Source organism: Pseudonocardia sp. D17, from assembly GCF_036984265.1.
In the GTDB taxonomy this organism is placed as follows: Bacteria; Actinomycetota; Actinomycetes; order Mycobacteriales; family Pseudonocardiaceae; genus Pseudonocardia; species Pseudonocardia benzenivorans.
The window spans coordinates 1-49,497 of the sequence record NZ_BPRG01000047.1 but is presented as its reverse complement, the minus strand read 5'-3'; the positions used below and the strand labels follow the sequence as shown (position 1 = coordinate 49,497).

General features: G+C 74.4%; 40 protein-coding genes. 26 read left to right on the top strand and 14 right to left on the bottom strand.

The window, feature by feature from the left end; all coding sequences use genetic code 11:
• The 3 genes from PSD17_RS09565 to PSD17_RS09555 form a co-directional block, all read left to right on the top strand.
• Positions 1 to 631: DUF6537 domain-containing protein (locus tag PSD17_RS09565; RefSeq protein ID WP_339122411.1), on the top strand; the 631-nt coding region annotated here is incomplete at its 5' end.
• Between the two features lie 407 nt (positions 632 to 1,038).
• Positions 1,039 to 1,938 (top strand): M23 family metallopeptidase, encoded by a 900-nt coding sequence (locus tag PSD17_RS09560; RefSeq protein WP_234027926.1) that lies wholly within the window; start codon positions 1,039 to 1,041, stop codon positions 1,936 to 1,938.
• Positions 1,939 to 2,680: 742 nt separating this feature from the next.
• Positions 2,681 to 3,706, top strand: coding sequence for a DUF4192 domain-containing protein (locus PSD17_RS09555; protein ID WP_339122410.1), 1,026 nt, complete (start codon positions 2,681 to 2,683; stop codon positions 3,704 to 3,706).
• 26 nt (positions 3,707 to 3,732) lie between these two features.
• On the opposite strand, the gene galE is transcribed toward PSD17_RS09555, so the two are convergent.
• Both galE and PSD17_RS09545 read right to left on the bottom strand, forming a co-directional pair.
• Positions 3,733 to 4,692, bottom strand: coding sequence for a UDP-glucose 4-epimerase GalE (galE, locus tag PSD17_RS09550; protein ID WP_339122409.1), 960 nt, complete (start codon positions 4,690 to 4,692; stop codon positions 3,733 to 3,735).
• A 198-nt stretch (positions 4,693 to 4,890) separates the two neighbouring features.
• Positions 4,891 to 5,613: a metal-dependent transcriptional regulator gene (locus PSD17_RS09545; RefSeq protein WP_013676065.1), complete on the bottom strand. Its 723-nt coding sequence runs from the start codon at positions 5,611 to 5,613 to the stop codon at positions 4,891 to 4,893.
• A 170-nt stretch (positions 5,614 to 5,783) separates the two neighbouring features.
• Here PSD17_RS09545 and PSD17_RS09540 point away from each other — a divergent pair, with 170 nt between their 5' ends.
• The 3 genes from PSD17_RS09540 (at position 5,784) to PSD17_RS09530 (ending at position 10,963) form a co-directional block, all read left to right on the top strand.
• Positions 5,784 to 6,950 carry an acetoin utilization protein AcuC gene (locus tag PSD17_RS09540; RefSeq protein WP_013676064.1) on the top strand — a complete coding sequence of 389 codons (1,167 nt, stop codon included), beginning with the start codon at positions 5,784 to 5,786 and terminating at the stop codon, positions 6,948 to 6,950.
• A complete protein-coding gene (locus PSD17_RS09535) occupies positions 6,943 to 9,798 on the top strand; it encodes a bifunctional acetate--CoA ligase family protein/GNAT family N-acetyltransferase (protein ID WP_339122408.1) in 2,856 nt (951 codons plus the stop codon). Before PSD17_RS09540 ends, PSD17_RS09535 begins: the two co-directional genes overlap by 8 nt.
• A gap of 193 nt (positions 9,799 to 9,991) precedes the next feature.
• Positions 9,992 to 10,963, top strand: a complete 972-nt coding sequence (locus tag PSD17_RS09530; protein WP_339122407.1) for a serine hydrolase — start codon at positions 9,992 to 9,994, stop codon at positions 10,961 to 10,963.
• Positions 10,964 to 11,104: 141 nt separating this feature from the next.
• Here PSD17_RS09530 and PSD17_RS09525 read toward each other — a convergent pair whose 3' ends face one another.
• Positions 11,105 to 12,760, bottom strand: coding sequence for a fumarate hydratase (locus tag PSD17_RS09525; RefSeq protein ID WP_013676061.1), 1,656 nt, complete (start codon positions 12,758 to 12,760; stop codon positions 11,105 to 11,107).
• A 217-nt stretch (positions 12,761 to 12,977) separates the two neighbouring features.
• Between PSD17_RS09525 and PSD17_RS09520 the strand changes: the two genes are divergently transcribed.
• From PSD17_RS09520 to PSD17_RS09510, 3 genes are all read left to right on the top strand, one after another.
• On the top strand, positions 12,978 to 15,359 hold the full coding sequence (locus tag PSD17_RS09520; protein WP_339122406.1) for a xanthine dehydrogenase family protein molybdopterin-binding subunit: 2,382 nt from the start codon (positions 12,978 to 12,980) through the stop codon (positions 15,357 to 15,359).
• Between the two features lie 355 nt (positions 15,360 to 15,714).
• On the top strand, positions 15,715 to 16,548 hold the full coding sequence (locus PSD17_RS09515; RefSeq protein ID WP_013676059.1) for a fumarylacetoacetate hydrolase family protein: 834 nt from the start codon (positions 15,715 to 15,717) through the stop codon (positions 16,546 to 16,548).
• Positions 16,545 to 17,267, top strand: a complete 723-nt coding sequence (locus PSD17_RS09510) for a maleylpyruvate isomerase family mycothiol-dependent enzyme (RefSeq protein ID WP_013676058.1) — start codon at positions 16,545 to 16,547, stop codon at positions 17,265 to 17,267. Before PSD17_RS09515 ends, PSD17_RS09510 begins: the two co-directional genes overlap by 4 nt.
• A gap of 150 nt (positions 17,268 to 17,417) precedes the next feature.
• On the opposite strand, the gene PSD17_RS09505 is transcribed toward PSD17_RS09510, so the two are convergent.
• Positions 17,418 to 18,143, bottom strand: a complete 726-nt coding sequence (locus PSD17_RS09505) for a hypothetical protein (protein ID WP_013676057.1) — start codon at positions 18,141 to 18,143, stop codon at positions 17,418 to 17,420.
• A gap of 5 nt (positions 18,144 to 18,148) precedes the next feature.
• Positions 18,149 to 18,310 carry a hypothetical protein gene (locus PSD17_RS09500; protein WP_013676056.1) on the bottom strand — a complete coding sequence of 54 codons (162 nt, stop codon included), beginning with the start codon at positions 18,308 to 18,310 and terminating at the stop codon, positions 18,149 to 18,151.
• Between the two features lie 376 nt (positions 18,311 to 18,686).
• Here PSD17_RS09500 and PSD17_RS09495 point away from each other — a divergent pair, with 376 nt between their 5' ends.
• A complete protein-coding gene (locus PSD17_RS09495; protein WP_339122405.1) occupies positions 18,687 to 20,108 on the top strand; it encodes an RNB domain-containing ribonuclease in 1,422 nt (473 codons plus the stop codon).
• A gap of 4 nt (positions 20,109 to 20,112) precedes the next feature.
• Here PSD17_RS09495 and PSD17_RS09490 read toward each other — a convergent pair whose 3' ends face one another.
• The gene (locus PSD17_RS09490; protein WP_339122404.1) at positions 20,113 to 20,730 is read right to left on the bottom strand and encodes a nitroreductase family protein; all 618 of its coding nucleotides are present in this window, start codon (positions 20,728 to 20,730) and stop codon (positions 20,113 to 20,115) included.
• A 341-nt stretch (positions 20,731 to 21,071) separates the two neighbouring features.
• Here PSD17_RS09490 and PSD17_RS09485 point away from each other — a divergent pair, with 341 nt between their 5' ends.
• The gene (locus PSD17_RS09485) at positions 21,072 to 22,202 is read left to right on the top strand and encodes a glutamate-cysteine ligase family protein (protein ID WP_339122403.1); all 1,131 of its coding nucleotides are present in this window, start codon (positions 21,072 to 21,074) and stop codon (positions 22,200 to 22,202) included.
• A gap of 60 nt (positions 22,203 to 22,262) precedes the next feature.
• On the opposite strand, the gene panB is transcribed toward PSD17_RS09485, so the two are convergent.
• The gene (gene panB / locus PSD17_RS09480) at positions 22,263 to 23,141 is read right to left on the bottom strand and encodes a 3-methyl-2-oxobutanoate hydroxymethyltransferase (RefSeq protein WP_339122402.1); all 879 of its coding nucleotides are present in this window, start codon (positions 23,139 to 23,141) and stop codon (positions 22,263 to 22,265) included.
• Positions 23,142 to 23,307: 166 nt separating this feature from the next.
• Here panB and PSD17_RS09475 point away from each other — a divergent pair, with 166 nt between their 5' ends.
• The 4 genes from PSD17_RS09475 (at position 23,308) to PSD17_RS09460 (ending at position 30,576) form a co-directional block, all read left to right on the top strand.
• A complete protein-coding gene (locus PSD17_RS09475; protein ID WP_445261001.1) occupies positions 23,308 to 24,963 on the top strand; it encodes an alpha/beta hydrolase in 1,656 nt (551 codons plus the stop codon).
• 88 nt (positions 24,964 to 25,051) lie between these two features.
• On the top strand, positions 25,052 to 26,395 hold the full coding sequence (locus PSD17_RS09470) for a glutamine synthetase family protein (protein ID WP_013676050.1): 1,344 nt from the start codon (positions 25,052 to 25,054) through the stop codon (positions 26,393 to 26,395).
• Positions 26,396 to 26,434: 39 nt separating this feature from the next.
• A complete protein-coding gene (locus tag PSD17_RS09465; protein ID WP_339122400.1) occupies positions 26,435 to 27,547 on the top strand; it encodes a GNAT family N-acetyltransferase in 1,113 nt (370 codons plus the stop codon).
• 2 nt (positions 27,548 to 27,549) lie between these two features.
• Positions 27,550 to 30,576 (top strand): bifunctional [glutamine synthetase] adenylyltransferase/[glutamine synthetase]-adenylyl-L-tyrosine phosphorylase, encoded by a 3,027-nt coding sequence (locus PSD17_RS09460; protein ID WP_013676048.1) that lies wholly within the window; start codon positions 27,550 to 27,552, stop codon positions 30,574 to 30,576.
• 12 nt (positions 30,577 to 30,588) lie between these two features.
• On the opposite strand, the gene PSD17_RS09455 is transcribed toward PSD17_RS09460, so the two are convergent.
• Positions 30,589 to 31,758 carry a DUF5685 family protein gene (locus PSD17_RS09455; RefSeq protein ID WP_339122399.1) on the bottom strand — a complete coding sequence of 390 codons (1,170 nt, stop codon included), beginning with the start codon at positions 31,756 to 31,758 and terminating at the stop codon, positions 30,589 to 30,591.
• Between the two features lie 97 nt (positions 31,759 to 31,855).
• Between PSD17_RS09455 and PSD17_RS09450 the strand changes: the two genes are divergently transcribed.
• A complete protein-coding gene (locus tag PSD17_RS09450) occupies positions 31,856 to 32,512 on the top strand; it encodes a LysE family translocator (protein WP_339122398.1) in 657 nt (218 codons plus the stop codon).
• A 48-nt stretch (positions 32,513 to 32,560) separates the two neighbouring features.
• Here PSD17_RS09450 and PSD17_RS09445 read toward each other — a convergent pair whose 3' ends face one another.
• From PSD17_RS09445 to PSD17_RS09430, 4 genes are all read right to left on the bottom strand, one after another.
• The gene (locus tag PSD17_RS09445) at positions 32,561 to 33,460 is read right to left on the bottom strand and encodes an amino acid ABC transporter permease (RefSeq protein ID WP_013676045.1); all 900 of its coding nucleotides are present in this window, start codon (positions 33,458 to 33,460) and stop codon (positions 32,561 to 32,563) included.
• Positions 33,457 to 34,104: an amino acid ABC transporter permease gene (locus tag PSD17_RS09440; protein ID WP_013676044.1), complete on the bottom strand. Its 648-nt coding sequence runs from the start codon at positions 34,102 to 34,104 to the stop codon at positions 33,457 to 33,459. Before PSD17_RS09440 ends, PSD17_RS09445 begins: the two co-directional genes overlap by 4 nt.
• A 66-nt stretch (positions 34,105 to 34,170) precedes the next feature.
• Positions 34,171 to 35,058, bottom strand: a complete 888-nt coding sequence (locus PSD17_RS09435; protein ID WP_013676043.1) for a glutamate ABC transporter substrate-binding protein — start codon at positions 35,056 to 35,058, stop codon at positions 34,171 to 34,173.
• Between the two features lie 58 nt (positions 35,059 to 35,116).
• Entirely contained in the window at positions 35,117 to 35,845 is a 729-nt protein-coding gene (locus PSD17_RS09430) for an amino acid ABC transporter ATP-binding protein (RefSeq protein WP_013676042.1), read from the bottom strand.
• 182 nt (positions 35,846 to 36,027) lie between these two features.
• Between PSD17_RS09430 and PSD17_RS09425 the strand changes: the two genes are divergently transcribed.
• Entirely contained in the window at positions 36,028 to 36,771 is a 744-nt protein-coding gene (locus PSD17_RS09425) for a response regulator transcription factor (protein WP_103380082.1), read from the top strand.
• A gap of 6 nt (positions 36,772 to 36,777) precedes the next feature.
• Positions 36,778 to 38,157, top strand: coding sequence for a sensor histidine kinase (locus tag PSD17_RS09420; RefSeq protein WP_339122397.1), 1,380 nt, complete (start codon positions 36,778 to 36,780; stop codon positions 38,155 to 38,157).
• Positions 38,158 to 38,168: 11 nt separating this feature from the next.
• On the opposite strand, the gene PSD17_RS09415 is transcribed toward PSD17_RS09420, so the two are convergent.
• The gene (locus tag PSD17_RS09415; RefSeq protein WP_339122396.1) at positions 38,169 to 38,774 is read right to left on the bottom strand and encodes a TIGR03086 family metal-binding protein; all 606 of its coding nucleotides are present in this window, start codon (positions 38,772 to 38,774) and stop codon (positions 38,169 to 38,171) included.
• A 208-nt stretch (positions 38,775 to 38,982) separates the two neighbouring features.
• On the opposite strand from PSD17_RS09415, the gene PSD17_RS09410 reads away from it, so the two are divergent.
• Together PSD17_RS09410 and PSD17_RS09405 are read left to right on the top strand one after the other, a co-directional pair.
• Positions 38,983 to 39,375, top strand: a complete 393-nt coding sequence (locus tag PSD17_RS09410; RefSeq protein WP_013676038.1) for a YciI family protein — start codon at positions 38,983 to 38,985, stop codon at positions 39,373 to 39,375.
• Positions 39,372 to 40,676: an RNA polymerase sigma factor gene (locus tag PSD17_RS09405; protein ID WP_339122395.1), complete on the top strand. Its 1,305-nt coding sequence runs from the start codon at positions 39,372 to 39,374 to the stop codon at positions 40,674 to 40,676. The genes PSD17_RS09410 and PSD17_RS09405 overlap by 4 nt, the downstream gene beginning before the upstream one ends.
• On the opposite strand, the gene PSD17_RS09400 is transcribed toward PSD17_RS09405, so the two are convergent.
• Positions 40,652 to 41,653, bottom strand: coding sequence for a TAXI family TRAP transporter solute-binding subunit (locus tag PSD17_RS09400; RefSeq protein WP_013676036.1), 1,002 nt, complete (start codon positions 41,651 to 41,653; stop codon positions 40,652 to 40,654). The genes PSD17_RS09405 and PSD17_RS09400 overlap by 25 nt on opposite strands.
• A 93-nt stretch (positions 41,654 to 41,746) precedes the next feature.
• Between PSD17_RS09400 and miaB the strand changes: the two genes are divergently transcribed.
• The 6 genes from miaB to PSD17_RS09370 form a co-directional block, all read left to right on the top strand.
• Positions 41,747 to 43,219 (top strand): tRNA (N6-isopentenyl adenosine(37)-C2)-methylthiotransferase MiaB, encoded by a 1,473-nt coding sequence (gene miaB / locus PSD17_RS09395; protein WP_339122394.1) that lies wholly within the window; start codon positions 41,747 to 41,749, stop codon positions 43,217 to 43,219.
• A 111-nt stretch (positions 43,220 to 43,330) separates the two neighbouring features.
• Positions 43,331 to 43,786 carry an Rv2732c family membrane protein gene (locus tag PSD17_RS09390; RefSeq protein ID WP_339122393.1) on the top strand — a complete coding sequence of 152 codons (456 nt, stop codon included), beginning with the start codon at positions 43,331 to 43,333 and terminating at the stop codon, positions 43,784 to 43,786.
• Positions 43,787 to 43,862: 76 nt separating this feature from the next.
• The gene (locus PSD17_RS09385; RefSeq protein ID WP_339122392.1) at positions 43,863 to 45,647 is read left to right on the top strand and encodes an ATP-binding protein; all 1,785 of its coding nucleotides are present in this window, start codon (positions 43,863 to 43,865) and stop codon (positions 45,645 to 45,647) included.
• A 34-nt stretch (positions 45,648 to 45,681) separates the two neighbouring features.
• Positions 45,682 to 46,083: a DUF302 domain-containing protein gene (locus PSD17_RS09380; RefSeq protein ID WP_013676032.1), complete on the top strand. Its 402-nt coding sequence runs from the start codon at positions 45,682 to 45,684 to the stop codon at positions 46,081 to 46,083.
• Between the two features lie 1,320 nt (positions 46,084 to 47,403).
• On the top strand, positions 47,404 to 48,579 hold the full coding sequence (locus tag PSD17_RS09375) for an exonuclease SbcCD subunit D (protein WP_339122391.1): 1,176 nt from the start codon (positions 47,404 to 47,406) through the stop codon (positions 48,577 to 48,579).
• On the top strand, positions 48,576 to 49,497 hold a 922-nt coding region (locus tag PSD17_RS09370), incomplete at its 3' end, for an SMC family ATPase (RefSeq protein WP_339122390.1). The genes PSD17_RS09375 and PSD17_RS09370, both read left to right, overlap by 4 nt.

Here is a 49,497-nt window from a genome sequence, read left to right as displayed (position 1 = left end):
GTCCGAGCGCACGGCCCGCGACTACGCAGCCGTCGTGCGCGAGGCCTGGGACGCCGAACGTGCCGCCGGGGGAGCGGGCGAGTTCGCCGAGGCCGTCGCGCGCGGCCTCTACAAGCTGACCGCCTACAAGGACGAGTACGAGGTCGCCCGGCTGCTCACCGACCCGGCCTTCGAGGCCGCGCTCGCCGCCGAGGTCCCCGGTGGCACCGGGTTGCGCTACCGGCTGCACCCGCCCCTCCTGCGGGCGGCGGGCCGCTCGAAGAAGATCGCGTTCGGACCGTGGATGCGGCCGGTGCTGCGGACGCTCGCCCACGGGAAGGTGCTGCGCTCGACGCCGCTCGATCCCTTCGGCCGGACCGCTGTGCGCCGCATCGAGCGGGCGCTGCGCGACGAGTACCGGGCGACCGTGCGCGGCCTGGCCCGCGACCTCACCGCGGACTCGCTCCCCACGGCCGTCGAGGTGGCACGGTCGGCCGACCTGGTCCGCGGCTACGAGGACGTGAAGCTCGCCGCCGTCGAGCGGTACCGGGCGCGGCGGGCGGAGCTGGGACACCCGCTGTCGGCGGCTCCGCTGTCGGCGACTCCGCTGTCGGCGACTCCGCTGTCGGCGACTCCGCCATCGGCGACTTGACGGGCCGCGCCGCGCTCGTTCCTGATCAGTCGCAGGTCAGCGCCCTGACCGGTCCTCGTCCGACGACCGGTCGAGCGGTGTGACCACCGCCGCGGCGCGGTCGCCGAGGGTCGGTGACTCGTCACGCTGCGTGGGTGTGATTCGCCGCGGCGGTGCGCCGGGAGCGGCGAACGGCGGGTGAGGCCGCACGGCGTGTCGCGACGACACACCGTGTAAGCCGCTCACCGCGTCACTCGATCCAGTTGTCTCAGCAACGTCCCGGATCGGCAACTCGTCGGGTTCGGCGGGGCTAGCGTCTCCCTCGGATCGCATAACGGCGCGGTCACGGAACGGACACGGATCGAGTCCCCGATCGATCCACCCGCCCCCACGGGACGTCCGGCCGCGCCGGATCCGGAAGGAACGTCGTGTCACGGCATCGCTCCCCCAGTGGCCGTCGCGCGCACCACGGGTTCCCGTTGCCCGCCCTCGCGGCGGGCACGGGAACCGGCGGTGCCCATCGCGCCACCTCCCTGCCCGGTACCCCCGTCACGCGCATCGTCGCGGTCGTCGTCGCCGGTGGCGCAGTCGCCGCGACGGCCCAGGCCGTCCACGTCGGCGCTCTCGACGTCCCCGGCCTCACGGCGATGATGTCGTCCGACGCGGCGCCCACCGCCCCCGCGGCCGCCGGCGGCGTCGCGGGTGCCCCCGTCACCGGCGCCGACGTCGCCGCCCTCGCCGATCCCGCCGCCCCGGCGCCGACGGCCGACGTGCTGCAGCTCGTCGCCGCGCGCGGTGCGGACCTCGTCGCGACGACCCAGCAGCAGCTCGACGCCGCCCAGCAGGCCCAGCAGCGCGCCGTTCAGCAGGCCCAGGAGCAGGCGCAGCGGGCCGCGGCGGCGGCACAGGCCGAGGCCGCCGCGAAGGCGGCGGAGGCCACGCGGGCGGTGCAGATCGTCACCGGCCGGGTCAGCTCCGGGTTCGGTGCCCGCGGCGGCGCGATGCACGCCGGTCTCGACATCGCCGCGCCGATCGGCACCCCGATCCGGGTGCCCCTCGACGGGGTCGTCATCAGCTCCGGTCCGGCCAGCGGGTTCGGGCTGTGGGTCCGGGTGCGCCACGACGACGGCACGATCACGGTCTACGGCCACATCAACCGCTCGCTCGTGTCGGTCGGCCAGCACGTCAGCGCAGGTCAGCAGATCGCCGAGGTGGGCAACCGGGGTCAGTCGACCGGTCCGCACCTGCACATCGAGGTCGTCACGCCCGGTGGGCAGAAGATCAACCCGAAGCCCTGGCTCGACTCGCACGGCTTCCGCTACACCTGATCCCGGACCCCGGCCCCGTCTCGCGATCGACGTGGTCGTGACGACGGGCCGTGGTTTCGTGGGCCGTGGTTTCGTGGGCCGTGGTTTCGTGGGCCGTGGTTTCGTGGACCGTGGTTTCGTGGACCGTCGTACCGGCGCCGCGCCGCGGCGCGGTCGACCCGGGTCCGACGTGGCCCGCGACCCTGATCTGTCCGGGCGTCGACGGCGTTCGGCCGGACGATCGGCGGAGGGTGTGCCGCGCGCCTGTCGGTCAGCGGTGACAGCCCGAGGGCCGGTCATCCGGGTGGCGTCGGCGCGTCGCGGCCGCTCGGCCGGGGTGGACGCGACCCTGTCCGCCGGGTGCCGACGGCGGCTGCCCGGTCGACCGGGTGTCGGCGGTGGTGTTCCGTTGCGGCTCGTGTGCCGGGCCCTGCCGGTCGGCTCGTCGACCACCGCCTGAGCTGTCGCCTCCCACGCCTGCCGAACCTGGCGCGCCTACTACCTGCGGGCCGTTCCGGCGCTCGTCGCGACGCCTCCGGCCCTGCCGGTCGGCTGCGACGGCACGGAGCCGGTCGACCCCGGCGGGGGCGGCGCGTCGCAACCACTCGGGCGAGTGCACGCGACCCCGACAGAATTCGGCACCGCGCGCGCGGCATCCGCGGGTTGTCCACATTCGCGTTCGCAGCGGCCCGCGGCGGCAGGATGTCCACAGGCGTCCTGCCGAGCGGGCGCGCACGTCGGCGGTCGCCCGCACGATGGCGCCATGACCTCGCCAGGCTCGTCCCGCCCGCGCTCCCTCGACGACACCGTCACGTCCCTGCAGGGGCCGGGTGAGCTCGTCGCCGCGGTCCCGGTGCTGCTCGGGTTCCCCCCGGAGCGGTCGCTGGTGCTGATCGCCGTGCACGGCCCACGGCTGCGTTCGGTCGGGCTCACCCTGCGCGCCGACCTGCCGCCGCCCGGTGTGGACCCCACCGCCGTCTCCGACGTGGCCGCGGTGGCCGCGGGGCACCTGGTGGAGGCCGCGCCGCCCGGGCCCCTCGGTGCCGCTGTCGTGGTCGTCGACCCGGGTGGTCCGGCCCGAGCCGATGTCGTCGACGCGGTGCTGGCCGCGCTGGCGGCGGCCGGTGTCGAGGCCGGCACGTGCGTGTGGGCGGAGTCGACGGCGGCCGGCGCGCGGTGGGGATGCTTCCCGCCGTGCGGGTGCGCCGGGACCGTGCCCGACCCGTCGTCGACGCCGCTCGCGGCCCGCGCGGTGGCCGCGGGCACCGTCGTCCGGTCCTCGCGCGAGGAGCTGCGCCGCTCGGTCGGCCCCGCCGACGTCGACCGGCTGCGGCGGCGCGGGCTGCTGCTCGACAGTGAGCTCGACGAACGCGCCCGCGCCCGCGATCTCGCCGCCTGCCTGCGCACGCTCGACTCGGCACTCGTCGCGGCGGCCGACGGCCGGCTCCAGGTCGACGACGAGCTGGTGCTGGACATGGCCGTCGCGCTCCAGGTCCCGGCGGTACGCGACCGGGCGCTGCGTGAGTGCGTGGGCGAGCGGGCCGCGGCGGCCGAGCAGCTGTGGGCGGCGCTGGCCCGCGAGACGCCGGGGCCGGAAGCGGCCGAGCCCGCGGCGCTGCTCGCGGTCGCCGCGCTCGGCCGCGGCGACGGCGCACTGGCCCGGATCGCGCTCGAACGGGCGCAGGACGCGTGGCCGGGCCATCACCTCGGCGCAGCGCTCGACGCCGCGCTCGCCGACGGCTTCGGCCCCGACCAGGTGCGTGCCTGGCTGGCCGACGCACCGTGGTGACGCGGCCCCGGTGGGTCGCCGGGTCCTCAGGCGGGCAGGCGCCCCTGGGCGAAGCGCCAGGCGTCGGCCACCATGTCCTGCAGCGTCCGGCTCGGCGACCAGCCCAGCTCCGCGCGGGCCCGCTCGCTCGACGCGACGAGCACGGCGGGGTCGCCCGCGCGCCGCGGCGCCACCACCGCGGGGATCGGATGGCCCGTCACGGTGCGGCACGCCTCCACGACCTCGCGGACCGAGAAGCCCTCGCCCACACCGAGGTTGTAGATCGCGTGCCGGCCCGGCTCCGCGCGGTCGAGCGCACGCAGGTGGGCGTCGGCGAGGTCGTCGACATGGATGTAGTCGCGCACGCAGGTGCCGTCGGGGGTGTCCCAGTCGTCGCCGAACATCTGCACCGACTCCCGGGCCCCCGCCGCGACCTGCAGGACGATCGGGATCAGGTGGGTCTCGACGGTGTGCCGCTCGCCGTAACGGCCGTGGGCCCCCGCGACGTTGAAGTACCGCAGGCTCGTCGCCGCCAGCCCGTGCGCCGCCGCGTAGGAGCTGATCATGTGGTCGATGGCGAGCTTGCTGGCGCCGTAGGGGTTGGTCGGGCGGGTGGGGGAGTCCTCGCGGATCGGCACCTGTTCCGGCTCGCCGTAGGTGGCGGCGGTGGAGGAGAACACGAGCCGGGGCGTGCCGTGCGTACGGATCGCCTCGAGCAGCCGCAACGACTTCACGACGTTGCCGTCCCAGTAGATCTCCGGGCGCTGCACCGACTCACCGACCAGCGACCGGGCGGCGAAGTGCACGACCCCGTCGAAGCCCTCGGCCAGCACGTCGCCCGCGGCCTCGGCGAGGTCGCCCTCGACGAACCGGGCGCCGTCGGGCACCGCGTCACGGTGGCCGGTCGACAGGTCGTCGAGCACCACGACCTGGTTGCCGGCCTCCAGCAGATGGGCGGCGCAGACGCTGCCCACGTAGCCGGCTCCACCCGTGACGAGCAGCTTCACGCGATCCTCCTCGAACGGCGACACCAGTGCGCCGCCGTCCGTGCCGGGCGGCCCGCGACGGCGCGCCCAGACGTTCTCACGCCCGCCGCGCGCCTTCCCCGCGGGGGACCCGGAGGGTTCGCGCGCCGCGCGGAACAGGCCGTGGGTCCGGTCCGGACCCGCCGGCCCGCGAGGAGCCGGCCCGCGTGGAGCTGTCGCTCAGCGGGCGCGGACCAGCACCGCGTGGGCGATCAGCGGTGCGACGGCCGACTCGTCGTCGTCGGCCACGACGGGCACCGCGTCGCCGAAGCGGGAGATCGACCGCACCTCGACCTCGCGGCCGGGCACGATCCCCGAGAGCTTCAGCTCGCCCATCAGGTCGGCGTCGACCTGCACGTGCTCGGCGATCCGGCGCACCTCGACCTTGCCGCCGCCACGGCGGGCGAACTCGTCGAGCCGCTGCAGGCCGACCTCGAGAGGCGGCGGCGCGGCGGCGTTCGACGGGCCGGTCAGGTCCGGCGGGTCCGAGAGCTCGCCCAGGCCCGGGATCGGGTTCCCGTAGGGCGAGATCGTGGGGTTGTCGAGCAACGCGACGAGCTTGCGCTCGACCGCGTCGCTCATGACGTGCTCCCAGCGGCACGCCTCCGCGTGCACCAGCTCCCACTCCAGACCGATGACGTCGGTGAGCAGGCGCTCGGCGAGCCGGTGCTTGCGCATGACGGCGATCGCCCGGGCCCTGCCGTCCTCGGTCAGCTCGAGGTGGCGGTCGCCCGCGACGACGACCAGACCGTCGCGCTCCATGCGCGCCACGGTCTGGCTGACGGTGGGGCCGCTCTGCCCGAGGCGCTCGGCGATCCGCGCGCGCAGCGGAACGACGCCCTCCTCCTCGAGTTCGTAGATCGTCCGGAGGTACATCTCGGTGGTGTCGATCAGCTCGTTCACGGGCCGGCCCCTTCGTGTCCGCTGACCATAGTATCCGTGCAACGTCATCAGGGGCCCCGACCCATCCCGACCGTTGCGTCGGGTCGCGCCGCCGTCCGTCCGGGTCGCCGATCCGCCGTCCGGCGCTCGGAGCGAGCCGAGGCACGGCACCTGCCTTACGGTCGGGTCCCATGAGCGCCAGTACCGCCGTCGTCTGGACCCCGGGGTTCCTCGACTACCAGCTCTCCGACGACCATCCGCTCAACCCGGTGCGGCTCGACCTCACGATGCGGCTGGCCCGCGGCCTCGGCGTCCTCGACGACGTCGAGCTCCTCGAGCCGGACCCGGCGACCGACGAGGAGCTCGAGCGGGTGCACGCGCCGTCGTACCTGACCGCGGTGCGCTCGGCGCCGGAGATGCCGTTCGGCGTCGGCCACGGGCTGGGCACCGCCGACAACCCGATCTTCTTCGGCATGCACGAGTCGAGCGCGCTGATCGCGGGGGGCTCGCTGCTGGCGGCCCGCCAGATCGCCGCGGGGGCCGATCGTGCGGTGAACATCGCGGGCGGGCTGCACCACGCGATGCGCGACCGCGCGGCCGGGTTCTGCGTCTACAACGACTGCGCCGTCGCCATCGCCTGGCTGCTCGACCAGGGCTACGAGCGCATCGCCTACGTCGACGTCGACGTGCACCACGGGGACGGGGTACAGGCGGCGTTCTACGACGACCCGCGGGTACTCACCGTCTCGATGCACCAACATCCGCTGACGTTGTGGCCGGGGACCGGCTGGGCGACCGAGTACGGGGTCGGTGACGGGGCCGGCTACGCGGTCAACGTCCCGCTCGCCCCCGGCACCGGCGACGCCGGCTGGTTGCGGGCGTTCGAGGCGATCGTGCCGTCGCTGCTCGCGAACTTCCGCCCCCAGGTGCTGGTCAGCGAGTGCGGCGCCGACACCCACTCCGACGACCCGCTGGCCAACCTCGAGCTCTCCGTCGACGGGCAGCGCGCGATCTACCGGCGGATGCGCGATCTGGCCGAGACCACGGCCGGCGGCAAATGGCTCGTGCTCGGCGGCGGCGGGTACTCGCTGTTCCGGGTCGTCCCCCGGTCGTGGACGCACCTGCTCGCCACCGTCCTCGACCGCGACGTCGACCCCCGACGCCCGCTGCCGGCCGAGTGGATCGCGCACGCGACGACGCTGACCGGCCGACCGCTGCCGACGCACATGTCCGACGACGCCGACCCCTCCTTCGAGCCGTGGGGCGGCGACTTCGCCGCCGTCGACCCCACGATCGTCGAGGTGCGCCGCGCCGTCTTCCCCCTGCACGGCCTCGACCCGGACGACCCCCGTGACTGAACCGACCACGCCCGCCGCTGCGCCGGAGAGCCCTGCTGCGCCGGAGAGTTCTGCCGCGCCGGAGAGCCCTGCCCCGTCGGAGAGCTCCACCCCGTCCGGGAGCCCTCGCGCCTCGGACAGCCCCCCGTCCGAGGGCCCGGTCGCCGACGGCGCCACGCGCCCCGCCGCCCGCGCGCCCGGCTATCCGCGGCAGTGGGAGGCCGACGTCGTCGCCTCGGACGGCGGCATCCTGCACCTGCGCCCGATCGACCCGAGCGACGCCGACGCGCTGCGTGCGTTCCACGGCCGCCTCTCCGAGCGCACCCGCTACCTGCGCTACTTCGGCCCCTACCCGCGCATCCCCGACCGCGACCTCGAGCGGTTCACCACCCTCGACCACCGGCGCCGGGTCGCGTTCGTGTGCGTGCTGGGCGACGAGATCGTCGCCGTCGGCCGCTACGAGGGACTGGGACCCACACCGGAGGACGGCGGCTCGGCGGAGGTCGCGTTCGTCGTCCGTGACGACCACCAGGGCCGCGGGATCGGCTCGATCCTGCTCGAGCACCTCGCGGCCGCCGCGCGGGAGAACGGGCTGCGCCGCTTCGAGGCGGAGGTGCTGGTCGAGAACCACGCGATGGTCCGGGTCTTCCGCGACGCGGGCTACCAGGTCAGCCGCGCCTACGACGGCGGCGTCCTGCACCTCGAGTTCGACATCGACCCGACCGAGCGCTCCCTCGCGGTGCGCGACGCCCGCGAGCAGGCCGCCGAGGCGCGCAGCGTGCACAACCTGCTGCACCCGCGCTCGGTCGCCGTCATCGGCGCGTCGACCGACCCGTCGAAGATCGGGCACGCCGTCCTGCTGAACCTGTTGCGCGGCAACTTCACCGGCCCCGTCTACCCGGTGAACCCCGACGCCCGGTCGGTCCGCGGGGTGCGTGCCTACGCCTCGGTCACCGAGATCCCCGACGACGTCGACCTCGCCGTCGTCGCCGTGCCCGCCGCGGGGATCGACGAGGTCATGGACTCCTGTCTGGCCAAGGGGGTCAAGGCGCTGATCGTCGTCAGCTCGGGCTTCGCGGACGCCGGTTCGCACGGTCTCGTGGCCGAGCGGCGGATGGTGGAGGCGGCACGGGCGCACGGCATGCGGGTCGTGGGCCCCAACGCGCTCGGGGTGGCCAACACGGCAGCGGGGGTGCGGCTCAACGCGACGCTCGCCCCCGCGCTGCCGGGTGCCGGGAGGGTCGGGTTCTTCTCCCAGTCCGGAGCGCTGGGGATCGCGCTGCTGCAGGCGGCGACCGAGCGCGGCCTCGGCCTGTCGACGTTCGTCTCCGCGGGCAACCGGGCCGACGTCTCGGGCAACGACCTGCTGCAGTACTGGCAGAGCGACCCCGACACCGATGTCGTGCTGCTCTACCTGGAGACCTTCGGCAACCCGCGCAAGTTCGGCAGGCTCGCCCGCCGGCTGGCCCGCACCACGCCCGTGGTCGCGGTCAAGAGCGGGCGCCGGGTGCCGCTGCCGGCCCGGTCCTCGCGAGCCGTCCCGATCGACGACTCCAGCGTCCAGGCGCTCTTCGAGCAGTCCGGCGTCATCCGGGTCGCCACCGTCGCGCAGCTGTTCGACACCGCGCTCCTGCTGGCCCTGCAGCCCTTGCCGTCGGGCCCGCGGGTCGCGGTCGTCGGGAACTCGACGGCGCTGGGGGTCCTCGTCGCCGACGGCCTGCTCGACGAGGAGCTCGAGCTGGTCGGCGACCCGGTCGACGTGGGCGCGGCCGCGAGCCCGGCCACGTTCGCCGCGGCGGTGCGCGAGGCCGTCGCCGCCGACGACGTCGACGCGCTCGTCGCGGTGTTCGTCCCGCCGGTCGCGACCCACGGCGCGCCCTACGCGCGGGCGCTGCGCGAGGCGGTCGCGGGTTCCGGCAAGCCGGTCGTGACGACGTTCCTTGCCGCCGAGGGCGTCCCGGCCGAGCTGGCCGAGCCGCGGGCCGACGGCCGGGGGCCCGGGCCCGGGTCGGTGCCCAGCTACCCCAGCCCGGAGCGGGCGGTGGCCGCGCTGAGCCGGGTGGTGCGCTACGCGCGCTGGCGAGCGACTCCGCTCGGCGAGTTCATCGTTCCCGAGGGCACCCGCACCGACGAGGCCCGTGACCTCGTCGCGCGGTTGTTCGCCGAGCCGGCACCGGACGACCCGGCGCCGCGCACGCTCGTGCTCGACGACGACCAGACGACGGCCGTCCTCGGCTGCTACGGCATCGAGGTGGCGCCCTTCCGGCTCGTCGGGTCGGCCGAGGAGGCCGTCGCCGCCGCGGCCGAGCTGGGGTACCCGGTGGCGCTCAAGGCCACCGCGCCGCGCTGGCGGCACCGCTCCGACCTCGTCGGTGTCCGGCTCGACCTCACCGGTGCCGACGCCGTCGCCGCCGGGTACGCGGCGCTCGCGGCCGAGACCGGCGGGGACGAGGTGTACGTGCAGGTCATGGCACCGCGCGGGATGTCGTGCGTGCTCGAGATCGTCGACGACCCGTCGTTCGGCTCCCTGTTGTCGTTCGGGCTCTCCGGGCTCGCGACGGAGCTCCTCGGCGACCGCGCGTTCCGGGTCCTGCCGGTCTCGACGACCGATGCCGCCGCCCTCATCCGGGCCCCGCGGGCCGCCCCGCTGCTCGCCGGGTACCGCGGGGACCCGCCCGCGAAGCTGGGGGCACTGGAAGACCTGGTGCTGCGCCTCGGAACGTTGGCCGAGCAGCTGCCGGAGGTGCGGTCGGTCGTCCTCGACCCGGTCGTCGCCTCGCCCGACGGGGCCGTGGTGACGGGGGCGCGGATGGTGCTCGGCCCGCCGCCGACCCGCGACGACGGGGGAGGTCCCCGCCGGCTGAGCTGACGGGCGCGGCCGGGGGCGCGCCCCCACCCCCGGGCCGGCACGCCATCGCACCCGGGCCGGCGCTACCGCACCCGGGTCGGCTGGGCAAGATCGTCGACCTGGGCAGATGCTGTGAACCCGGCCCGAACCTGTCGGTCCGCTATGGATAGTTGCCCAATGGCAACGATCTGCGTCGCCGAGCCGTCATCGAGGTGTGAACGGACGGCGCACGCTGCGCAGGCTGACGGCCTCGGCGGCCGTGACGGCGGTCGCGCTGGCGGCCCTGGCACTGGTCGGCTTCGGTGGGGACTGGGGCGGGGGCCAGGCGTCCGCCGCGGCCGCCACGGCGGACGCGCCCGCGGCAGCGCCGCCGTCGACCCCGGCGACGACGCCCGTGGCCGACGCGACACCCGACACCGCGACGCAGAAGGCGTCGGCGGCGTCGGCGGCCGCGGTGACCGCCGCGGTCCGGGCCGTGGACGCGGTGGACGCGGCCTCGCCGAGCGACCTCGGCGTCGCGGTGCTCGACCGCGACACCGGCCAGCAGGCCGTCGGCGCGCGGGGGAGCGAGCAGTTCTACTCGGCGTCGGTCGTGAAGCTGTACACGGTCGTCGCGATCCTGCACCGCGTCGAGACGGGCGAGGTCACGCTCTCCGCCGCCGACGCCACCGACATCCAGCGGGCGCTGAGCCTCAGCGACGACCAGGCCATGGACGCGCTGTGGGAGAAGTCCGGTGGTCCGGCCACCGTGAGCCAGGCGATCGCGCTGGCGGGGCTCACCGACTCCGCCCCACCGACCGACCCCTCGCAGTGGGGCGAGGCGCTGATCTCGGCGCGTGACGTCGTCACCCTCTACGACTACGTGCTGACCTCGATGGCCCCGAGCAGCCGCGACATGATCATGAACGCCCTGACGAGTGCCCAGGACACGGGTGCCGACGGCTTCGACCAGGCCTTCGGCCTGCTCGCCCCGCCCCGCGCCCGGGGTGTCGCGGCGAAGCAGGGCTGGATGTGGATCGGGACGCAGTTCTACCTGCACACCACGGGAGTGCTCCCCGGCGACCGGTACGTGATCGCGATCTTCAGCAAGAACGCGGCGTCGTCGGGCTCGGCGGCGGCGCGGACCCTCGTCACGCGGGCCACGGCCGCCGCCACGGCGGCGCTCACCGGCAGTGCCGCACCCTGACCCGCCGCACCCTGACCCGCCGCACCCTGACCCGCCGCACCCTGACCCGCCGCCCCCGCGGGGAACGAACGGTCCGTTCGTGCAACAGGACTGCACGAACGGGCCGTTCGTGACACACGGGGCGCCCGGGTGTGCCGGGCGTCAGCGCCGGAAACCCACCTGCAGGGTCGGCTGCGAGGTCGAGGCGAAGAAGTCGTTGCCCTTGTCGTCCACCACGACGAACGCGGGGAAGTCCTCGACCTCGATCTTCCAGACGGCCTCCATGCCCAGCTCCGGGTACTCGAGGACGTCGACCTTGCGGATGCAGTCCTGCGCGAGCCGCGCGGCGGGGCCGCCGATCGAGCCGAGGTAGAACCCGCCGTGCGCGGCGCAGGCGTCGGTGACCTGCTGCGAGCGGTTGCCCTTGGCCAGCATGACGAGCGACCCGCCCGCCGCCTGGAACTGCGCGACGTAGGAGTCCATCCGGCCGGCCGTCGTCGGGCCGAACGAGCCCGAGGCGTAGCCGTCGGGGGTCTTCGCCGGCCCGGCGTAGTAGACCGGGTGGTCGCGCATGTACTGCGGCATCGGCTCGCCGGCCTCCAGGCGCTCGGCGATCTTGGCGTGCGCGATGTCGCGCGCGACGACGAGCGGGCCGGTCAGCGACACCCGGGTCTTGACCGGCAGCTGCGAGAGCTGCGCGCGGATCTCGTCCATCGGGCGGGTCAGGTCGATACGCACGACCTCGTCGGACAGGTCCTCGCTCTCGGTGTCGGGCAGGAAGCGGGCGGGGTCGCGCTCGAGCTGCTCGAGGAACACGCCGTCGGCGGTGATCTTCGCCTTGGCCTGGCGGTCGGCCGAGCACGAGACGGCGATGCCGACGGGCAGCGACGCGCCGTGCCGGGGCAGCCGGATCACCCGGACGTCGTGGCAGAAGTACTTGCCGCCGAACTGGGCGCCGATCCCGAAGTTGCGGGTCAGCTCGAGGACCTGCTGCTCGAGGTCGCGGTCGCGGTAGGCCGAGCCGTCGCCGGAGCCCGTGGCGGGCAGCGTGTCCAGGTAGCGCGCGGACGCCAGCTTCGCGACCTTCAGCGTGTACTCCGCCGACATCCCGCCGACGACGATCGCGAGGTGGTAGGGCGGGCAGGCCGCGGTGCCGAGCGAGCGGAGCTTCTCGTCGAGGAACCGCGCCAGTTTCGCCGGGTTCAGCAGCGCCTTGGTCTCCTGGTAGAGGAAGGTCTTGTTGGCCGAGCCGCCGCCCTTGGCCATCACCAGGAACTCGTACTTGGGCTGCTCGCCCGGCGCGGAGTACAGCTCGACCTGTGCGGGCAGGTTGGTGCCCGTGTTCTTCTCGTCCCAGAACGACGTCGGCGCCATCTGCGAGTAGCGCAGGTTGAGCTCGTCGTAGGCCTCGTAGATGCCGCGGGAGATGGCGCGTTCGTCGTCCCCGCCGGTCAGTACGGTCTCGGTCCGCTTGCCGACGACGATCGCCGTGCCGGTGTCCTGGCACATCGGCAGCACCCCGCCGGCGGAGACGCAGGCGTTGCGCAGCAGGTCCGTCGCGACGAACCGGTCGTTGGCCGAGGCCTCCGGGTCGTCGACGATGGCGCGCAGCTGGGCCAGGTGCGAGGGCCGCAGCTGGTGCTGGATGTCGGTGACCGCCTGCTTGACCAGCGCGGTGATCGTGGCGGGGTCGACCTGCAGGAAGGTCCGGCCGAGCTGGGGGGACTCGACGACGGTGCCGGGCTCGAGGTCGAGACGGCGGTACTCGGTGTCGTCCGGGCCGAGCGGGAGCACGTCGATGTGGTGGAACTCGGGCATGAGAGGACCGTACTCACCACGTGATGGGCGGGAGGTCGAACCGGCCCCCGACCGGTCCGACCTCCCGGGGGACGCGGCGACCGGGGTGGGCCGGTGCCGCGGGGCATGTGGCTGTCGGATCTCGTGCCACCCTCCCTGACCTGGCCCGAGTCGTCAACCGCCGGATGTGGCGAGTCCGACGCAGCCGTGACGCGGATCCGGTCGTAATGTGCGACACATGGTTGGATCCCTGCTGGGTACAGCGGTCCGGAGGGTCGAGGACCCCGAACTCCTCACCGGTGCCTCAACATACGTCGGCAACCTCCGCAAGGAGGGTCTGCTGCATGTCGCATTCGTCCGTTCCCCCCTCGCGCACGCGATCGTGACGGGCATCGACACCTCCGCGGCCGCGGACGCGGAGGGCGTCGTCGCCGTCTACACGGCTGCCGACCTCGACCTCCCGGCCCATCACGGGCTCATGCCGCTCAACCCCGAGACCCCCCGCCCGCCGCTCGCGTCCGACCGGGTGCGCTTCGTCGGCGAGTGTGTCGCCATGGTCGTCGCCGAGTCCAAGGCCGCCGCCGTCGACGCCGCCGAGCTCGTCGAGGTCGACTACGACCCGCTCGACGTGGTCGTCGACCCGGAGGCTGCGCTCGCCGACGGTGCGCCGCTGCAGTTCCCGGAACGTGGGTCCAACATGTCGGCCGGGCTGCGCGGCGCCGACGGCGCGGACCCGTTCGAGGGTGCGGACGTCGTCGTCAGGGCGCGCATGGTCAACCAGCGGCTGGCCGTCGTGCCCATGGAGGGCAACGCGATCGTCGTCGACCCGGCGGGCGACGGCGACCACGATCTCGTCGTCCACGTGTCGACCCAGATGCCGCACGGGTTCCAGGCGCAGCTGGCCGGGATCTTCGACCTCGACAAGTCGCGGGTGCGGGTCATCGCGCCGCACGTCGGCGGCGGCTTCGGGGGCAAGGCCGGGCTGATCGCCGAGCACACCGCGACGATCGGCGCCGCGCGGGCACTGGGCCGTCCGCTGTCCTGGGTCGAGACGCGCTCGGAGAACCTGCTCTCGATGCCGCACGGGCGCGACCAGATCGGCTACTACGAGCTGGGCCTGACCCGCGACGGGAAGATCACCGGGCTCAAGGCGCGGGTGATCGGCAACGGCGGTGCCTACGCGTGGTTCGGCGGTGCGCTGCCGATGAACATGACCTACATCATGGCGCCGGGCGTCTACGACATCCCGACGGTGTCCTACGACTCGGTCGTCGCCATGACGAACACGACGCCGATGGGCGCGTTCCGCGGTGCCGGCCGTCCGGAGGCGGCCGCGCACCTCGAGCGCATCGTCGACATCGCCGCCGCCGAGCTGGGGATGGACCCGGCCGAGCTGCGCCGTCGCAACTTCCACGACCCGGCCGCGTTCCCGCTGACGACGGTCGTGGGCGCGAACTACGACGTCGGTGACTACGACCTGCCGCTGCGCGAGGCGTTGCAGCTGGCCGACTACGACAAGCTGCGCGCCGAGCAGGCCCGGCGCCGAGAGGACGGCGAGGTCCGCCAGCTCGGCATCGGGATGAGTGTCTACGTCGAGATCACCGCGGGTGGCGGCGGCAGCGAGTTCGGCTCGGTGCGCATCCACTCCGACGGCAGCGCGACGGTCTCGGCCGGCACGTCGGGGCACGGCCAGGGCCACGCGACGGCCTTCGCCATGATCGCCTCCGACACGCTCGGCATTCCCATGGAGCGCATCACGTTCGTCCAGTCCGACACCGCGCTCGTGCCGCGCGGCGGGGGGACCGGCGGGTCGCGGTCGCTGCAGATGGGCGGCTCGGCCGTCTCCGCGGCGGCCGACGACGTGCTCGGCCAGGCCCGGCGGCGTGCCGCGGAGCTGCTGGAGGCCTCGCCCGACGACGTCGACCTCGTCGACGGCGGGAACGGTGAGTCCGCCTTCGGTGTGGCCGGGGTGCCGACGGCCACCGTCAGCTGGAGCCAGGTCGCGGGCGCGGCCGCCGAGGCGGGGGAGGAGCTGTTCGCGGGCCTCGACGCCCGGCAGGCGGGCGCCACGTTCCCCTTCGGTGCGCACGTGTCGGTCGTCGAGGTCGACACCGAGACCGGGCACGTGACGCTGCTGCGCCACATCGCGGTCGACGACTGCGGCCGGGTGCTCAACCCGCTGCTGGTCGAGGGCCAGCAGCACGGCGGGCTCGCCCAGGGCATCGCCCAGGCGTTGTACGAGGAGATCCTCTACGACGAGGCCGGCAACCCGCTGACCGGCACGCTCGCCGACTACCACATCCCGTCGGCGGCCGATCTGATCGGCTACGAGGCCGTCACGACCGAGACCCCTACCCCGATGAACGTGTTGGGCGCCAAGGGCATCGGCGAGTCGGCGACGGTCGGCTCGACACCGGCGGTGCAGAACGCGGTCGTCGATGCGCTCAGCCACCTCGGCATCCGCCACATCGACCTGCCGTGCACGCCGCAGCGGGTCTGGCGGGCGGTGCAGGAGGCGAGCGCGGGGCGGCCCGCCGACCCGTGGCGCGAGCCGCCCGCGGTGTTCGCGGACCTGCCCGTCCGCGGCGGCGGGGCCTCCGCCGACACCGAGGCGATCTGACGCCGTGAGCGGCGATGGTCGCCATGGCGACCATCGCCGCTCACGACCCGGGACCGCCCTGGCGCGCCGCTCGTGCTCCCGGGCCCACGCGAGCGCGGCGTCGAAGCGGCGTCGAACCAGGTCGTCTTGGTCGATACAGCGGCGGGAATCACAGTCGCGTCGTCCGGGAGGGGCGGGCGTCCCTGCCGGGCCCCGCGCGGGCGGTGTACCTGGACATCGGTGCCGCATTCACCCATCGGGCCACGCGGCCGGGCCCTGTCGAGGGCCCCAACCGTGATCGACGGCGTGCACCCCTCCTCGGCGGCGCGGCCCGCGGCGGGGGAGACTGCCGGGCGTCCCGCACCGAGGAGGAACGATGAGACTGGCCACCATCCGCACCGCGACGGGGACCCGCGCGGTCCGCGTCGACGACAGCGTTGCGGTGGAGACCGGGGACGCCGACGTGCGCGCCCTGCTGGAGCACCCGGACTGGGCGCAGCGCGCCGCCGCGGCGGCCGGTCCGTCCCACCCGCTCGCGGAGCTCGACTACGCGCCGCTGGTGCCGAGCCCCGAGAAGATCATCTGTGCCGGTCTGAACTACCGCGACCACGTCCTCGAGATGGGCAACGAGCTGCCCGAGTACCCGACGCTGTTCGCGAAGTACGCCCCGGCACTCGTCGGCGCGTACGACGACGTCGTGCTGCCCGCGGTGTCCGAGCAGGTCGACTGGGAGTGCGAGCTCACCGTCGTCATCGGCTCGCCGGTCCGCCACGCCGACGACGCGCAGGCCGCGGCGGCCATCGCCGGCTACACCGTGATGAACGACGTCAGCGTCCGCGACTACCAGCGCCGCACCCCGGAGTTCCTGCAGGGCAAGACGTTCGAGAAGAGCACGCCGCTCGGCCCGTGGCTCGTCACGCCCGACGAGCTGCCGGCGGGCGGCTGGCGGATCACGACCGAGCTCGACGGCGAGACCGTCCAGTCGTCGACCACCGACCAGCTCGTGTTCGGCGCCGTCGACCTGGTGCGCTATCTCTCCGCGATCATCACCCTGAACCCGGGCGACATCATCGCGACGGGCACCCCGGGAGGGGTCGGCGCCGCCCGCACCCCGCAGCGCTGGCTCGCCGACGGCACCGTCATGGTCACCACGGTCGAGGGTGTCGGCCGGCTGCGCAACGTCTGCCGCAAGGAGACGATCCCGTCGTGACCCCGCCGGTCGAGGTGTCCCGCGCCTGGGCCGCCGACGGGGCCGCGCACCTGCGTGGCCTGATGACCCGGCTCGGCGACGACGCGTTCGCCGCCCCGTCCGCGCTCCCCGGCTGGACCCGCGCGCACGTCCTGACCCACGTGGCGCGCAACGCCGACGCGATGATCAACCTGCTGACGTGGGCGCGGACCGGCGTCGAGACCCCGGCCTACGCCGACGACGCGCAGCGCGCGGCCGACATCGAGGCGGGCGCCCGGCGTACCCCCGCCGAGATCCGGGCCGACGTCGAGGAGACCTCGGACCGGCTGGCGAAGGTCGCCAAGGCGATGCCGGCGCAGGCCTGGTCGGCGACGGTCCGCAACCGGCAGGGCGTCGCCATCCCGGCGGCGGAGGTGCTCTGGATGCGCGCCACGGAGATGTGGGTGCATGCCGTCGACCTCGACGCCGGGGCCTCGTTCGCCGACATGCCGCTGCCGATGGCCGTCGAACTGCTCGACCGGCTGGTCCGTGACATGGCCGGCCGCCCGGGCGTGCCGTCGATGCGGCTGGTCGCCGACGACGACGCTCGCGAGTGGACGGTCGGTGACGGGTCCGGTGAGGTCGTCGAGGTGCACGGCCCGGTCACCGAGCTCGTGTCCTGGCTGTGCGGCCGCGGCTGCAGCCGCCGGGTGCGCACGGGCGACGGCTCCCGGCCGCCGCAGCTGCCGGCCTGGCGCTAGCCGGCCGGCCCGGCGCGCCGTGGCGCCCCCGGGGGGACGGGCGCGGGCCGTGCACGCCCGGGAAGGTCGGCCCCGGGGCGTCGGCGGGAACGACGACGGCCCGCCGCGACCCCGACGGCGTCGGGGCCACGACGGGCCGTCGTCGTGAGCTCAGCCGGCCTCGCCACCTCCCGGTCGCTCGTCCTCACCCGCGCGGGTCAGCTCGTCGATCCGCCGCTGCATCTCGTCGAGCCGGGCCTGCATGAGGGCGAGCTCCGCGCCCAGCACGACGACGGCGCCCGCGGCCGACTCGGAACCGACCAACGTCCCGAGCGGTGAGACACCCGCCGCGGCGGCCTCGGTCGTGACCGTGACCGTGCCACCGCTGAGCCTGCCGAAACCGTCCCCCGTGAGGACGGGACGGTCGCCGGCACACGTCGCGCACACCGGGACCAGCTTGCGCCAGCCCAGGCTCCCCGTCCCGGAGTCGGCGAGCACCGACGCCGAGCGACCGCACTCGCACCGGCCGAGCTCGACGGAGCGCACCCGCTGGCGCGAGTAGCGCAGGCCGCGTTCGTACCGGCGGTACCGGCCCGAGACCGCGACCTCGAGCAGGACGGCCCCCCGGTAGTCGGGCTCGCACGCGAGGTCGCGTGCGGGGCCGGCGTCGTTGAAACAGTAGAACCCGCAGTCGCACCAGCGGGACGGGCAGCTGTGCCGGGATCCGTGGACGCAGATGGCGTCGTCGATCGCGCGGTAGACGTGCGCGCGGCCGAGCGTCACCCCGCTGAAGCCGGTCGCCGAGCCGTCTGCCGACAGCATCGGGTAGGCCAGCTTGAACCCCGGGAGCGGCTTGTCCGACTGTTCGCGCGGGACGCGAGCGGCCGGCCAGACCATTCCGATCAGACCCCGGCGTGCTCGGCGCGCACCTCGGCCCGCTCCTCGGTGGTCGCGGCCACCTCGACGCGGGTGTTCTCGGGCTCGGTGCGCGGCTCGGGCGTGGCCATCGGCTCGGCGTCGAGGTCGACGGCGACGCCTTCGGCCAGCTTGCGACCCAGCTTCATGTTCCCTCCTGAGACCAGAACGATATTGCTTCGTGACCTCAATCTGGACCCGTGGCGGCCGCTTGTCCAGTCGGGACGGCGACGGGTTCCGGCGGGCCCGGACAGGGCGCCCACCTGGGAACCTTTCGTCGCGGGGGGCGGCCGCGCGCGGGTGCGTCCGGACCTGGACGCCGAGCAAGGGTCGATGATGATCTCGTCGCCGTTGCGCCGCAGGGCGAGCCGCCATCGGCGGCCCGCCGCCGGGCCGGGGGCGCGCCGTCGCGGCCCCGCCATGACGTTCGCGACGTCCACCGCTGCGGCACCGCCGGGTGATCAGCGACACGCCGGGACGGGCCCCCGCGCACCACGCCGAGGTGGGTCGTGACACGCTCGCGCCGTGCCCGACGACGGCCCGAGCCGCCCCGCGACGGTTCCCGACTTCGACGCCGTGCGTGCCGAGTTCGCGCTGCCGGCAGAGTTCCCCGCCGACGTGCTCGCCGAGGCCGCGCGCGCCGCCGCGGTGGCGACGGCCCGGACCGGCGGGCGTCGCGACGCGACCGACGTCGACCTGGTGACGATCGACCCACCCGGCTCGAAGGACCTGGACCAGGCGGTCGGCATCCGCGCCCGCCGCGGCGGCTACCGGGTGCACTACGCGATCGCCGACCTCGCCGCCGTCGTCGTCCCCGGTGGTCCGCTCGACGTCGAGGTCCGCCGCCGCGGCCAGACGATGTACCTGCCCGACGGCTCGGTGCCGTTGCACCCTCCGGTGCTCTCGGAGGGCGCGGCCAGCCTGCTGCCCGACGGCCCGCGCCCCGCGGTGCTGTGGACCATCGACCTCGACGACGCGGGCGAGACGGTGGACATCTCCGTCGAGCGTGCGCTCGTCCGTTCGCGGGGCCGGCTCGACTACGGGGGCGTGCAGGCCGACCTCGACGCCGGTCGTCCGTTGCCCGACGCGATCGCGCTGCTGCCCGCGGTCGGCAGGTTGCGCCGCGAGCTCGCGGTCGCCCGCGGGGCCGTCGAGCTGGAGCTGCCCGAGCAGGAGGTCGTGCCCGACGGCGCGGGTGGCTGGACCGTGCGGGCCCGCCAGCGCGTCGACCTCGACGGCTGGAACGCCGAGATCTCGCTGCTGACGGGCACGTCGGCCGCCACATTGATGCTGGGCGCGGGGGTGGGTGTGCTGCGCACGCTGCCCGCGCCCGACCCCGACGCGGTCGCCCGGCTGCGGGCGCTGGCCGCGGCGCTGGGCGTCGGCTGGCCCGCCGACGTCACCCCCGCCCGGTTCCTCGCCGGCCTGCCGCTGGACACCCCGCGCGCGCTGGCGCTGCGCCGGGCGGCGACGTCTCTGTTGCGCGGCGCCGGCTACGCCGTGTTCGACGGACCTGCCGCACCGCCGCCCGTCGACCCCGGCCACGGCGGCATCGGGGCCCCCTACGCGCACGTGACCGCGCCGCTGCGCCGGCTCGTCGACCGCTTCGGCACCGAGATCTGCCTCGCGGTCGCGGCGGGGGAGGACCCTGCCGACTGGGTCCGCGAGGCGCTGCCGACGCTGCCGTCGCTGATGGCCGCGTCGGACACGGTGGCGGGCAAGGTCGACCGGGCCTGCGTCGACCGCACCGAGGCGGTGCTGTTCGCCGACCGGATCGGGCAGGAGGTCGAGGTGATCGTCCTGCGCGACGAGCCGGGGGAGGTCTACCTGCCGCAGCCGCCGGTGCTCGCCCGGTGCCGCGGTCCGCTCTCCGCCGGAGACCGGGTACTGGCCAGGGTCGCGGTGGCCGACCCGGCGACCGGGACGGTCGAGTTCGCCGTGGGGTGATCCGTCAGGTGAGCCAGGTGATCGCGGGCTCGGTCGGGGTGCGCGGCGCCTGCTGCCGCACCGGCGTCCCGAGGTAGATCCAGCCGGTGACGTCCTCGTGCGCGGCGAGGCCGAGGTGCGCCCGCACCTTGGGGGCCTCGCCGAACCAGCCGGTGCGCCAGATCGCGCCGTAGCCGAGCGCGTCGGCCGCGAGCACGACGCCGTGCGCCACGCAGACCGCGGAGGCACGCTGCTCCCACGCCGGGACCTTCGGGTGCGGCTGCGGCGCCGCGACGACCACCACGATCGTCGGCGCGCGGTGTGCCTTGGCGCGCACCCGGTCGAGCTCGTCCAGGGTGGCCGCCGGGTCGCGCTCGGCGTGCGCGTCCGCCAGCGCGTCGCCGAGTGCGGTGCGCGCGGCCGCGTCGACGACGATGAACCGCCACGGCCGCAGTCGCCCGTGGTCGGGCGCGGAGACCGCCGCCTCCAGCATCGCGCGCAGCTCGTCGTGGTCGGGGCCGGGCAGGGTGAGGCCGGGGCAGGAGCGACGCTCCCGCAGCGCCGCCAGCACGTCGCTGGCGTCGCGGGCGAGCGTCGCGCGCGGCCCGGCGGCGCGGCTCTCGCGGATGTCGGCTCTCGTCACGTCGTGTGCTCCGGGTGCGTCGGCGGAAATGTCGTGATCGTCCTGTTCCGCAGTGGGTGTGGCGGGTGCGCCGTCGGTGGCGTACGACGGCCGCTCCAGCGGCGGGGGCGACGCGCGATGCCCGGGGTCGTCGGCATCGTGGCTGCTCCGGCGTCCGGACTGGTGGTCCGGGAGTAGCGCGGGTCCCCGTCGATGACCGTAAGGCTACCCTTATCCGGCGGTTTCCGCGTCACTCCTGCGCATGGTCGTCGGCCGAGCACGGAGTGTCATCACTTTCGTCCCAACAGCCCCATTGGTCCCACCGGTCACACGTGCCGGTGGCTGTCGTCGAGGAGTTCCGGGTGGCCCTGTCCCCGTCCGTGCGGTCGTTCCGCTACGGGATCGAGCACGAGTGCGCACTGCTGCGCATCGACGGCACGCTCGCCGACTTCACCGATCTCGCCTTCGACGAGGCCCAGGCGCTCGTCGACGCCCTCCCCGAGGACCCCGCGGACCTCGCCGACCTGCGGGTCGGGGACCTCGGGATCAAGCGCAAGCGCTGGTACGTCGAGGGTTTCGAGCGCTTCGACGACGACGGCGGCCTCGTCCGCTGCGACCCCAAGGGCATCGAGATCCGCACCCGCATCCACGACTCGGTCGACGCCGCCGTCGAGGCACTGCGCGCCGACCAGGCCGCGCTCGACACCGTCGCGGCCGCCGCGGGCTTCTCGACGATCGCCGTCGGGTTCAACCCGCTGCGCTCGTCGTACCCGGTCGAGCCGCCCTACAACGCGTGGGAGGTCCGGCACCGCACCGGCTCGCCCGAGGAGCGCACCGCGCACCTGCACATGGTCACCTACGGGCCCGACCTCAACCTGTCCTGCTCGGGGATGGGCGAGGACGAGCTGATCGACGTCGGCGCCAAGCTCACCTACTACAGCCCGTGGCTCGTGCCGCTGTCGTTCTCCTCGCCGTTCCGCGACGGCGTCGCGTGGGGCGGGCTCTCGGCACGGACGGCCGTCCGGACCGGGGCGCGGCCCGCCGCGATGGTGTTCCTCGACGGCGCGGGCCGGCTGCTCGACACCGACCCGTCGCTCACCCAGCCGGCGCGGCTGCCCGCCGAGGTGGGGCGCATCGAGTTCAAGGCCTTCGACGCCTGCCCCGACCCGGGCCTCTACGGCGAACTGCTGAGCCTGCTCACCGGGCTGGTGCTGGACACGACGCTCGAGGGCCGCGCCCTCGTGCCCGACCCCGACGCCCACCGGCGCAGCGCGGTGGGCGGGCTCGCGGACCCCTGGGTCGCGGAGGGGACGGCCGCGCTGCTCGCCGCGGCACGGGCCGCGCTCGTGGGTCGCGACGCCGACCTCGCGCGGGTCGGCCGGCTGGCGGAGCGGGCCGCGGCGGGGGAGTGTCCCGCCGTCGGGATGCTGGCCCGCTTCGCCGCCGGCGAGCCGGTCGCGGGGCTGCGCGCACCGGTCGCGCAGCGCTGCTGAGTCCCCACGACGGGTCGTGAGCGGCGATGGTCGCTCCGGCGACCATCGCCGCTCACGGCGTCAGTAGGAGTGCTCGGCGTCGGGGTACTCGCCGCCGCGGACCTCGGCCGCGTAGGCCTTGGCCGCGTCGAGCAGGATCGAGCCCAGGTCCGCGTAGGGCTTGACGAAGCGCGGCTTGCGGCCGCGGTTCATGCCCGCCATGTCCGACCAGACCAGGACCTGCGCGTCGCAGTCGGGGCCCGCCCCGATGCCGACGGTCGGGATCCGCAGCTCGCCCGTCACCCGCTTCGCGACGTCGGCCGGGACCATCTCCAGCACGACCGCGAACGCCCCGGCCTCCTGCAGCGCCAGCGCGTCCTCGATCAGCCGGTCGCCCGCGTCGCCGCGGCCCTGGATGCGGAAGCCGCCGAGGGCGTGCTCGTGCTGCGGGGTGAACCCGATGTGCGCCATGACGGGGATGCCCGATCCGGCCAGCGCCTCGACGTGCGGGGCGAACCGGGCACCGCCCTCGAGCTTGACGGCGTGCGCCCCGCCCTCCTTCATGAAGCGGATGCCGGTCTCCAGGCCCTGGGCGGGGGAGACCTGGTAGCTGCCGAACGGCAGGTCGGCGACGACGAGCGCGTTCGGCGCCCCGCCCACGACGGCCTTGACCAGCGGCATCAGCTCGTCGACGGTCACCGGGATGGTGTTGTCGTAGCCGAAGACGTTGTTGCCGGCCGAGTCGCCGACCAGCAGGACCGGGATGCCCGCCTCGTCGAAGATCTCGGCGGCATAGCGGTCGTAGGCGGTGAGCATCGGCCAGCGCTCGCCGCGCTGCTTCATCTCCGCCAGGTGGTGGATCCGCGTGCGCTTGGGGCGGGCCGTGGTGCGGTAGGGCGCGTGCTCCTCGGCGCGGGGGCCGGGGGTGTTCTCGGCAGGGGTGTGCGCGGCAGCAGACATCGTCGTCCGTCCTCCCTCGAGGCCCGCTGCGCGGGTCCCCGGGTCGTCAGGGGCTGAGGACCGAAGCGTGACACCGAGGGCGGTTCCGGCGCAGCCGACGGCGACCCAGCTCACACGGTGACCTGCGCCCCGCCCGCCGGACGGCGCCGCGGCACGCGGCCACCCGATGGAGCGGCGGTGCGGCGCGGCGGGCGAGGTGGGCCGCTGGCATGCTGGCGCGGTGACGTTCCCCGCGCCGTCCCGGGCGCTCCGCACGACACTCGTCGTCCTCGCGGCGCTGCTCACCGCGGCGCTGACGACGGCCTGCACGACGACGGCGAGCGGCACCGGCGCGGCGCAGGGCGCGGCGGCGGGCAGCGATCCCGCGCTCGCGAAGTACTACGACCAGACGCTCTCGTGGGGGCCCTGCGCCCCGTTCGCGGAGTCCGATGCCGACCGCAAGGCCTTCGCGGCCCCGGACCTGGACTGCGCGCGGCTGCAGGTGCCGTTGGACTACGCGCAGCCCGGCGGGCGGACCGCCGAGATCGCCGTCCTGCGGCACCGCGCCACCGACCAGGCCGCCCGGATCGGCTCGCTGCTGGTCAACCCCGGCGGGCCCGGCGGCTCGGGCATCAGCTTCGCGGCCACCCTCGCCGGCGGCGCCGGCACGCCCAGGGCCATCCTGTCGCGGTTCGACCTCGTCGGGTTCGACCCGCGCGGCGTCGGCGCGAGCACCCCCACGATCGACTGCCTCGACGACAAGCAGAACGACGCCGAGCGCGCGGACGACGACACCGACCCCTCGCCCGCGGGCGTCGCGCGCACCGAGGCCGAGAACAAGGCGTTCGTGCAGGGCTGCGTCTCGAAGACCGGGGTCGACGTGCTGGCGAACGTCGGGACGCGCGACGTCGTCAAGGACATGGACGTGCTGCGCGCGGTGCTGGGCGACGACAAGCTCACCTACGCGGGCTTCTCCTACGGCACCCGGATCGGCTCGACCTACGCCGAGGCGTTCCCGCAGAACGTCAGGGCACTGGTGCTCGACGGCGCGCTCGACCCGGAGCAGACGACCATCGACCGCACCGTCGACCAGAACGAAGGTTTCCAGGACGCGTTCGACGCGTTCGCCCGGTGGTGCGCCGCGCAGCCGACGCCGTGCCCGCTCGGCGAGGACCCGGCGCAGGCCACCGCGGCGTTCCAGAAGCTGGTGCGGCCCCTGATCGACAAGCCGGTGCCCGCGGGCGGCGGGCGGGTGCTCGGCTGGAACGACGCCCAGACCGGAGTGTCACAGGCGCTCTACATCTCCGCCGCCTACCCGATCCTGGCGCGTGGGATCGCCGAGCTCGCGCTGGGCAGCGGCTCGATCCTGCTCAGGCTCGCGGACCTGTACTACGACCGCGACGCGTCCGGGCACTACTCGAACATGCTCGAGGCCTTCACCGCGATCAGCTGCGTCGACGAGCAGCAGATCACCGACCGCGCGCAGATCGACGAGCAGAACCGCCGCGTCGACGAGGTCGCCCCGTTCCGCAGCACCGGCCTCGGCCCGGTCGACGCGCTGGACCCGTGTGCGTTCTGGCCGGTCAAGCCGACGAGCCAGCCGCACGTGCCGCACGTGAGCGGGCTGCCGCCGACCGTCGTCGTCTCGGTCACGGGCGACCCGGCCACACCGTACGAGGCGGGCGTCGACCTCGCGAAGGCCCTCGGCGGGCGGCTGATCAAGGTCGACGGCAACCAGCACACGGCGTCGCTGCAGGGCAACGCGTGCGTCGACGGTGCGGTCGCGGCCTACCTGACCGACCTGACGTTGCCCCCGGACGGCCTCGAGTGCAGGCTGTCGTGACCGCGCAGCCACCACGGCTGCGTGATGTCGTCGGGAGCGACCGGCGACGAAACATTCCCGTAACAGCCCATTCCTAGGCTCGGTGACCATGGATCGTCAGCAGGAGTTCGTGCTCCGAACGCTCGAGGAACGCGACATCCGCTTCGTGCGGCTGTGGTTCACCGACGTGCTCGGCTACCTCAAGTCGGTGGCCGTGGCTCCGGCGGAGCTGGAGGGCGCGTTCGCCGAGGGCATCGGTTTCGACGGCTCCGCGATCGAGGGCTTCGCCCGGATCTACGAGTCGGACATGGTGGCCCGGCCCGATCCCTCGACGTTCCAGGTGCTGCCGTGGGAGACCCCGGGCGGCGAGCACTACTCGGCGCGGATGTTCTGCGACATCGCGATGCCCGACGGCTCGCCGTCGTGGGCGGACCCGCGGCACGTGCTGCGCCGTGCACTGTCGAAGGCGGGCGAGGCCGGCTTCACCTGCTACGTCCATCCCGAGATCGAGTTCTACCTGCTGCGCGACCTGCCGGCCGACGGCTCGCCGCCCACCGCGGCCGACAACGGCGGCTACTTCGACCAGGCCAGCCACGACGTCGCGCCGCACTTCCGGCGCAACGCGATCGAGACGCTGGAGTCGATGGGCATCTCCGTCGAGTTCAGCCACCACGAGGGCGGTCCCGGCCAGCAGGAGATCGACCTGCGCTACGCCGACGCGTTGACGATGGCCGACAACATCATGACGTTCCGCTACGTCGTGAAGGAGGTCGCGATCACGCAGGGCGTGCGGGCCTCGTTCATGCCCAAGCCGTTCTCGGACCACCCGGGCTCGGCGATGCACACCCACTTCTCGCTGTTCGAGGGCGACCGCAACGCGTTCCACGACCCGGACGACCCCTACGAGCTGTCCGAGACGGGCAAGGCGTTCGTCGCCGGGGTGCTGCGGCACGCCCGCGAGATGAGCGCGGTGACCAACCAGTTCGTCAACTCCTACAAGCGGCTCATCACCGGCGGCGAGGCCCCGACGGCGGTGTCGTGGGGGCACGCGAACCGGTCGGCGCTGGTCCGGGTGCCGATGTACTCCCCGGGCAAGCAGTCCACGCGGCGGGTGGAGATCCGCACCCTCGACAGCGCCTGCAACCCGTACCTGGCGTTCGCGGTGATACTCGGCGCCGGGTTGCGGGGTGTGCAGAAGGGCTACGAGCTGCAGGCCGCCACCGAGGACGACGTCTGGTCGCTGACCGAGACCGAGCGCCGTGCCATGGGCTACGAGACGCTGCCGCAGAACCTCACGGAGGCGCTGTCGGCGATGGAGCACTCGGAGCTGGTCGCGGAGGTGCTCGGGGAGCACGTCTTCGACTTCTTCCTGCGCAACAAGCGTCAGGAGTGGGACGGCTACCGCCGCCAGGTCACGCCCTACGAGCTGGCGACCTACCTGCCGATCCTCTAATCGCTGGCGTCGGCCGCCCCGCCCGGACAGGGTGGGGCGGTGGACGTGAGGCGCTACGACACCGACCCGGCCGGGCTCGCCGCGTGGCACGAGCTCGCACTGCCCGTGCTCGCGGCCGACCCGGTCGTCAACACGTTCGCGCTGACGGCACTGGCCGAGCGCGCCCGGTCCGGTGCCGGGCCGGCGCCCGCGACACTCGCCACGGTGCACGACGACGGCGGCGCGACGGTCGCGGCGGCGCTGCGGTTCGCCGGCCACGGCCTCCAGGTCTCCGCGCTGCCCGCGGGCGCCGCGGACGCCCTCGCGGCCGAGCTGGCGGCCGACGAGCCCCTGTGGCGGCGCGGCGCATTCGGACCCGTCGAGCGGGTGGCGGCGCTGGTGCGGGCGCGGGTCGGGGGTACGGGCGAGATCCCGGTGACCGACATCGAGATGCGGCTGTGGACCCTGGGGACGCTCGTCGTCCCGAGGGGTGTCGCCGGGACGGCAAGGGCGGCGACCGACGCCGACGGACCGCTGCTGGCGCGGTGGTTCCGCGGTTTCGTCGCCGACGTCGCGACCGACCACCCGGGCCGGCCGGTCCCCGTCCCCGTCCCCGTCCCGGGTCCCGACGGCCCCGACACCGCCGGGCCCGACGACCCCGGCCAGGACCGCGCCGCCCCGGGGCACGCCCCCGGCACGGTTCCCGACCCCGGCCCGGACCCCGGCACCGCCCCCGGCCACGACCGTGGCGGGTCCGCACCCGGGCCGGGGGACGGCGGTCCCGATCCCGCCCGGTTCGTCGCCGACGAGCGGGCCGCCGGGCGCGACCCGGTCGTCTGGGAGGTCGACGGGACACCCGTCGCGTTCGGCGTGACGAGGCTCCCCGCGGCCGGGGTCGCGCGGATCGGCCCCGTCTACACCCCGCCCGAGCACCGCAACCACGGCTACGCCCCGGCGGTCACGGCCGCCTGCGTGCGGCGGGCCCTCGCCGCGGGGGCGCGCGAGGTCGTGCTGTTCACCGACGTCGCCGCCGACGTCCCCAACCGCATCTACGCGCGCATCGGGTTCGTCCCGGGCGGACTGCACCGGGAGGTCCGCTTCGAGCCGGCCCCGGACCGCACGCCACACGCCGCACCCACCCACGACCGGACGCGGATAGGGCAGGATCGGTGACCGTGGTGGATCGCAGCGGTGGCACGTCGCTGGCGAGGCTCGGGCTCGTCGAGCCGTGGGCGGAACCGACGCTCGAGAAGCTCGGCTGGTGGGCGGACGAGAACCCCGCGCCCGGCGCCGAGGAGATCATGTGGGCGCTGGCCCGCAGCCCCGACCCGCACCTCGCGCTGCGCACCGTCGAACGCCTCGCCGACGCCGCGCCGCAGTGGTCGACGATCGACACCGAGCTGCGCGCCGACATCGGCCTGCGTGCGCGGCTGTTCGCGCTGACGGGGTCGTCCACGGCTCTGGGCGACCATCTCGTCACCCATCCGGACCGCTGGGCCCTGCTGGCCGACGGTCCCGACCGCAACGACCCGCCGCCGGACCTCGCGCGGCGCACCGCCAACCTGTTGCGCGCGGTCGGTGCCGACCCGGATGCGCCCCTCGCGGGCGCGCCGGGCGGCTCGGTCGCGACGCTGACGGGCGCCGAGGCCGTCGCCGCGCTGCGGACGGCCTACCGCGACGAGCTGCTCGGCCTCGCCGCGGCCGACCTCGCCGCGGTCGGCGACGCGTCGCTGCCGGTGATGGAGGTCGACGACGTCGCCTGCCAGCTCGCCGACCTCGCGCTCGCGGCGCTGCGGGCCTGTCTCGCCGTCGCGGTCGCCGAGTTCGACCCCGGCCCGGACGCCCGGTTCACCGTCATCGCGATGGGTAAGACCGGCGGCTGCGAGCTCAACTACGTCTCCGACGTCGACGTCGTGTTCGTCGCCGAGCCCGCCGACCAGACCGCCACGCGCATCGCGAGCCGGATGATGCGTGTAGCCGGTGAGGCCTGCTTCGAGGTCGACGCCAACCTGCGCCCCGAGGGCCGTCAGGGCGCGCTCGTGCGCACGCTGGAGGGTCACGAGTCCTACTACCGGCGCTGGGCCAAGACGTGGGAGTTCCAGGCGCTGCTCAAGGCCCGGCCCGCGGCCGGCGACCCGCAGCTGGGGCAGGCCTACCTCGACACGGTCTCGCCCATGGTGTGGAAGGCCGCCGAGCGCGACGACTTCGTCCCCGACGTGCAGGCGATGCGCCGCCGGGTCGAGGAGCACGTCCGCCCCGACCACGCCGAGCGGGAGCTGAAGCTGGGCCGCGGCGGGCTGCGCGACGTCGAGTTCGCGGTGCAGCTGCTGCAGCTCGTCCACGGCCGCACCGACGAGGAGATCCGCTCGCCGTCGACGCTGACGGCGCTGGAGGCGCTCGCCCGGCGTGGCTACATCGGCCGTGACGACGGCGCGAACCTCGCCGCGTCGTACCGGTTCCTGCGGCTGCTCGAGCACCGGCTGCAGCTGCAGCGGATGCGGCGCACCCACCTGCTGCCCGCCGAGGACGACGTCGAGGCGCTGCGCTGGCTCGCCCGGGCGGCCCGGCTGCGCCACGACGGCCGTCGCGACGTCGTCGGTGTGCTGCTCGACGAGTGGCATCGCAACGCGCGCCGGGTGCGGCGGCTGCACGAGAAGCTGTTCTACCGGCCACTGCTGGAGTCGGTGTCGCGGCTGCCCGCCGACGCGGTCCGGATGTCCGCCGAGGCGGCCACGGCCCGGCTCGCCGCGCTGGGCTGGGCGTCGCCCGAAGGGGCGCTGAACCACCTGCGCGCCTTGACCAGCGGGGTGTCGCGGGCCGCGCAGATCCAGCACACGCTGCTGCCGGTGCTGCTGGAGGACCTCGCCGACAGCCCCGATCCCGACCGCGGGCTGCTGTCGTACCGGAAGGTCTCCGAGGCGCTCGCGCAGACGCCGTGGTACCTGCGACTGCTGCGCGACGAGGGCGCGGTCGCCCAGCGGCTCATGCGGCTGCTGGGTACGTCGTTGCTGGTCCCGGACCTGCTGGTCCGGGCCCCGGAGGTGCTGCGGCTGTTGGCGAGCCCCACCGCGGGCCGGCCCGACGAGCTCACCCGCGACCCGGCCGACGTCGCCGCGTCGCTGCGCACCACCGTCGGGCGCCAGCTGGGGATGACCTCGGCCGTCGGCACCGCGCGCTCGCTGCGCCGCCACGAGCTGCTGCGGGTGGCGTGCGCCGACCTGCTCGGGCTGCTGTCGGTCGAGGCGGTGTGCGAGGCACTGTCGTCGGTGTGGTGCGCGGTGCTGGCCGCGACCCTCGACGCCGCGGTCAAGGAACGGTCGGCCGAGGGCCCGGCGCCCGCGCGGCTGGCCGTCATCGGCATGGGCCGGCTCGGCGGGGCGGAGCTGGGCTACGGCAGCGACGCCGACGTGCTGTTCGTGTGCGACCCGGTCGAGGGGGTCGACGACTCCGCCGCCGTGCGGTGGGCGACGCAGGTCGTCGAGTCGGTGCGCCGGGGTCTCGGCTCGCCCAGCCCGGACCCGGCGCTCGTCGTCGACGCGGACCTGCGACCGGAGGGCCGGCAGGGCCCGCTCGTGCGCACACTGCGGTCCTATCGCGAGTACTACGCCCGCTGGGCCGAGGTGTGGGAGGCCCAGGCGCTGCTGCGGGCCCGGCCAATCGCCGGTGACGCCGACCTCGGGAAGCGGTTCGTGGAGCTCGTCGACCCCATCCGGTACCCGGCCGACGGGCTGCCCGCGGCGTCGGTCACCGAGATCCGGCGGATCAAGGCCCGGGTCGACGTCGAGCGGCTGCCGCGCGGCGCCGATCGCAGCACCCACACCAAGCTCGGTCTCGGCGGGCTCGCCGACGTCGAGTGGACCGCGCAGCTGCTGCAGCTGCAGCACGCGGGCGACCTGCCCGAGCTGCGCACGACGTCGACGCTCGAGGCGCTGCGCGAGGCCGCGCACGCCGGGCTGCTCACCGACGACGACGTCGCGGCGCTCACCGCGGGATGGACGATCGCCACGCGGGCCCGTAACGCCGTCATGCTGGTGAAGGGCAAGCCGGGCGACCAGCTGCCGCGGTCCGGACGTGAGCTCGCGGCCGTCGCGAGCGCGCTCGGCTACCCGCCGGGTGGCGACCCGGGCGTGTTCCTCGACGACTACCGACGCACCACGCGGCGGTCCCGGGCCGTCGTCGAGCGGGTCTTCTACGGCGGCTGAGCGCGGCGACGGTCAGCAGTTGCAGTCGCAGCAGTCGCAGCCGTCGCAACAGTCGCAGCAGTCGGGGCACCCGTCGCAGCAGTCGCAGAACCCGCAGTCGTTGTTGGCGCACAGGCCTAGGCGTCGCTGCCCGCTCCACGGTCCCGGGAACTCGTCGGCGCAGCAGAGCTGGCAGGTGCAGCACAGCCCGATCGCCGCGGCACAACCGCCGAGGAGCCCGCGGCGGTTGCCGAAGCGGCCGCCGGCCGTGTCGCCGGCCGGGTCACGGTGCTTCGTCAGGTCGACCTTCTCCGGGGCCGTCTCCGGGTCGGTCTTCCCGGGCCCACCCGCGTGCGCGAAGGCGTGGCCGACGGCGCGCTCCAGCTCGTGCACCAGCAGCCGGTGCACCAGCCGCGGACGCTCCCAGTCGACGTCGGCCAGCGCGAGCCGCACGCCCAGCGTCGCGTCGTCGGCGAGCCGGCGGGCGGTGACGAGGTCGGTCCCGGTGGCCGTCAACGGGTTCCAGGCGCCCGCCACGTCATCGGCGCGCCGGTCGGCGACGGCGTCGAGCAGGTGCGCGAGGCGGCCGAAGAGCCGGCCCGCCTCGGCGAGCGGCGCGACGTTCCCGGGGCGCCCGGCGAGCACGGCCGTGTGGGCGAACGCGGCGGCGGTCGCGGTCTCGGTCGGCTCGGTCGCGGCCAGCAGACCTGCGACACCGCTGCCGGCCGACAGCTCGGCCGCGGGCTGACGGGCGACCGCGTCGAGCAGGACGCCCGCGTCGAACCCCAGCGCCGCGGACCCGCTGCGCGCCTGGCCCGCCCACCGTCGCGACAGTGCCTGTGCGGCCGCGGCGACGGGACGCCGCGACATCGCGCCGTCGCCGTCGGCGGCGTGGTCGGCGAGCTTGGCCGACGCCAGCACCAGCGACACCGCGGCCGCGAGCCGGGCACCCTCCCCGGTGGCCACGCCCGCGGTGCGGAACCCGCGCAGCGGGCAGGGCCCCGCGCGGCGCCGTCGCGGCGCGGCGGGGGTCTGGGCGTCGACCAGCACCGAGACGACGAGCCCGTCGTAGTTGGTGACGGTCCGCGCCAGCTGGCCGTGCTCGTCGCGCAACGCCAGGCAGAGCCCGCAGAGATGGCCCGTCCAGTCGGCCTTCAACCCGCCGGGGAGCGTGTGCCGGCAGGGCCGGAGGATCCCGAACACGCGGCGAAGCATAAGCGGGACCGATCACCCGAAGCGGACGTCGCGCCCAGCGGCAACTCCCTCGCGCCGGACGTCGGAGCCGGGTTACCGTCCGTCCGTGCCGACCCTGGGGAACTCCCTCGCGTTCATGCTGGGCGCGCTCGTCCTGGTCGTGATACCGGGGCCGAGCGTGCTGTTCATCGTCGGCCGCGCCCTCGCGCACGGCCGCCGTGTCGCGCTGCTGTCCGTGGCGGGCAACGCCACCGGGGTCGCGGTGCTCGTCGTCGCCGTCGCGTTCGGGGCCGGCGAGATCGCCGAGCGGTCCGTGATCGCCTACACCGCCCTCAAGCTCGCGGGCGCGGCGTACCTGATCTACCTGGGCGTGCGGACGTGGCTCGCGCGCGGCGACGTGCTGGCCGAGGTGACCGGCACCGGCGCGGACGTTGGGGAGGACGTCAGGGCCGCGCGGCGGCGAGTGTTCCTGCAGGGCGGGCTCGTCGGGATCACCAACCCGAAGGCGATCGTGCTGCTCGCCGCCGTGCTGCCGCAGTTCACCGACCCCGCCGCGGGCAGCGCGGCCACGCAGATGCTGGTGCTCGGCATGACGTTCGTCGCGCTGGCCGCGGTGTGCGACAGCGTGTGGGGCCTCGTCGCGGGCGCCGCCCGCAGCTGGCTCGCGACCTCACCCACGCGGATGCGCCGCCTCGGTGGCACGGGCGGAGTCCTGATGATCCTGATGGGCGCCGGGCTGGCGATCAGCGGCCGCAAGGACTAGGTAGGGGGCGGCCGGCGATCCGTCAGGCACCCCCTTGGCCGCCGACGCTCAGCCCCCGACCTGGGCGCCACCGCCCTGGGCCTGTGCGGCGGCGACCTTCTCCTCCTCGCGGACGATCTCGGTGGGGTCGGCCCCGCCCGGCCGCCGGCGGCGGCTGCGCTTCTCGAGCAGCTGTGCCAGGCCGGACAGCAGCAGGCACATCAGGATGTACAGCACGGCGATGACGATGGCGACCTGCAGGATCGGTGCGCCCAGCTGACCCTGGCTGCCCAGGTAACGGGCCTGGTAGAGCAGCTCGGGGTACAGGATGATGAACCCGAGCGCGGTGTCCTTGAGCACCACCACGAGCTGGCTGACGATCGTCGGCAGCATGGCGCGCAACGACTGCGGCAGCAGGACGTTCGTCATGACCTGGGTCTTGCGCAGGCCGAGCGCGTAGGCCGCCTCGCTCTGCCCGCGGGGCAGCGCCCGCACGCCGGCCCGGAAGACCTCGGCGAGCACGGAGCCGTTGTAGAGCATCAGGCCCAGCACGAGCGACCAGTACGTCGACAGGTTGAGCCCGAGGGTCTGGGACACGCCGAAGTACAGGATGAAGATCAGGATCAGCAGCGGGACCGCGCGGAAGAACTCCACGATCGCCGTCGACGGCCCGCGCAGCCAGGCGTGGTCGGACATCCGGCCGGCCGCGAAGATCGCGCCGAACACCAGCGAGAGCACGGCCGCGACGCCGAACGCGCTGAGCGTGTTGAGCAGCGCATCGACGATCAGCAGCTGGATGGCCCGGAACTGCAGCCATTCCCACAGCCGTGGTTCGAACTGCCCGGTCGCGGCCAGCCGGTACACGACGAACCCGATGATGCCGAGCACGACGAGCGTGCCGATCACGCCGATCAGGCCGTTGCGGACCCGCGCGCGCGGACCGGGGACGTCGTAGAGGACCGAGGTCATGTCGCCACGCTCCAGCGGCGGTCGAGGTTGCGCTGTAGCAGTGTCAGCGGCACGACGAGGATCAGGAAGCCCAGCGCGATCCACAGGAGCCCGACGAGGACGTTGTAGCCGTTCTCCGACAGCTCCTGGTAGATGCCGCCCGCCTGGAACACCGAGAAGCCCGAGGCGATCGTGGTGTTCTTGAGCAGGGCGATCTGGACGTTGGTCAGCGGCGGGACGACGGCGCGGACCGCCTGCGGCATGACGATCGTCGTCAGGGTCTGGTTGAACCCGAAGCCGAGCGCCCGGGAGGCCTCGGCCTGGCCCACCGGGACGGTGTTGATGCCCGACCGGAGCACCTCGCACACGAACGCCGCCGTGTAGAGGATCAGCCCGATGCAGGCCCGGGTGAAGAACGAGAGGTCGACGATCTCGAGGCGTGGGTAGGCGAACGCGAAGAAGAACAACACCAGCGTGAGCGGGGTGTTGCGGATCAGGTTCACGTAGAGCATGCCGAACGTGCGCAGGATCGGCACCGGGCTGACCCGCATGGCCGCGACGATCGCACCCAGGACCAGCGACCCCACGGCGGCGACCAGGAACAGCTCGATCGTGCCGAGGAAGGCACGACCGTAGAGGTCCAGGTTGTCGAGCAGGACGTTCATCGACATCGGCTCCTCATGCCGACGGCGGGGCGGGCCGCGCGTGCGACCCGCCCCGCCGGAATCCGGTCAGTAGCGCTGCAGCGGCGGCGGCGATCCGGCGGAGCCGGACTTGCCGAGGGTGGAGTCGTAGATCTTCTGCCACGTGCCGTCGTCGTAGGCCTTCTGCAGGATGTCGTTGATCTTGGCGCGCAGCGCCGCGTCGTCCTTGTTCAGGCCGATGCCGTAGGGCTCGGTCGAGAACGTCTCGCCGACGACCTTCAGCTTGTCGGGCTGCTGCGAGGCGTAGCCCTTGAGGATCGCGTCGTCGGTGGTGACGACGTCGACCTGCTTGGCGAGCAGCTGGTCGACGCACTGGGTGTAGGTCTGGAACTCGACGATGTTGCCGGGCTCGGTCAGGCCCTGGTCACGGACCCGCTGGATCGGCGTCGAGCCGGTCACCGAGCAGACCTTCTTGCCCTTGAGCGTGTCCTTGCCCGTGATCGCCGTCTCGTCGGAGCGGACCAGCAGGCCCTGGCCGGCGATGAAGTACGGACCCGCGAACGAGACGCGCTGCTTGCGGTTGTCGTTGATCGTGTAGGTGCCGACGTAGTAGTCGACCTCACCGCGGGAGATCGTGTCCTCGCGGGCCGCCGACGGCACCGTCTTGTAGTCGATCTTGTCGGCGCCGTAACCGAGCTGGGCCGCGACGAGCCGGGCGATCTCGATGTCGAACCCGGAGAACTGGCCGGTCGTGGCGTCCTTGAAGCCCAGGCCGGGCTGGTCGTCCTTCACGCCGATGACGACGCGGCCGCGCTGCTGGATCGCGTCGAAGGTCGGCGAACCCGTGACCTGGACGCCCGCGGCGACCTGCTGCGAGACGCCCGAGCCCTCGCTGCCGGGGGACCCCTCTTTCCCACACGCGCTCAGTGCCAGTGCGCCGGCCACGAGGCCGACCACCAGGGTACGCAACTTCATCGGATCTCCGTCTCTGCTGTCTGGACGTGGACGGTGGTGTTCTGCCTGGTCGGCCCTGTCAGTGGGTGAGGATCTTGCCGAGGAAGTCCTTGGCGCGGTCCGACTTCGGCGCGGTGAAGAAGGAGTCGGGCGTCGAGTCCTCGACGATCTCGCCGTCGGACATGAAGATCACCCGGTGTGCGGCGCGGCGGGCGAAGCCCATCTCGTGGGTGACGACGAGCATCGTCATCCCCTCCTTCGCCAGCCCGGTCATGACGTCGAGGACCTCGTTGACCATCTCCGGGTCCAGCGCCGACGTGGGCTCGTCGAACAACATCACCTTGGGCCGCATGGCCAGTGCGCGCGCGATCGCGGCACGCTGCTGCTGGCCGCCCGACAGCTGCGCGGGGTACTTGTCGCGCTGGTTGGCGATGCCGACGCGCTCGAGCAGCTCCATGCCGCGCTTCTCGGCCTCCGCCTTCGGCGTCTTGCGCACCTTGATCGGCGCCAGCGCCACGTTCTCCAGGATCGTCTTGTGCGCGAACAGGTTGAAGCTCTGGAAGACCATGCCGACGTCGGCCCGCAGCCGCGCGAGCTCTCTGCCCTCGGCGGGCAGGACCTTCCCGTCGACCTCGATGACGCCGCTGTCGATGGGCTCGAGGCGGTTGATCGTGCGGCACAGGGTGGACTTGCCCGAGCCCGACGGCCCCAAGACGACGACGACCTGACCCGACGCGACCTCCAGGTTGATGGTGCGCAGAACGTGCAGGTCGCCGAAGTGCTTCTCGACGGCCGACATCCGGACCATCGGTGTGCTATCGCTCACTGATGAGGCTTCGGGCATGGCGGGACGCTAGGGCGGATCCGACAGTGGCGTCCATCCCCTTGGGCAACCTTTAGGGTTGCAGGCTCATAACGTTGCCCCGGCACGACGTGGGAATTCGCGCGATGCGTCGCGTCCGGTGCGCCGTCGCCTGAGAGGCTCGCCGGGTGCACATCCTGCTCGTGGAGGACGACGACCGGGTCGCCGCGGCGCTGCGCCCCGCGCTGCACCGGCACGGCATGACGACCACCCGGCTCGCCCAGGGCCGCGGGGCGGTCGACCACCTGTCCGGCGTCGACGTCGTGCTGCTCGACCTCGGCCTGCCCGACGTCGACGGCGTCGACGTGTGCCGGGCGATCCGGCAGGTCTCCGACGTCCCGGTGATCGTGGTGTCGGCGCGCGGCGAGGTCGACGACCGCATCCTCGGCCTGCACTCCGGGGCCGACGACTACATCGTCAAGCCCTACGACATCGGCGAGCTGGTGGCGCGGGTGCACGCGGTGTGCCGGCGCCGCGGCACCCCGTCCGGTGCGGCCGCTCCCGGGGGAGAGGTCGCCGTGGACGGCGTGCGGGTCGACCTCGACCGGCACATCGTCACCGTCGACGGAGCCGAGGTCTCGTTGACCCGCAAGGAGTTCCAGGTCCTCGCGCTGCTGGCGGCCGCGCGGGGGACGGTGTGCACCCGCAGCCGGATCGTCGCCGAGGTGTGGGGCCGCAGCTGGCCGGGGGCCAACCGGACGCTCGACGTCCACGTCGCGACGCTGCGCACGAAGCTCGGCCGGGCCGACCTGGTGCAGACCGTGCGCGGCGTCGGATACCGGCTCGGCGTCCCCACGGAGCCCGCGGCCGGCGCGCCCGGCGCCGACGTCGTGGGCGGCGTGGACGGCGCCGACGGCCCGGCCGCCGGGTAGCGCGAGGTGCGCAGCCGTCTGCTGGTGACGGTGCTCGTCCTGATGGGACTGCTCGCCGTCGGGCTCGGCGTGCCGCTGGCGCTGGCCGACACGCGCTCGGCCCAGCAGGAGCTGTTCACGGACCGGCTGACCGACACGATCTTCTTCGCGTCGATCGCGCAACGCCCGATCACCGAGGCCGACGCGTCCGGCCTGGCCGCCGAGCTGGCTCGCTACCAGGAGGTCTACGGCGTCCAGGTCGCGGTGCTCGACCGGTCGCAGCAGCTGGTCGCCGCGTCGGAGCCGGTACCGCCGGTGCTCGACGCCGACGGCCAGGAACGCGTCCGGCTCGCGCTGGCCAACCGGCGCTCGGAGCCCTACCCGCTGCTGATGCCCTGGGACGACCGGCCCGTGGTGCTCGCCGAGCCCGTGCTCGTCGACGGGGAGGTGCGGGGCGTCGCGGTCACGGTGTCGCCCACCGACGCGCTGCGGGTCCAGGAGGTCCGCGTCTGGTCGATCGTGCTCGGGGCGTTCCTGCTGGCACTGGCCGTCGGGACGGTGGTGGCGCTGCCGGTCGTGCGCTGGATCCTGCGCCCGGTCCGCCGGCTCGACGAGGGCACGCACCGCGTGGCGGGCGCGGTGCTCGCGGGCGGCCCCGCCGAACCGGTGTCCGACGGGTCCGGACCGCCCGAGCTGCGGCGACTCTCGGCCTCGTTCGACGAGATGGCCGAGACCGTCACCCAGGCGCTCGCGGCGCAGCGGGCCTTCGTCGCCGACGCCAGCCACCAGCTGCGCAACCCGCTGACGGCCCTGCGGCTGCGGCTGTCGAACCTCGACGGACACGTCGCCCGGCCGGCTGCCGAGGACCACGTCGCCGCGCTCGAGGAGGCCGAGCGCCTCTCGGCGGTCCTCGACGGGCTGCTCGCGCTGGCCCGCGCCGAGCGGGTGGCCGTGACCGAGACCGTCGACGTCGACACGGCCGTCGACGACCGGATCGACGCCTGGCGGCCGCTCGCCGAGCACACCGGGCTCACCTTGCGCCGCATCGGGTCCCGTGGCCTCGCCGCGCGCGCACCGGCGGGGGGCATCGAGACCGTCCTCGACGCCCTCCTCGACAACGCCGTCAAGTTCACCCCCCACGGCGGCACGATCGACGTCGCCGTGTGCGCCGTCGACGGCGCCGTCGAGATCGGCGTCCGTGACACCGGGCCCGGCATCGCGCCCGAGGACCTCGACCGGGCCACCGACCGGTTCTGGCGTGCGCCCGACCAGAGCAACGTCGACGGCTCCGGGCTCGGGCTGGCCATCGCCGCCCGCACCGCCGAGCTCGCGGGCGGCGCACTGCGGCTGGAGACCCCGCCCGGCGGCGGGCTGCGGGTGATCGCCCGGCTGCCCGCCGCCGAATGAGGTCCGGCCGCTCAGCGCACGGGGCGGGCGGCGTCGCGACCCAGGAACCCCAGGAACCGGGCCTGCAGGTCGGCGTCGGCAGGCACGGGAACCTCGGGTCCGATCGCGCCGGGCCCGCGCTGGATGTGGCCGCGTGACCAGCCGAGAGCCCCGTCGAGCAGCGTCGGGTCGAGCTGGATGCCGACGCCCGCGCCGTGGGCGACGTCCCAGCTGTGGGCGAGCAGGTCGGTCACGAGCAGCGTGACGAAGCCCGCGAGCGGGATCTCCCCGAACGGCGGGACCGTGACGACGCGGCCGAGCGTCGGCTCGTCGAGCGTCGCGTCGGCCCGGGCCCGCGCCCGGCGCCAGCCGGTGACGGCGTCGCCCGCGACGAGGACCCCCGGCGCGGGTGCGCCCGGCGCCCCGGTCCGGTCGTGGTGCGGGCGGCCCTGCGCGAGCGCGGCGAGCAGGTCCTGGCCCCAGACGACGTGCCCCACGACGTCGCGGATCGTCCACTCGGAGCAGGCCGACGGCCCGTCGAGCGCCTCGGCGGGGACGCGGGCGAGGGCGTCGTCGAACCCGTCGAGGGCACGGGCGTACTCGTCGAGCAGGGCGGCGGGCCGGGCGGTGGTGGTCATGGCAGGGCTCCTCGTCGGTGGTCGTCCCGGTGGGTGGTTCTCCGGTGGTTCTTCACGGGGGAGACGAACGGCCGCGGCGCCTCTCGACACCCGTCGCGCAGATTCGCCCGGGCCGCGGTGTCGAGTCGCCGCCGGCGCGTTCGTCTCCCTGTCGGAGGCGTCAGGAGCGGGCTACGGTCCGGCTGGGGAGCGACGAGGGGGAGCAGCCATGCGCTACATGCTGTTGATCTACGGGTGCGAGCGGTACGAGCCGGGTACGCCGGGGTACGAGGACACCCTCGTCCGGATCGGCGAGTACACCCGCGAGCTGCGCGAACAGGGCGTGTTCCTGGCCGCGGACCCGTTGCACCCCATCGAGACCGCGACGACGGTGCGCGTCCGCGACGGCGACGTGCTCGTCACCGACGGTCCGTTCGCCGAGTCGGTCGAGGCGTTGGGCGGCTACTTCGTGCTCGAGTGCCGTGACCTCGACCAGGCCCTCGAGCTCGCCGCCCGCTGCCCGCTGGCCGAGCGCGGGTGCATCGAGGTGCGACCGATCCGCGACCTGATGCCCGACGGCAGCACCGTCCCGGTCGCGCTCGCGGAGCGACCGGGCGCGTGACCGGCGGCGACCCCGCGGAGGTCCTCGCCCGCACCTGGCGCGACGACCGGGCCCGGCTGCTCGCGGCCCTCGCCCGCCGCCTCGGCGACGTCGAGCTCGCCGAGGACGTGCTGTCCGACGCCGCGGCCGTCGCGCTGGTGCGCTGGCCGGTCGACGGCGTACCGGACGAGCCCGCGGCGTGGCTGCTGACGGTCGCCCGCCGCACGGCCCTCGACCGGTTGCGCCGCGCGGGCGTCGGGGCGCGCAAGCACGCCCAGCTGGCCCGGGACCCGACGAGCACCGGGGAGCCGGGCACGGCCGGGCCGGACGTGGCCGACCCGCTGGGACCCGACGCCGAGCTGCTGCGGGTCGGCGACGACCGACTCGGGCTCGTCTTCACCTGCTGCCACCCGGCGCTGGCCGTCCCGGCGCAGGTGGCGTTGACCCTGCAGGCCGTCGGCGGGCTCACGGCCGCCCAGATCGCGCGGGCGTTCCTCGTCCCCGAGGCGACGATGGCGCAGCGGCTGGTCCGGGCGAAGCGCAAGATCCGCGACGCCGGCATCCGGTTCACGGTGCCCACCGACGCGGCCCTGCCCGCCCGGCTCACCGCGGCGCTCGCGGTGGTGCACCTGGTCTTCACGGAGGGCTACGTCGCGACGGCGGGGGAGGACCTGCTGCGCCCGCAGCTGTGCGACGAGGCCATCCGGCTGGGCGGGCTGCTCGCCCGGCTCATGCCCGACGAGCCCGAGGTCCTCGGCCTGCTCGCGCTCATGCTGCTCACCGACGCCCGCCGCGCCGCCCGCACCGACGCCGCCGGCGACCTCGTCCTGCTCGCCGACCAGGACCGCAGCCGTTGGGACGGCGTCCGGATCGCCGAAGGTCTCGCGCTGGTCGAGAACGCACTTCGGCGCCGGCGGCCGGGTCGCTACCAGCTGCAGGCCGCCATCGCCGCGGTGCACGCCGCGGCCCCGGACGCCGAGGCCACCGACTGGTCGGAGATCGCTGCCCTCTACGTCGCGCTGTCGCGGCTCGACCCGTCGCCGGTCGTCGCGCTCAACCACGCGGTCGCGGTGGCGATGGTCGACGGGCCCGCGACCGGGCTCGCCCTGCTGGACCGGATCGACTCTCTCGACGGCCATCGGCTGCTGCACTCGTCGCGGGCGGACCTGTTGCGCCGCACCGGCCGTGTCGCCGAGGCCCGGGAGGCGTACGCGCGGGCGCTCGCACTCGCCACCAACCCGGCCGAGCGGCGCTTCCTCCGGCGACGGCTGGACGAGACGGGGCCGGACGAGACCGGTCAGAGCGCCTTCGTCGAACGGTAGAACCGTTCCGCGCCGGGGTGCAGCGGGATCGGCTGGGTGCCGATGGCGGCGCGGGCGTCGATCGTCAGCGCGGCCGCGTTGGCCGCCGACAGCCGCGGCTGCTCGGCGAACAGGGCGTCGACCAGCGCACCGGCGACGTCGTCGGCCATCGCGGCCGGGACGACGAGCACGTTGCGCACCATCAGTGTGGTCACCGGCTCGGGGATCCCGTACGTCTGCGCGGGCACGGTGCCCGTGGAGTAGACGGGGTAGGCCGCACGGACCCTGGGCAGCACGTCCTGCAGGTCCAGCAGCCGCACCGGCACCGCCGCGGCCAGGGTCGCGACGCCGACGGTCGGCAGCCCGCCGGACCAGAAGAACGCGTCGATCGTGCCGGCCTGCATCGCGGCGACGGAGTCGTTGATGCCCAGCGCCGCCGGCCGGATGTCACGGTCGGGGTCCAGGCCCGCTCCCCGCAGCAGCCGCTGCGCGATCGGCGTGACACCGGAGTTCGCGGCCCCGATCGACACCCGGGCGCCGCGCAGGTCGGCGAGTGCCCGGTAGGAGGAGTCGGCGCGGACCACGACCTGCGTCGCGTCGTCGTAGATCCGCGCCAGCGCGCGCAGCGAGCGCGGGTCGTCCAGCGGGATGCCCGGCAGCGCGTCGGCACCGGTGTCGACCTGGCTGAACGCGACGTCGGCGCCGCCGGACGCGACGAGGGCCAGGTTCTGCACCGAGCCCGCGGTGGTGATCACCTCGGGCCGGGCGGGCAGCCGAAGGTGCTCCTGCCAGACGTCGGCCAGCACACGGCCGAGGGTGTAGTACACGCCCTGCGTCGCGCCGGTCGCGATCGCGAGCCGCACGCCGGCGAAGCTCGACGAGCACGCGCCCAGCAGCGGCAGCGCGGCCGTAGCGAGCCCTCCGGCGGCGGCCGCACGCAGGAACCCCCGCCTGCCGAGGGTGCGCGTCACCGTCGGCCCACCCGCCGCGTGCGCCACGGCCGCATCCTCCCCCGAGCGCCCGTGCGGGGTCGAGCCCCGTGCCCGGCACCGGTGCACCGCGCCTGGTGGCGACGGCCTACCCTCGGGCGCGTGACCCGCAGCTACACCATCCGCACCTACGGGTGCCAGATGAACGTGCACGACTCCGAGCGGATGGCGGGTCTGCTCGAGTCGGCAGGCTACGTCCGCGCCGAGGGGACCGACGACGCCGACGTCGTCGTCCTCAACACGTGCGCGGTGCGCGAGAACGCCGACAACAAGCTCTACGGCAACCTGGGGCACCTGGCGCCGCGCAAGGCCGCCAGGCCGGGCATGCAGATCGCCGTCGGCGGCTGCCTGGCGCAGAAGGACCGCGACACGATCGTCGCGAAGGCCCCGTGGGTCGACGTCGTCTTCGGCACCCACAACGTCGGGGCGCTGCCCACGCTGCTGGAACGGGCGAGGCACAACGAGCGCGCCGAGGTCGAGATCCGCGAGTCGCTGGAGGTCTTCCCGTCGACGCTGCCGGCGCGGCGCGAGTCGGCCTACGCCGGCTGGGTGTCGATCTCGGTGGGCTGCAACAACACATGCACGTTCTGCATCGTGCCGTCGTTGCGCGGCAAGGAGCGCGACCGCCGCCCCGGCGACGTCCTCGCCGAGGTGTCGGCGCTCGCCGCCGACGGCGTGCTCGAGGTGACCCTGCTGGGCCAGAACGTCAACGCGTACGGCGTCGAGTTCGGCGACCGCGAGGCGTTCTCGAAGCTGTTGCGCGCCTGCGGCGACGTCGAGGGGCTGGAGCGCGTCCGGTTCACCTCGCCGCACCCGCGCGAGTTCTCCTCCGACGTCATCGCCGCGATGGCCGAGACGCCCAACGTGTGCCCCCAGCTGCACATGCCGCTGCAGTCGGGGTCGGACCGGGTGCTGCGCGAGATGCGCCGCTCCTACCGGTCCTCGCGGTTCCTCGCGATCCTCGACGAGGTGCGCGGGTCGATCCCCGACGCCGCGATCAGCACCGACATCATCGTCGGCTTCCCCGGTGAGACCGAGGAGGACTTCCGCGCCACGCTCGACGTCGTGGAACGCGCCCGCTTCGCGCAGGCCTTCACCTTCCAGTACTCGCCGCGGCCCGGCACCCCCGCCGCGACGCTGCCCGACCAGCTGCCCAAGGCCGTCGTCCAGGAGCGCTACGAGCGCCTCGTGGAGCTGCAGGAACGGATCTCCTGGGAGCAGAACCGGGCGCTCGAGGGTCGCGTGGTCGAGGTGCTGGTCTCGACGGGGGAGGGCCGCAAGGACTCGGCCACCCGGCGGCTGTCCGGCCGCGCCCGCGACGGCCGGCTGGTGCACTTCGCCCCCGGCGCGGCGCCGGTGCGCCCGGGCGACGTCGTGACCGTGCGCGTCGGGTACGGCGCGCCGCACCACCTCGTCGCCGACGACGGGCTGCTGTCGCACCGGCGCACCCGCGCAGGCGACGCGTTCGAGGCGGGTACCCGTCCCGGTGGCGCCCCGACGGGCCTGGGACTTCCGGGGTTCGGAGCGCCCGCGCCGGCCCCCGCCGTCGCGGCGTGCTCGACGGCCGGGGCGTGAAGGCGGCCGGCCATGAGTGCGGGCAGTGCGTGATGGCGGGCGGTGCGTGATGGCGGGCGGTGCGTGATGGCAGGCGACGAGCCTGGCCGCGACGGACGTGAGGAGCAGGGCATGACCGACGGGCTCAGCGAGCTCGACCGCGAGCTGCGCGACGTCGCGCGACGCGTCGAACGGCGGATCGACCCCGGCGCCACCGCCATGGTCGTGTCGATCGCCGTGCTCGTCCTGATCGGGGCGTTCCTGCTGCCGTGGATCGGCGACGTCGCCGGCTGGAGCATCCTCGTCGGCGGCGAGTGGTTCGGCATCCTCCCGCGGCTGTTCACGATCACCGCGCTGCTGTTCGGCGTCGTCGGCTCGGCCCTCGCGCTGGGGCTGCGCTACTGGGCGCTCGCGTGGGTGTGCGCCGCGGGCTGCGGAATCTCGACGATCAACGGCGTCTGGGCGGTCTGGTCGCGGCAGATCTCCGTCCCGCAGGGCGGGGTCGGCCCCTCGATCGGGCTCGTGCTGGCGCTGCTCGCGATCGTCGTGCTGGCCGCGACGTGGGCGCGGATCGCGCTGCGGCGCTGATCCCTCCTCCCCGCGGGCCCGCGGGACTGTCGGGGCTCGTCGATAGGGTCGTGCGGACCCGTACCTGAGGAGGACCGTGGCCGGCTTGTCAGACCTCTCGGGGTCGCCGGAGGACGCCGTCGCCGCGTCGGTCGGGCGCGTCGTCGGCACCGAGGACTCCACACCCCTGGAGTTCGCCGTCGCGCTCGCCCCGGGCGCCTACCTGCAGCTCGACGACGTCGTCGCCACCGAGCGCGAGGTCCCGGGCGTCGGCGTCGTCGTCACCAGCGGGGTCGTCACCGAGGTCCGCGCCCGGCACGAGGGCGCGACGTTCGGATCCGACGTCTTCCTGATCTCCGACGGCGTGCTGCCCGCGCAGGTGCAGGAGATCGCCGAGATCATGACGACGCGGGTCGAGCCCGAGTGCTACGTACCGCCGCGGCCGGGGGAGCTCGTCCGTCGCGCCACGGGCGCCGAGCGGGCGCAGGCGCTGTACTTCGACCGGATGGACAAGCGCGTCGCCGCCGGACTCGGCCGCGACGGGGAACCGGTCTACCTCAACCTCGAGTTCCTCGACGGCACCCGCGGCGGCCATGTCTCGATCAGCGGCATCTCCGGCGTCGCGACGAAGACGAGCTTCGCGCTGTTCCTGCTCTACTCGCTGTTCACCGGCGGCGCGCTCGGCCGCCGGGCACTCAACTCCAAGGCGCTCGTGTTCAGCGTCAAGGGCGAGGACCTGCTGTTCCTGGACCGGCCCAACGTGCACCTCGACGACGACCTGCGCGCCGACTACGCCCGCCTCGACCTCGTCGCCGCGCCCTTCGGTTCGGTGGGCTTCTTCGCCCCGCCGATGCCCGACGACCCCTCGGGGCGCCCGCACGTCGTCGGCCGCACGCACGGGATCGCGGCGTTCTGGTGGACGCTCGGCGAGTTCTGCTCGCGCGAGCTGCTGCCCTACGCCTTCGCCGACGCCGAGGACGAGCGCAACCAGTACACGATGGTCATCCACCAGGTCGCGTCCCGGCTCAAGCGCGAGGTGTCGGCCGTGGGCGACTCGGGTGCCGTGATGATCGAGGGCCAGGTCCTGCGCACCTACGACGACCTCGTCGAGTTCGTCTCCGACCGGCTCACCGACGAGGACGCCCGGCGCGACTGGGCCGGCCCCGTCACCGGCGTCGGCACGGTCAACGCGTTCCTGCGGCGGCTGCGGTCGAGCCTGAAGCCGTTGCGCGGCATCGTCCGCGGCGACCTGCCCGACACCCCCGGCCGCCGGGTGACGACCGAGCACACCCAGGTCACCGTCGTCGACCTGCACAACCTGCCGGAGCGGGCGCAGCGGTTCGTCGTCGGCGTCACGCTCGCCGCCGAGACCGCGCGCAAGGAGCAGGCCGGGCCCGGCGGGCTGCTGTTCACGATGATCGACGAGCTCAACAAGTACGCGCCGCGCGAGGGGTCCAGCCCGATCAAGGAGGTCCTGCTCGACATCGCCGAACGCGGCCGGTCGCTGGGGATCATCCTGGTCGGCGCCCAGCAGACGGCCAGCGAGGTCGAGCGGCGGATCGTGTCCAACTCGTCGGTCAAGATCGTCGGACGGCTCGACCCGGCCGAGGCCGGACGTCCCGAGTACGGGTTCCTGCCCCCGACGCAGCGCGCTCGCGCCGTGCTGGCCAAGCCCGGGACGATGTTCGTCTCCCAGCCCGAGATCCCGGTGCCGCTGGCCGTCGAGTTCCCGTTCCCGGCGTGGGCGACGCGGGAGTCGGAGGCGGTCGAGCCGGCTGCCGCCCCGGCCGGGACGGCGCCGGGCGCCGCGGGGACCAACGGCGGGCGCCGCCGCGACCCCTTCGCCGGGCTCCCGGGCGCCGACGACCCGCCGCCCTTCTGAGCCGCGCAGCCAGTCCGAGTCCCTGGAGCCCGATGTGACCCAGATCGACGGCCTCACGGCCGTGCCGTCCCCGTACCCCGTCGCGGAGACGGTCGACCGGCTGGCCGCCGCCGTCGAGGCCGCCGGCCTGACCGTCCTCGCCCGGATCGACCACGCCGCCGCGGCCGCGAGTGCAGGCCTCCCGCTGCGGCCGACCGTGCTGCTCCTGTTCGGGCGTCCGCAGGGTGGGACGCCGCTCATGCAGGAGCACCAGACCGCGGGCATCGACCTGCCCCTCAAGGCACTCGCCTGGGAGGACGAAGCCGGCACGGTGTGGCTGGGTTGGAACGAGCCGTCCTGGATCGCGGCCCGGCACGGGCTCACGGAGTCGGGTGGTGCCGTGGAGGCGCTGACGGGCGCCCTGCGCCGCCTGACGGCTGCCGCGACCGCCGGATGATCGACGCCGGCGGGACGGCGTCGTGCGTGGAGGCCCGGGACCGGGGATGGTGGGCATCGGGTAGCGCCGAAGTCGCTGGTCCATGACTGTGCATGTGGTGGTGCGTCGGGAGGACTCCTGGCCGACCGACACGGTGATCATCGTTGCCGGGACACAGGCGCTGGGGTCCGAGGGCGGTGATCCAGTGCGGCTGGTGTGGCCGCGTGGGTGTGCGAAGCTCGGGGCGGCGGAGCGCGCGGTCGCGTGGCCCTGGGCCCCTCGGCCCAGGCCCCTGGTCGGCTCGCGGGGTGATCATCGGTACCGGGACACAGGCGCGGTGGATGGCGCTGAGGTCCCGGGGATGGTGATCATCGCGGCGGTCGGGACACGCCGGGGTTCGTGGCAGTCCGGCTCGGTGCACCGAGGCTGAGTGCCCTGTTGATCGCCGTGACGGGGACATGGGCGCGCGGGGGCGGCGCTGAGGTCCCGGGGATGGTGATCTTCGCGGTGGTCGGGGACAGCTGTGGTCGGTGACTGTCCGGGGCGGGCGGGTTTGACGGCTGGGCCGCCCCGTTGATCGCCGTGGCGGGGACATAGCGCGCGGGGCGGCGCTGAGGTCCCGGGTATGGCGATCTTCGCCGTGGCCGGGGGCAGGCTGCGGTCTGTGGCCGTCCAGCTAGGGAGTTCCACGGTCCCGGACCTCGTTGATCGCCGTCGCCGGGACATGGGCGCAATGGGCGGCGCTCAGGTCCCGCGGATCGTGATCATGATTGGGGATCCTCGTAGATCGAGGACACGGGAGGACGCCTGTGTGCGCGTGTGGCGTCCGCGGCGGAGCGCACTTGATCGTCGATCCAGGGACGTTGAGGTCGAATAGAGCACCGCACGTCCCGCGATCAGTGATCACCAGGTCAGCGGCTCGACGAAGCGGCGGCCGTTGTCGGCGTCCGTCCCTTCGTCCTGGGCAGCGGCAACCTGAGCGGCGGCCCCACCCGGGCGGCGGATCATCCGCGCCGCGGCGGCCCTCACCCCGGCGGTCTCACACCGGCGGCCTCACCCGACGACCCCACCCCGGCGGTGACCCGAGCCGTGGGCAGGCGCCAGGGCAGCGGGCGGCACGAGCACGGGATCGGTCGCTCCGCAGCAGCCAGCCGGAGCCGCGCGCCGCCGTCCGCGCGCCGCCGTCCACCTGGCGCCGTCCACCTGGCGCCGTCCACCTGGCGCCGTCCACCCGCGCCGCGTCCCCCGCCGCGTCCATCTTCACCGCCCGGCGGCGGGCCGCGGGACGCGCCGGGCGCCCGGCGGCGGTCCTGTCGGGGGTGGCGAATACCGTTCGCGGCGATGCGCATCCTGCACACGGCCGACTGGCACGTCGGCAAGACGTTGAAGGGCCACAGCCGGCTCGACGAGCAGCGCGAGGTACTGCGCGAGATCGTCGCGATCGCCCGAGAGCAGGAGGTCGACCTGGTCGTCGTGGCCGGCGACCTGTACGACACCGCCGCGCCCAACGCCGCCGCGCAGCAGCTCGTCGTGCAGGCTCTCACCGCGCTGGCGGGTACGGGGGCGGAGGTCGTCGTCATCGGCGGCAACCACGACCACGGCGCGGCGCTCGACGCGTACCGGCCCTTCGCCGCGGCGGCCGGGATCACCCTGGTCGGGACGGTCCGGACGGCCGAGCAGGGCGGCGTCGTCGACATGGTCACCCGCGGCGGGGAGCGGGCGAGCATCGCGGTGCTGCCGTTCCTGTCGCAGCGCTACGCGGTGCGGGCGGCCGAGCTCGTCGCGCAGCTCCCGGCCCAGCACAACGCGGCCTACGACGAGCAGCTGCGCGGGATCGTGCGCTCGCTCACCGACGGTTTCCGCACCGACTCGGTGAACCTGGTGGCGGCGCACCTCACCGTCCTCAACGGCACGTTCGGGGGAGGGGAGCGGCTCGCCCAGTCGATCTTCGAGTACTCGGTGCCCGCGTCGATCTTCCCGGCCGACACCCACTACGTGGCGCTGGGCCACCTGCACCGCAGGCAGATGCTCGCCGCGCCCGCGCCGGTGCACTACTCGGGCTCGCCGCTCGCGGTCGACTTCGGCGAGCAGGCCAACACGAGCGTCGTCTGCCTGGTCGAGGCCACGGCGACGACGCCCGCCCGGGCCACCGACATCCCCGTCACCGCCGGCCGCGGATTGCGCACGCTGCACGGCACGGTCGACGAGCTGGCCGCGTTGCGCGACACCGTCGGCGACGACTACCTGCGCGTCTTCGTGCGCGAACCCGCGCGGGCGGGGTTGCGCGAGGACGTCACGGCCGTGCTGCCGAACGCGCTGGAGGTGCGGATCGACCCCGAGTTCGCGGCGCCGGTCCGCGGGTCGCGGCCGTCGGAGGGCCGGGGGGCCGAGCGCAGCCCGGCGGAGCTGTTCGGCGAGTACTGCCGCGACCGGGCGGTCGCCGACCCGCGGCTCGACGCGTTGTTCGCCCGGCTGCACGACGCGGTCACCAGTTCCGACACCGGGGGTGCGCGATGAGGCCGGTCCGGCTGGAGATGCAGGGGTTCGCGGCGTTCCGGGAGCCGGCGGTCGTCGACTTCACCGGTGCCGACTACTTCGCGCTCGTCGGGCCGACGGGTGCGGGGAAGTCGACGGTCGTCGACGCGATGTGCTTCGCGCTCTACGGGTCGGTGCCGCGCTGGGACGACCGGCGCGCCGTGCGGCTGGCGCTCGCGCCGAGCGTCGGTCGCGGCGTCGTGCGGCTCGTGTTCGACGTCGGCGGCGAACGCTACGTCGCGGCCCGTGAGCTGCGGCGCTCGGCGCAGGACAAGGTGTCGGTGCGCAGCGCCCGGCTGGAACGGCTCGTCGACGCCGGGGACGCCGAGGGCGACACCCAGGTGCTCGCGGCCGACTCGGGCGTCACGCCCGAGGTGGAGCGGCTGCTGGGGCTGCCCTTCGACCAGTTCTGCCAGTGCGTCGTCCTGCCGCAGGGTGCGTTCGCGGAGTTCCTGCACGCCAAGCCGGCCGACCGGCAGCGGATGCTCGTGCGGCTGCTGGGCCTCGACGTCTACGACGCGATCGCGAAGGAGGCCAACCGCGAGGCCGCGGCGTCCGGCGAGCGGGCCGACGTCCTGGCCGGCCAGCTGTCCTCCTACGACGACGCGACCGACGACGCCGTGGCCGCCGCGACCGCGCGGGTCGAGGCGCTGGACGCACTCGTCGGCCGGGTCGGGGACGCCACCGAGGAGCTCGCCGCGGCCGCGCGCGCGGTCGCCTCGGCCGAGGCGGCGGTGACGGCCACCGAGCGGGAGCGCGCGGTGCTCGCCGGGATCACGGTCCCGGCCGGTGCGGCCGATGTCGACGCCCGCCGTCGGAGCGCGGCCGACGCGGCTGCGGCGGCCGCACGGGTGGTCGCCGACGCCGTCGCCGCCGACACCGCGGCGCGCGCCGCCCGCG

Excerpts from the sequence above, each read along its gene's own strand:
- PSD17_RS09555 (WP_339122410.1), top strand. The coding sequence starts at position 2,681 with ATGACCTCGCCAGGCTCGTCCCGCCCGCGCTCCCTCGACGACACCGTC.
- PSD17_RS09540 (WP_013676064.1), top strand. The coding sequence starts at position 5,784 with ATGAGCGCCAGTACCGCCGTCGTCTGGACCCCGGGGTTCCTCGACTAC.
- PSD17_RS09525 (WP_013676061.1), bottom strand. The coding sequence starts at position 12,760 with ATGCCCGAGTTCCACCACATCGACGTGCTCCCGCTCGGCCCGGACGAC.
- PSD17_RS09520 (WP_339122406.1), top strand. The coding sequence starts at position 12,978 with ATGGTTGGATCCCTGCTGGGTACAGCGGTCCGGAGGGTCGAGGACCCC.
- PSD17_RS09515 (WP_013676059.1), top strand. The coding sequence starts at position 15,715 with ATGAGACTGGCCACCATCCGCACCGCGACGGGGACCCGCGCGGTCCGC.
- PSD17_RS09505 (WP_013676057.1), bottom strand. The coding sequence starts at position 18,143 with ATGGTCTGGCCGGCCGCTCGCGTCCCGCGCGAACAGTCGGACAAGCCG.
- PSD17_RS09500 (WP_013676056.1), bottom strand. The coding sequence starts at position 18,310 with ATGAAGCTGGGTCGCAAGCTGGCCGAAGGCGTCGCCGTCGACCTCGAC.
- panB (WP_339122402.1), bottom strand. The coding sequence starts at position 23,141 with ATGTCTGCTGCCGCGCACACCCCTGCCGAGAACACCCCCGGCCCCCGC.
- PSD17_RS09475 (WP_445261001.1), top strand. The coding sequence starts at position 23,308 with ATGGAGCGGCGGTGCGGCGCGGCGGGCGAGGTGGGCCGCTGGCATGCT.
- PSD17_RS09470 (WP_013676050.1), top strand. The coding sequence starts at position 25,052 with ATGGATCGTCAGCAGGAGTTCGTGCTCCGAACGCTCGAGGAACGCGAC.
- PSD17_RS09445 (WP_013676045.1), bottom strand. The coding sequence starts at position 33,460 with ATGACCTCGGTCCTCTACGACGTCCCCGGTCCGCGCGCGCGGGTCCGC.
- PSD17_RS09440 (WP_013676044.1), bottom strand. The coding sequence starts at position 34,104 with ATGAACGTCCTGCTCGACAACCTGGACCTCTACGGTCGTGCCTTCCTC.
- PSD17_RS09435 (WP_013676043.1), bottom strand. The coding sequence starts at position 35,058 with ATGAAGTTGCGTACCCTGGTGGTCGGCCTCGTGGCCGGCGCACTGGCA.
- PSD17_RS09430 (WP_013676042.1), bottom strand. The coding sequence starts at position 35,845 with ATGGTCCGGATGTCGGCCGTCGAGAAGCACTTCGGCGACCTGCACGTT.
- PSD17_RS09415 (WP_339122396.1), bottom strand. The coding sequence starts at position 38,774 with ATGACCACCACCGCCCGGCCCGCCGCCCTGCTCGACGAGTACGCCCGT.
- PSD17_RS09410 (WP_013676038.1), top strand. The coding sequence starts at position 38,983 with ATGCGCTACATGCTGTTGATCTACGGGTGCGAGCGGTACGAGCCGGGT.
- PSD17_RS09390 (WP_339122393.1), top strand. The coding sequence starts at position 43,331 with ATGACCGACGGGCTCAGCGAGCTCGACCGCGAGCTGCGCGACGTCGCG.
- PSD17_RS09375 (WP_339122391.1), top strand. The coding sequence starts at position 47,404 with ATGCGCATCCTGCACACGGCCGACTGGCACGTCGGCAAGACGTTGAAG.